Annotated in this window: 56 protein-coding genes, 2 pseudogenes and 1 other annotated feature (1 of these 59 only partly in view); of the genes and pseudogenes, 21 read left to right on the top strand and 37 right to left on the bottom strand. The window is 51.6% G+C overall.

All coding sequences use genetic code 11. The features are described from left to right. Nucleotides 1–113 precede the first annotated feature (113 nt). On the top strand, nt 114–1,880 hold the full coding sequence (gene adeD, locus C1192_RS17170) for an adenine deaminase (protein WP_038355395.1): 1,767 nt from the start codon (nt 114–116) through the stop codon (nt 1,878–1,880). 42 nt (nt 1,881–1,922) lie between these two features. Here the strand turns inward: adeD and uhpT are convergent, their stop codons facing one another. The 7 genes from uhpT to ivbL form a co-directional block, all read right to left on the bottom strand. Beyond that, entirely contained in the window at nt 1,923–3,314 is a 1,392-nt protein-coding gene (gene uhpT / locus C1192_RS17165; protein ID WP_000879190.1) for a hexose-6-phosphate:phosphate antiporter UhpT, read from the bottom strand. A 137-nt stretch (nt 3,315–3,451) separates the two neighbouring features. Further along, on the bottom strand, nt 3,452–4,771 hold the full coding sequence (gene uhpC, locus C1192_RS17160) for an MFS transporter family glucose-6-phosphate receptor UhpC (protein WP_038355396.1): 1,320 nt from the start codon (nt 4,769–4,771) through the stop codon (nt 3,452–3,454). 9 nt (nt 4,772–4,780) lie between these two features. Beyond that, entirely contained in the window at nt 4,781–6,289 is a 1,509-nt protein-coding gene (gene uhpB / locus C1192_RS17155; RefSeq protein ID WP_001517438.1) for a signal transduction histidine-protein kinase/phosphatase UhpB, read from the bottom strand. Beyond that, nucleotides 6,289–6,879 carry a response regulator transcription factor UhpA gene (gene uhpA, locus C1192_RS17150; protein ID WP_038355397.1) on the bottom strand — a complete coding sequence of 197 codons (591 nt, stop codon included), beginning with the start codon at nt 6,877–6,879 and terminating at the stop codon, nt 6,289–6,291. The genes uhpB and uhpA overlap by 1 nt, the downstream gene beginning before the upstream one ends. A 72-nt stretch (nt 6,880–6,951) precedes the next feature. Next, a complete protein-coding gene (gene ilvN, locus C1192_RS17145) occupies nt 6,952–7,242 on the bottom strand; it encodes an acetolactate synthase small subunit (protein WP_001181706.1) in 291 nt (96 codons plus the stop codon). 3 nt (nt 7,243–7,245) lie between these two features. Continuing rightward, the gene (gene ilvB / locus C1192_RS17140; protein WP_038355398.1) at nt 7,246–8,934 is read right to left on the bottom strand and encodes an acetolactate synthase large subunit; all 1,689 of its coding nucleotides are present in this window, start codon (nt 8,932–8,934) and stop codon (nt 7,246–7,248) included. A gap of 104 nt (nt 8,935–9,038) precedes the next feature. Further along, the gene (gene ivbL / locus C1192_RS17135; protein WP_001300753.1) at nt 9,039–9,137 is read right to left on the bottom strand and encodes an ilvB operon leader peptide IvbL; all 99 of its coding nucleotides are present in this window, start codon (nt 9,135–9,137) and stop codon (nt 9,039–9,041) included. A 403-nt stretch (nt 9,138–9,540) separates the two neighbouring features. On the opposite strand from ivbL, the gene emrD reads away from it, so the two are divergent. Further along, nucleotides 9,541–10,725, top strand: coding sequence for a multidrug efflux MFS transporter EmrD (gene emrD / locus C1192_RS17130; RefSeq protein WP_038355399.1), 1,185 nt, complete (start codon nt 9,541–9,543; stop codon nt 10,723–10,725). Between the two features lie 7 nt (nt 10,726–10,732). On the opposite strand, the gene C1192_RS17125 is transcribed toward emrD, so the two are convergent. Genes C1192_RS17125 through C1192_RS17115 form a run of 3 tightly spaced genes read right to left on the bottom strand, consistent with a single transcriptional unit; the run spans nt 10,733 to nt 11,926 of the window. Further along, on the bottom strand, nt 10,733–11,230 hold the full coding sequence (locus C1192_RS17125; protein WP_038355400.1) for a radical SAM protein: 498 nt from the start codon (nt 11,228–11,230) through the stop codon (nt 10,733–10,735). After that, complete coding sequence (locus C1192_RS17120; protein WP_001113441.1) at nt 11,227–11,589, bottom strand: DUF202 domain-containing protein; 363 nt, start codon at nt 11,587–11,589, stop codon at nt 11,227–11,229. Before C1192_RS17120 ends, C1192_RS17125 begins: the two co-directional genes overlap by 4 nt. Further along, nucleotides 11,579–11,926 carry a YidH family protein gene (locus C1192_RS17115; protein WP_038355401.1) on the bottom strand — a complete coding sequence of 116 codons (348 nt, stop codon included), beginning with the start codon at nt 11,924–11,926 and terminating at the stop codon, nt 11,579–11,581. Before C1192_RS17115 ends, C1192_RS17120 begins: the two co-directional genes overlap by 11 nt. 106 nt (nt 11,927–12,032) lie before the next feature. Between C1192_RS17115 and yidI the strand changes: the two genes are divergently transcribed. After that, on the top strand, nt 12,033–12,482 hold the full coding sequence (gene yidI / locus C1192_RS17110) for an inner membrane protein YidI (protein WP_000511286.1): 450 nt from the start codon (nt 12,033–12,035) through the stop codon (nt 12,480–12,482). Next, nucleotides 12,479–12,562 (top strand): annotated as a pseudogene (locus tag C1192_RS25345) (GntR family transcriptional regulator); the annotation flags it as partial. The gene yidI and the pseudogene C1192_RS25345, both read left to right, overlap by 4 nt. Here the strand turns inward: C1192_RS25345 and C1192_RS17105 are convergent. From C1192_RS17105 to ibpA, 3 genes are all read right to left on the bottom strand, one after another. Further along, the gene (locus C1192_RS17105; RefSeq protein WP_038355402.1) at nt 12,559–14,220 is read right to left on the bottom strand and encodes a putative transporter; all 1,662 of its coding nucleotides are present in this window, start codon (nt 14,218–14,220) and stop codon (nt 12,559–12,561) included. The pseudogene C1192_RS25345 and the gene C1192_RS17105 overlap by 4 nt on opposite strands. 195 nt (nt 14,221–14,415) lie before the next feature. Further along, on the bottom strand, nt 14,416–14,844 hold the full coding sequence (gene ibpB, locus C1192_RS17100; protein WP_001243426.1) for a small heat shock chaperone IbpB: 429 nt from the start codon (nt 14,842–14,844) through the stop codon (nt 14,416–14,418). A gap of 111 nt (nt 14,845–14,955) precedes the next feature. Next, complete coding sequence (ibpA, locus tag C1192_RS17095) at nt 14,956–15,369, bottom strand: small heat shock chaperone IbpA (protein ID WP_001243437.1); 414 nt, start codon at nt 15,367–15,369, stop codon at nt 14,956–14,958. Continuing rightward, nucleotides 15,363–15,435: a sequence feature (ROSE (Repression Of Heat Shock gene Expression) occurs in the 5'-region of heat shock genes and acts as an RNA thermometer to modulate expression.), on the bottom strand. (Overlaps the previous gene by 7 nt.) A 238-nt stretch (nt 15,436–15,673) precedes the next feature. Here ibpA and C1192_RS17090 point away from each other — a divergent pair. After that, complete coding sequence (locus C1192_RS17090) at nt 15,674–16,006, top strand: YceK/YidQ family lipoprotein (RefSeq protein ID WP_010377863.1); 333 nt, start codon at nt 15,674–15,676, stop codon at nt 16,004–16,006. 1 nt (nt 16,007) lies between these two features. Here C1192_RS17090 and C1192_RS17085 read toward each other — a convergent pair whose 3' ends face one another. After that, nucleotides 16,008–17,222 (bottom strand): YidR family protein, encoded by a 1,215-nt coding sequence (locus C1192_RS17085; protein WP_038355403.1) that lies wholly within the window; start codon nt 17,220–17,222, stop codon nt 16,008–16,010. Nucleotides 17,223–17,322: 100 nt separating this feature from the next. On the opposite strand from C1192_RS17085, the gene cbrA reads away from it, so the two are divergent. Further along, nucleotides 17,323–18,423 carry a colicin M resistance lipid reductase CbrA gene (gene cbrA, locus C1192_RS17080; protein ID WP_038355422.1) on the top strand — a complete coding sequence of 367 codons (1,101 nt, stop codon included), beginning with the start codon at nt 17,323–17,325 and terminating at the stop codon, nt 18,421–18,423. Here the strand turns inward: cbrA and C1192_RS17075 are convergent. The 5 genes from C1192_RS17075 to dgoR all read right to left on the bottom strand — a co-directional run bounded on the left by C1192_RS17075 (nt 18,384) and on the right by dgoR (nt 23,106). Continuing rightward, nucleotides 18,384–19,676 (bottom strand): MFS transporter, encoded by a 1,293-nt coding sequence (locus tag C1192_RS17075; RefSeq protein WP_038355404.1) that lies wholly within the window; start codon nt 19,674–19,676, stop codon nt 18,384–18,386. The genes cbrA and C1192_RS17075 overlap by 40 nt on opposite strands. Before the next feature lie 119 nt (nt 19,677–19,795). Then, nucleotides 19,796–20,944 (bottom strand): galactonate dehydratase, encoded by a 1,149-nt coding sequence (dgoD, locus tag C1192_RS17070; RefSeq protein WP_038355405.1) that lies wholly within the window; start codon nt 20,942–20,944, stop codon nt 19,796–19,798. Further along, a complete protein-coding gene (dgoA, locus tag C1192_RS17065) occupies nt 20,941–21,558 on the bottom strand; it encodes a 2-dehydro-3-deoxy-6-phosphogalactonate aldolase (protein ID WP_001198729.1) in 618 nt (205 codons plus the stop codon). The genes dgoD and dgoA overlap by 4 nt, the downstream gene beginning before the upstream one ends. Beyond that, nucleotides 21,542–22,420 (bottom strand): 2-dehydro-3-deoxygalactonokinase, encoded by an 879-nt coding sequence (gene dgoK / locus C1192_RS17060; protein ID WP_016249429.1) that lies wholly within the window; start codon nt 22,418–22,420, stop codon nt 21,542–21,544. Before dgoK ends, dgoA begins: the two co-directional genes overlap by 17 nt. Further along, on the bottom strand, nt 22,417–23,106 hold the full coding sequence (gene dgoR, locus C1192_RS17055; protein WP_001517430.1) for a D-galactonate utilization transcriptional regulator DgoR: 690 nt from the start codon (nt 23,104–23,106) through the stop codon (nt 22,417–22,419). Before dgoR ends, dgoK begins: the two co-directional genes overlap by 4 nt. 279 nt (nt 23,107–23,385) lie before the next feature. Between dgoR and C1192_RS17050 the strand changes: the two genes are divergently transcribed. Then, a complete protein-coding gene (locus tag C1192_RS17050; protein ID WP_016249431.1) occupies nt 23,386–24,042 on the top strand; it encodes a YidX family protein in 657 nt (218 codons plus the stop codon). Nucleotides 24,043–24,085: 43 nt separating this feature from the next. On the opposite strand, the gene yidA is transcribed toward C1192_RS17050, so the two are convergent. The 6 genes from yidA to dnaA all read right to left on the bottom strand — a co-directional run bounded on the left by yidA (nt 24,086) and on the right by dnaA (nt 31,672). Then, nucleotides 24,086–24,898, bottom strand: coding sequence for a sugar-phosphatase (yidA, locus tag C1192_RS17045; RefSeq protein WP_038355406.1), 813 nt, complete (start codon nt 24,896–24,898; stop codon nt 24,086–24,088). A 114-nt stretch (nt 24,899–25,012) separates the two neighbouring features. Continuing rightward, nucleotides 25,013–25,411, bottom strand: coding sequence for a YidB family protein (locus tag C1192_RS17040; protein WP_000522197.1), 399 nt, complete (start codon nt 25,409–25,411; stop codon nt 25,013–25,015). A 239-nt stretch (nt 25,412–25,650) separates the two neighbouring features. Beyond that, nucleotides 25,651–28,065: a DNA topoisomerase (ATP-hydrolyzing) subunit B gene (gyrB, locus tag C1192_RS17035; protein ID WP_000072079.1), complete on the bottom strand. Its 2,415-nt coding sequence runs from the start codon at nt 28,063–28,065 to the stop codon at nt 25,651–25,653. A 28-nt stretch (nt 28,066–28,093) separates the two neighbouring features. Then, on the bottom strand, nt 28,094–29,167 hold the full coding sequence (gene recF, locus C1192_RS17030) for a DNA replication/repair protein RecF (RefSeq protein ID WP_000060099.1): 1,074 nt from the start codon (nt 29,165–29,167) through the stop codon (nt 28,094–28,096). Continuing rightward, nucleotides 29,167–30,267, bottom strand: coding sequence for a DNA polymerase III subunit beta (gene dnaN, locus C1192_RS17025; protein WP_000673456.1), 1,101 nt, complete (start codon nt 30,265–30,267; stop codon nt 29,167–29,169). The genes recF and dnaN overlap by 1 nt, the downstream gene beginning before the upstream one ends. 4 nt (nt 30,268–30,271) lie before the next feature. Next, nucleotides 30,272–31,672, bottom strand: coding sequence for a chromosomal replication initiator protein DnaA (gene dnaA / locus C1192_RS17020; RefSeq protein ID WP_000059100.1), 1,401 nt, complete (start codon nt 31,670–31,672; stop codon nt 30,272–30,274). A 296-nt stretch (nt 31,673–31,968) separates the two neighbouring features. On the opposite strand from dnaA, the gene C1192_RS26210 reads away from it, so the two are divergent. The 13 genes and pseudogenes from C1192_RS26210 (at nt 31,969) to yieF (ending at nt 43,162) form a co-directional block, all read left to right on the top strand. Further along, entirely contained in the window at nt 31,969–32,040 is a 72-nt protein-coding gene (locus C1192_RS26210; protein ID WP_122983130.1) for a hypothetical protein, read from the top strand. Nucleotides 32,041–32,278: 238 nt separating this feature from the next. Further along, nucleotides 32,279–32,419 carry a 50S ribosomal protein L34 gene (gene rpmH, locus C1192_RS17010; RefSeq protein ID WP_000831330.1) on the top strand — a complete coding sequence of 47 codons (141 nt, stop codon included), beginning with the start codon at nt 32,279–32,281 and terminating at the stop codon, nt 32,417–32,419. Between the two features lie 16 nt (nt 32,420–32,435). Then, nucleotides 32,436–32,795, top strand: a complete 360-nt coding sequence (gene rnpA, locus C1192_RS17005) for a ribonuclease P protein component (protein WP_038355407.1) — start codon at nt 32,436–32,438, stop codon at nt 32,793–32,795. After that, nucleotides 32,759–33,016 carry a membrane protein insertion efficiency factor YidD gene (gene yidD, locus C1192_RS17000; protein WP_001307474.1) on the top strand — a complete coding sequence of 86 codons (258 nt, stop codon included), beginning with the start codon at nt 32,759–32,761 and terminating at the stop codon, nt 33,014–33,016. Before rnpA ends, yidD begins: the two co-directional genes overlap by 37 nt. Nucleotides 33,017–33,018: 2 nt before the next feature. Then, complete coding sequence (gene yidC, locus C1192_RS16995) at nt 33,019–34,665, top strand: membrane protein insertase YidC (protein WP_038355408.1); 1,647 nt, start codon at nt 33,019–33,021, stop codon at nt 34,663–34,665. A 105-nt stretch (nt 34,666–34,770) separates the two neighbouring features. Next, a complete protein-coding gene (gene mnmE / locus C1192_RS16990; RefSeq protein WP_001282361.1) occupies nt 34,771–36,135 on the top strand; it encodes a tRNA uridine-5-carboxymethylaminomethyl(34) synthesis GTPase MnmE in 1,365 nt (454 codons plus the stop codon). Between the two features lie 242 nt (nt 36,136–36,377). Further along, complete coding sequence (gene tnaC, locus C1192_RS16985; RefSeq protein WP_010377944.1) at nt 36,378–36,452, top strand: tryptophanase leader peptide; 75 nt, start codon at nt 36,378–36,380, stop codon at nt 36,450–36,452. A 218-nt stretch (nt 36,453–36,670) separates the two neighbouring features. After that, complete coding sequence (gene tnaA / locus C1192_RS16980) at nt 36,671–38,086, top strand: tryptophanase (RefSeq protein WP_038355409.1); 1,416 nt, start codon at nt 36,671–36,673, stop codon at nt 38,084–38,086. Between the two features lie 91 nt (nt 38,087–38,177). Next, nucleotides 38,178–39,426: pseudogene (gene tnaB, locus C1192_RS16975) on the top strand (low affinity tryptophan permease TnaB). A gap of 132 nt (nt 39,427–39,558) precedes the next feature. Continuing rightward, nucleotides 39,559–40,734 (top strand): multidrug efflux MFS transporter MdtL, encoded by a 1,176-nt coding sequence (mdtL, locus tag C1192_RS16970; protein ID WP_000086015.1) that lies wholly within the window; start codon nt 39,559–39,561, stop codon nt 40,732–40,734. Continuing rightward, complete coding sequence (yidZ, locus tag C1192_RS16965) at nt 40,709–41,668, top strand: HTH-type transcriptional regulator YidZ (protein WP_001517424.1); 960 nt, start codon at nt 40,709–40,711, stop codon at nt 41,666–41,668. The genes mdtL and yidZ overlap by 26 nt, the downstream gene beginning before the upstream one ends. A 156-nt stretch (nt 41,669–41,824) precedes the next feature. Then, nucleotides 41,825–42,574, top strand: a complete 750-nt coding sequence (locus tag C1192_RS16960; protein WP_038355411.1) for a 4'-phosphopantetheinyl transferase family protein — start codon at nt 41,825–41,827, stop codon at nt 42,572–42,574. A gap of 21 nt (nt 42,575–42,595) precedes the next feature. Next, nucleotides 42,596–43,162: a class I chromate reductase YieF gene (gene yieF, locus C1192_RS16955; RefSeq protein ID WP_001517422.1), complete on the top strand. Its 567-nt coding sequence runs from the start codon at nt 42,596–42,598 to the stop codon at nt 43,160–43,162. Nucleotides 43,163–43,216: 54 nt separating this feature from the next. Here the strand turns inward: yieF and adeP are convergent, their stop codons facing one another. Then, the gene (gene adeP, locus C1192_RS16950; RefSeq protein WP_010377951.1) at nt 43,217–44,554 is read right to left on the bottom strand and encodes an adenine permease AdeP; all 1,338 of its coding nucleotides are present in this window, start codon (nt 44,552–44,554) and stop codon (nt 43,217–43,219) included. A gap of 166 nt (nt 44,555–44,720) precedes the next feature. On the opposite strand from adeP, the gene yieH reads away from it, so the two are divergent. Beyond that, nucleotides 44,721–45,386: a 6-phosphogluconate phosphatase gene (gene yieH, locus C1192_RS16945; RefSeq protein ID WP_038355412.1), complete on the top strand. Its 666-nt coding sequence runs from the start codon at nt 44,721–44,723 to the stop codon at nt 45,384–45,386. 93 nt (nt 45,387–45,479) lie between these two features. On the opposite strand, the gene phoU is transcribed toward yieH, so the two are convergent. The 11 genes from phoU to atpA all read right to left on the bottom strand — a co-directional run. Further along, nucleotides 45,480–46,205: a phosphate signaling complex protein PhoU gene (gene phoU, locus C1192_RS16940; protein WP_000377803.1), complete on the bottom strand. Its 726-nt coding sequence runs from the start codon at nt 46,203–46,205 to the stop codon at nt 45,480–45,482. A 14-nt stretch (nt 46,206–46,219) separates the two neighbouring features. After that, entirely contained in the window at nt 46,220–46,993 is a 774-nt protein-coding gene (gene pstB / locus C1192_RS16935) for a phosphate ABC transporter ATP-binding protein PstB (RefSeq protein WP_000063126.1), read from the bottom strand. 90 nt (nt 46,994–47,083) lie between these two features. After that, nucleotides 47,084–47,974: a phosphate ABC transporter permease PstA gene (pstA, locus tag C1192_RS16930; RefSeq protein ID WP_001252002.1), complete on the bottom strand. Its 891-nt coding sequence runs from the start codon at nt 47,972–47,974 to the stop codon at nt 47,084–47,086. Continuing rightward, entirely contained in the window at nt 47,974–48,933 is a 960-nt protein-coding gene (gene pstC / locus C1192_RS16925) for a phosphate ABC transporter permease PstC (RefSeq protein WP_000741620.1), read from the bottom strand. The genes pstA and pstC overlap by 1 nt, the downstream gene beginning before the upstream one ends. Before the next feature lie 86 nt (nt 48,934–49,019). Then, nucleotides 49,020–50,060: a phosphate ABC transporter substrate-binding protein PstS gene (gene pstS / locus C1192_RS16920; protein WP_000867170.1), complete on the bottom strand. Its 1,041-nt coding sequence runs from the start codon at nt 50,058–50,060 to the stop codon at nt 49,020–49,022. Between the two features lie 310 nt (nt 50,061–50,370). Next, on the bottom strand, nt 50,371–52,200 hold the full coding sequence (glmS, locus tag C1192_RS16915) for a glutamine--fructose-6-phosphate transaminase (isomerizing) (RefSeq protein ID WP_038355413.1): 1,830 nt from the start codon (nt 52,198–52,200) through the stop codon (nt 50,371–50,373). A 161-nt stretch (nt 52,201–52,361) separates the two neighbouring features. Further along, the gene (gene glmU, locus C1192_RS16910; protein WP_038355414.1) at nt 52,362–53,732 is read right to left on the bottom strand and encodes a bifunctional UDP-N-acetylglucosamine diphosphorylase/glucosamine-1-phosphate N-acetyltransferase GlmU; all 1,371 of its coding nucleotides are present in this window, start codon (nt 53,730–53,732) and stop codon (nt 52,362–52,364) included. 376 nt (nt 53,733–54,108) lie between these two features. Then, the gene (locus tag C1192_RS16905) at nt 54,109–54,528 is read right to left on the bottom strand and encodes a F0F1 ATP synthase subunit epsilon (RefSeq protein ID WP_001251965.1); all 420 of its coding nucleotides are present in this window, start codon (nt 54,526–54,528) and stop codon (nt 54,109–54,111) included. Between the two features lie 20 nt (nt 54,529–54,548). Continuing rightward, nucleotides 54,549–55,931 (bottom strand): F0F1 ATP synthase subunit beta, encoded by a 1,383-nt coding sequence (gene atpD / locus C1192_RS16900; RefSeq protein WP_000190506.1) that lies wholly within the window; start codon nt 55,929–55,931, stop codon nt 54,549–54,551. A gap of 26 nt (nt 55,932–55,957) precedes the next feature. Further along, nucleotides 55,958–56,821, bottom strand: a complete 864-nt coding sequence (gene atpG, locus C1192_RS16895; protein WP_038355415.1) for a F0F1 ATP synthase subunit gamma — start codon at nt 56,819–56,821, stop codon at nt 55,958–55,960. Nucleotides 56,822–56,871: 50 nt separating this feature from the next. Further along, on the bottom strand, nt 56,872–57,671 hold the 3' portion of the coding sequence (atpA, locus tag C1192_RS16890; protein WP_038355416.1) for a F0F1 ATP synthase subunit alpha. It continues 742 nt past the right edge of the window; 800 of the gene's 1,542 nt are visible here — the last part of the coding sequence; the start codon falls outside the window, past its right edge; it ends in the stop codon at nt 56,872–56,874.

Here is a 57,671-nt window from a genome sequence, read left to right as displayed (position 1 = left end):
TCAGTGATAATTATCACATTTCAATTGCACATTAATGGATATTCTTTAATAATCTCGCGACGTTTCTTTATGATAAATAATAATCAAACTGATAAAATCAAAATGAGAAAAACATGAATAATTCTATTAGCCATAAATTTCATCACATTAGTCGGGGCGAATACCAGGAATTGTTAGCCGTATCCCGTGGAGAAGCCGTTGCCGATTATATTATTGATAATGTCTCTATTCTGGATCTGATCAATGGCGGAGAAATTTCCGGCCCGATTGTGATTAAAGGGCGTTACATTGCCGGTGTTGGCGCAGAATACGCCGACGCTCCGGCTTTGCATCGAATTGATGCTAACGGCGCAACGGCAGTGCCGGGGTTTATTGATGCTCACCTGCATATTGAATCCAGCATGATGACGCCAGTCACCTTTGAAACCGCCACCCTGCCGCGTGGCCTGACAACCGTCATTTGCGACCCTCATGAAATCGTCAACGTCATGGGTGAAGCCGGATTCGCCTGGTTTGCCCGCTGCGCTGAACAGGCAAGGCAGAATCAGTATTTGCAGGTCAGTTCTTGCGTTCCCGCCCTGGAAGGCTGCGATGTAAACGGTGCCAGTTTTACCCTCGAACAGATGCTCACCTGGCGGGATCATCCGCAGGTTACCGGTCTGGCCGAGATGATGGACTATCCAGGCGTGATTAGCGGCCAAAATGCGCTACTCGATAAACTGGACGCGTTTCGCCATCTGACGCTGGACGGTCACTGTCCCGGTTTGGGTGGTAAAGAACTTAACGCTTATATTGCTGCGGGTATTGAAAACTGCCACGAAAGTTATCTGCTGGAAGAAGGTCGCCGGAAATTACAACTCGGTATGTCGTTGATGATCCGCGAAGGGTCCGCCGCCCGCAATCTCAATGCACTGGCACCGTTGATCAACGAATTTAACAGCCCGCAATGCATGCTCTGTACCGATGACCGTAACCCGTGGGAAATTGCCCATGAAGGGCATATCGACGCCTTAATCCGCCGCCTGATCGAACAACACTATGTGCCGCTGCATGTGGCATATCGTGTAGCCAGTTGGCCGACGGCGCGTCATTTTGGTCTTAATCATCTCGGTTTACTGGCACCAGGCAAACAGGCCGATATCGTTCTGCTAAGTGACGCGCGTAAGGTCACAGTACAACAGGTACTGGTGAAAGGCGAACCGATTGACGCACAAACCTTACAGGCACAAGAGTCGGTAAGACTGGCGCAATCTGCCCCGCCGTATGGCAATACCATTGCCCGCCAGCCAGTTTCCGCCAGCGACTTTGCGCTGCAATTTACTCCCGGAAAACGCTATCGTGTCATTGACGTTATTCATAACGAACTGATTACGCACTCCCGCTCCTGCGTTTACAGCGAAAACGGTTTTGATCGCGATGATGTGTGCTTTATTGCCGTGCTTGAGCGCTACGGGCAACGACTGGCTCCGGCCTGTGGTTTGCTCGGCGGCTTTGGCCTGAACGAAGGCGCGATGGCGGCGACGGTCAGCCATGACAGCCATAATATTGTGGTGATCGGTCGTAGCACCGAAGAAATGGCGCTGGCGGTGAATCAGGTTATTCAGGACGGCGGTGGGCTTTGCGTAGTACGTAACGGTCAGGTACAGAGCCACCTGCCGTTGCCCATTGCCGGGCTGATGAGCACCGACACAGCGCAGTCACTGGCGGAACAAATTGACGCATTGAAAGTCGCCGCCCGTGAATGTGGTCCACTACCGGATGAACCGTTTATTCAGATGGCATTTCTTTCCCTGCCAGTGATCCCCGCGCTGAAACTGACCAGCCAGGGTTTGTTTGATGGCGAGACGTTTTCCTTCACTACGCTTGAGATCACGGAATAAAAAAAGCCCGGCATCATGCCGGGCAAAAGTCACCAGTTACGTTTATGCCACTGTCAACTGCTGAATTTTTTTCTCGCGGCGGATTTTGCGTTCTTCCATCACCGCGACTATCGCCATCAGGCAGATACAGCCAATTGCGGCGATATCCAGCGCGGCGAAGGTTCCAGCCCAGCCGGTAAGGCCGAATACCGGAGTACCATCGGCAATCATCCCCAGACCTAACTTGGCAAAGCTGTCACCAATCAGGTAGGCGAAGGTGCCTTTAATCCCGTCGGCAGCGCCGATCGCTTTTTTCGGTACAAAGCCAACAGCCGCCACGCCAATCAACAGTTGCGGACCAAATACCAGGAAACCTAATGCAAAGAGAGAAGCCAGGTAGATGTATTGATTGCTGGCGTGCTGATACACACCGAGTGTCGCGATAATCAGTGCCAGCGCGATACAGGCCACCAGGCCACGGCGACCATTCGCCAGGTCGGAGAGCCAGCCCCACAGCAGCGTACCGACCAGTGCGCCTGCTTCAAACAGCGTAAAGCCCTGAATCGCTACCGCTTTAGAGAGTTTGAGTTCCTGGAAAGCGTAGACGGTTGACCACTGGTCGATACCAATACGCACCACGTACAGGAAGATGTTGGCGAAGCACAGCAGCCAGATCACTTTGTTTTTCAAAACATATTCGACAAAGATCTGCCACTTGGTCATATCCGTGGATTCCGTCTCTTTGTCCTCTTCGCTGATCTCTTCACCGAACAGTTCTTCGGCTTTGCCAAGACCATAAGCTTCAGGGGAGTCACTTCCGTAACGCAGACCGATAAAACCGACAATCAGTGCAATAATCGACGGGAAAATAAACATGCCAATCACGTGGCCATCGAACAGGTAATTTGCGCCGAACAGAGCCACACCCGCCGCACCCGCGCCGCCGAGGTTGTGGGAAATGTTCCAGAAACCGAGGAACGTCCCGCGCTTACGACGCGGCGTCCATTTGGTGATGGTGGAGTAACTGCACGAACCGCCGGTGCTCTGGAAAAAGCCGCTTAAGGCGTAGAAAGCAATCATCAGGAACAGGCTAACCGAGCCGCTGCCCATACTGGCGCTGAACCCCAGCATACAAATGGCTGAAAGGATCAGCATGAATGGCAGGAACTGCTTAGTATTTTTGCCGTCAGCGTAATAGGAAACCAGCGTTTTACCCACGCCATAGGTGATGGAGAAGCCCAGTCCTATCATCCCCAACTGCGTCATGCTCAGCCCGTAGGTGGAGATCATGTCGTTCTGCGCAATGTTAAAGTTCTTACGAATCAGGTACATCGTCAGGTAGCCAATAAAGACCACCAGGTAGGATTGCATGAACGGTTTGAACCACATTTTGCGCCGCACTTCGAGCGGAAGATCCAGAGTCGGCTTGCGAACCTGGTTGAGGAAAGCCAGCATGGGTTACTCCTGAAATGAATACCTGCGTGAGGTATTCATTGTAAAAATCAGCAGCAAATCAGGCCTGGGATAGCGTCCAGGCAAAACCAGGAAAATTTCTTAGTTTTGCCGGATATGAAGTAAAAAGGTAAGATGCATCACGCTTCGCGTGGTGCCTGAGCATTCAAAAAGGGCAGTAACAGCAGCGCCGAAATCCCGGCGGCGATAGCGATAACCACAAAAAAACCGCTCCAGTGCCAGGTATCGAGCACTTTCGCCAGCGGCCAACCGGCGAGCGATGCCCCAAGATAAGCAAACAAGCCGACAAACCCCGTCGCTGCCCCTGCCGCCTCTTTGTGAGAACACTCTGCCGCTGCCATGCCGATTAACATCTGCGGGCCAAAAACAAAAAAGCCAATGGTGAAAAAGCAGGTCGCCTGCATCACGTAACTGGCAAACGGCATCAGCCACAGCGAGCCGACAGAAAGCAAAATCCCCGCGGCGAATATCAAATTCATCGGCCCACGGTTACCGTTAAACAGTTTGTCCGATCCCCAGCCTGCAACCAGCGCACCGATAAATCCGCCCAGTTCAAACATGGTTACCGCAGTATTCGCCGTCACCAAATCGACGCCCAGCGTCTCGGACATGTACAAGTTGCCCCAGTCGTTAATCGCTGCACGAACCACGTAAACCAGCACGTAGCAGAACGAAAGCAGCCAGATGTATGGATTCAGCAACACATATTTGGTGAGGATCTCTTTACGTGTCAACCCCGCCCCTTCCTGTTGCTGGGCTACCTCCAGTGCGTCGTGCCGCCATTCTCCGACCGCCGGTAAACCTAACGCCTGCGGGCGGTCGCGTAGCCGCCAGCAGAGAAAACCCCCCACTATAATGGCTAAACTTCCGGCAATCATCATCCCGATACGCCAGCTATAATGCAGCGCAACTGCCGCCATCACGATGGGGATCAACGCACCGCCAACGTTATGTGCCGTATTCCACAGCGCCCACCAACCGCCACGCTCGGTACGTGAATACCAGGCAGTTAACAGACGCGCACAAACCGGCGACCCCCAACCCTGGAAAAAGGCGTTCAACACCCAGAGCACGGCAAACGCCCATAGCGAAGTGGAAAATCCAAACAGAATGTTGATGATGCCAGTCGCGATAAGCCCAATCCCCATAAAATAACGCGCATTTGAGCGGTCGCTGACAATGCCGGAGACAAACTTCGACAAACCGTAGGTGATATAAAACAGGGTTGCTAACAGGCCAATATCGCTACGACTTAGCACGCCGGTAGCAAGGATTTCCGGCATAGCGGCGTTAAAACTTTTACGCGTGAAATAAAACAGCGCATAACCTAACCAGATGGTCAACAAAATATGCCGACGCCAGTAGCGGTAGCAGGCATCAATTTCACGTTTATCACTCATCAGCGGCGCGTCGGCAGGCGCTTTCAGAAACTGCAACATCATCAAGCCTTAGACATAACGTTGGGGGAGAGAGACACTGACGCGTGTGCCGTGCAGACAGGAGATGGTTAAGGTGCCGCCCAGCGCCGTTACACGCTCACGCATTCCGGTGAGGCCAAAACCGTGTTGCCCTGAGTCTGGCGGCAAACCGCTACCATCGTCTTCAATCACCAGCATTAACCGCTCATCCTGCTGCCAGCCTTGCAGCGTGACCGCACTGGCATCGGCATGTTTCACAATGTTGTTCAGCCCTTCCTGGCAGACACGAAACAGCGTTACTCGCTGGTTTTCACTTAACGCCGATTCATCTATCCGCCATTCGAGATGACTGATAATACCGCGCCCCTCCAGTTCCATTTCTCGCATCAGTGAACGGATGGCCTGCTCAAGAGTGAGGTCATCCAACTGACGTGGGCGTAACCGCCCTAACAAGCGGCGCACCGCGTCGTAAACGCCCAGCGACAGTTGTTCGATTAGCTGCCCACTCTGCTTCACACTGGCGTTATCCGCTGCCAGTCGCTGAACAATGCCCGCCTGGGTGCGAATAGCGGTGATGGTCTGGCCGATATCATCGTGCAGTTCACGCGCTACGTCGCGGCGCACGCTCTCTTCGGTTTCCAGCAAACGTTCGGCAAGATGCTGATTGCGCGCCAGTTCCTTTTGCAGCGACTGGTTAAGCTCGCGCAGTCGCTGAATACCTGCGCCAAGCAACAAGCCTGTAAGGCTTTGCACCAGCAGCGAGAGCAATAAATCCACCGGATGATCATGCCATGTCTGGCTGGCAATCAACGCAATGGCGTTCATCAGCGTCGCAATCAGCGCTCCTTGCCAGCCATAGTGCCAGGCCAGGGCAATAATCGGCAGCGCCAGGCAGAATGGCGTAAAGCGCGACAGTTCGTTCGGCAGCCCCAGTTGCAGCCAGAGACTGATAACAAACAGCAGCAAGTACCAGACCAGATGGCGTCCACGCCAGTTTATCGGCTGAGAAACCAGCGACGGCCCCAGCGGTAGCCAGGTGTTATTCGCCAGGTAATGCCAGAACACGAGACAAACAGGAGCCAGCGTCAGACCGCCAGTTAAGGTCAATAACAGCGCGTTCCACGACTCGTTTCCATACCTGTGCCAAAGCCAGGGCAGTGACTGTAACAACGCTGCCGCCGTCAACGCTGCTCCTTGTAACAGCAACGTGCGCCAGTCACGCTGATGGCGATAGCGAGAAATCAACGCCACGGGCAGTAACGTCAGTAAACTACCGATCATCAATAACGGAAAATGCGTTAACCCAACCGCCTGCATCAACCAGTAAATCAGCAACCATTCCGCGCCCAGCAATACGGGCCAGTATCCGCGCGGGCATTGCAACATCAGTCCCAGCCGCAAGCCAAACGGGAACAGCAACACAGCCAGCTCCGGGCGTTCAACCAAATGCAGGCTGATACTCCACAGGCAAAACCACGCGGCAGAGAAAATAAAAAAGCAGGCTATAACAGTAATTAAGCGGGAAAAAAACGTCTTCATCACCAGCCATCAAACATGCGGCGAGCCAGTTCAACGTCGTTACTGACGCCCAGTTTTTCCATCAGATTAGCGCGATGTACGTGCACCGTTTTAGGCGACAACCCCAGTTCAGCGGCGATCTCTTTTACTGCCATCCCTTGCGCCAGCTTTTCCGCCACCTGACGTTCGCGTTTGGTCAGTGGGTCCTGGCGGCCGGATGCCAGCTTAATGGCGATGTCCGGCGTCAGATAACAGCCGCCCGTGGCAACTGTATGCACGGCGGCGATCAGTTCGTCCGGGCTACAACGTTTGGAGAGAAAACCGCGCGCGCCCGCATTAAGCGCCTGTTCAACCAGCGCCGGACTGTCATGAACGGAGAGCATAATTGTCGCCATCCCTTTTGGTAGCAGACTTAGCAACTCCAGCCCCGAAATATCCGGCATTGAGATGTCGCAAATACACACCTGCACACCGCGCCTAGGCAATCCGGCCAGCGCCTCGCGCCCCGAGCCAAACTCAGCAACTACCTGCAAATCAGGTTCCAGCCCCAGCAACTGCGCAAAGCCGGAGCGGACGATAAGGTGATCGTCTATAAGGGCAACGGTGATCATGGTCTTGTCCTGGCGGGTAAAAAAACGCGCTTACCTTAACGATAAGCGCGCCGCTGTTCAAGCCTTGAGCGGTTACTGAAAGAACACTGCAATCTTGTTAAACATGGTCGGGTCAGACTGATTACGCTGCACTTTGACCACATCTTCCAGTTTGTCGATTTGGCTTATCATCTGCTCCAGCCGCTGGTCATCATTAACCAGTAGCCAAATATGGCTTTTGTCGCTGTCCTGAATCGGCAGGCAGAGAATACCCTCGACGTTAAAGGCGCGGCGGGCAAAAAGCCCACAAACGTGGGTCATTACGCCCGGATGGTTGCGAACGGTGAGTTCCAGAATCACGTTGTCATGAGTTGTGTTTTGCATGGTTTATTCCCCCACCATTTCAGTATTCGCCGCACCTGGCGGCACCATCGGGTAAACTTTTTCTTCGGCATCAATGCGCACGTGGATCAGCGCCGGGCCAGGGCGATTAATAATTTCCTGCAACGCGGCCTGCGGATCGGCTTCGTTATTCAAATCACAGGTTTCGAGGCCGAATCCGGCGGCTATTTGCATAAAGTTGATTTTGCCCGGATAGGTGGCGGCAAAAACGCCCTGCTTGTAGAACAGGCTTTGCTGCTGATGCACCAACCCTAACGCTTCGTTGTTCATCAGAATGATTTTGACATCCAGTTGGTTTTCGCTGGCAGTGGCCATCTCCTGAATATTCATCATCAGACTGCCGTCACCGGAGAAACATAAAACTTTGCGATCCGGGTTTGCCAGCGCCGCGCCAATCGCCGCTGGCAGGCCAAAGCCCATGGTTCCCAGCCCACCGGAGGTCAGCCACTGACGAGGACGATTGAGCGGATACGCTTGTGCGGTCCACATCTGGTGCTGACCAACATCGGTCGTGATAATCGCGTTGTCATCCACACAGGCGGCAACGGCGTTGATCAGGCCGTAATGCGTTAACGGATCGCATGCTTTCGGGATAGGGCACGGGAATTCGCGTTGTAAATCAGCCACCTGTTGGTGCCACTCTGTACGCGGTTGGACTTCCACCAGTGGGATTAATTGCGACAACACATCATCAACATCCGCCTGAATCGCCACGTGCGCTTGCTTAACTTTGCCCAGCTCTGCGCGGTCGATATCAACATGAATGATTTTCGCGTTCGGGCAGAACTCCTCGGTTTTGCCTATCGCCCGATCATCAAAACGTGCACCGAGCACAATCAGCAGATCCGCCTCCTGCAAGATAAAGTTGGTGCTGCGTACACCGTGCATTCCCAGCATACCCAGCGACAGCGGATGCGCTTTTGGCAACATGCCCAGCGCCATTAAGGTCATGGTGGTGGGCAGTTGCGCTTTCTCTGCCAGTTCACGCACCCGCGCAGGCGCGTTGATCACACCGCCTCCCAGATAAAGCACCGGGCGTTTGGCTGCGTTAATCATCGCTGCCGCGTCACGAATGCTCTCTTCACTAAAGGCAGGCGCGGCGGCTTTTTCTACCGGAGCAGGTTGTTCTTCAATCTCAAAAACCGCTGTTTGCACATCCTTAGGAATGTCTATCCACACCGGGCCAGGGCGGCCTGATTGCGCAATGCGAAAGGCATCGCTCATGACCTGAGGAAGTTCTTCGATATGTCTGACCAGATAGTTATGTTTGGTGATGGGGATAGAGATGCCGTAGGTATCGACTTCCTGGAAGGCGTCGGTGCCAATCATTGAGGCCGGAACCTGACCGGTGATGCAAATCAGCGGAATGGAGTCCAGCCTCGCATCGGCAATGGCAGTCACCAGATTAGTCGCTCCCGGCCCACTGCAGGCCATGCAAACCGCTGGTTTTCCGTCGGTGCGCGCCATCCCCTGGGCGATAAATCCCGCTCCTTGTTCGTGACGGGCCAGAATATGGCGGATTTGTGTACTTTGGCTTAAGGCGTCATAGACAGGGAGAATTGAGCCACCAGGGATCCCCGTCACAACCTTAATGCCCTGTTGTTCCAGGAAATAAACGATAAATTCTGCGCCAGTAAAGCGCTTACGTGTCGATGTTGTGCCCGAACTTGCCATGCTCCAGTCCTTTTCTTCTGGGCCGACTTTCCGGGGGTGCTTAAACGAAAAACCCCGCCCGGTTTGCGCCGGCGGGGTTTTGGAATCGTGTGTTGTTCCAGTCCCTACGGCGCATTGCCGACGACCACCACCACACGCACGACGACCACTGCGGCGGATGGCGCAGTTGGTAGTAGTTTTGCGTTGAGCATGGAAGTAGTCATTGGGGACCTTGTTTGTTTTGTGTTTAACAATATTTATACAAGCACAGGTTTACAGGAGAGACAATGGAAAATTTTTCATCAGGGAAAAAATGAGGGACTGATCACGTTTTGTACTGAAGCGTAAGAAGTAAAAGACTACCTCCTGAGGAGGTGATCTTTTACATTCTGCTGGCAGATTCGTGTCGATGCGATGCTGACGCATCGTATCTACAGAATTTATTTAAACTACAATCCATTCCGGAAACATTTATTGCCGCTGTTGTTTATATATTCTGCCGCTTCGTTATTCATCATTCCATATATATATCTGGCTAACATTTATCAATGTGATAGATTCCTCTCCCGCATTTATTGGAATGCGTAGCAACTTATTCTAAATATTCTTATATAAGCATCTGTGATAATGAAAACGCATAGAAACATCAATTTATTATTGATGTTGGTATTACTCGTGGCTGTCGGTCAGATGGCACAAACTATTTATATTCCAGCTATTGCCGATATGGCGCGCGATCTCAACGTCCGTGAAGGGGCGGTGCAGAGCGTAATGGGCGCGTATCTGCTGACCTACGGTGTCTCACAACTGTTTTATGGCCCAATTTCCGACCGTGTGGGTCGCCGCCCGGTGATCCTCGTCGGAATGTCCATTTTTATGTTAGCAACGCTGGTGGCGGTCACCACCTCCAGCCTGACGGTATTAATTACTGCCAGCGCAATGCAGGGAATGGGAACCGGTGTCGGTGGTGTGATGGCGCGTACATTACCGCGTGATCTGTATGAACGGACACAGCTACGTCACGCTAATAGCATGTTAAATATGGGTATTCTCGTCAGCCCTTTGCTTGCGCCATTAATTGGCGGTCTGCTGAATACCATGTGGAACTGGCGGGCCTGTTACCTGTTTTTGCTGGTGCTCTGTGCCGGTGTGACGTTCAGTATGGCGCGCTGGATGCCGGAAACGCGCCCTGTCGATACGCCACGCACGCGCCTACTGACCAGTTATAAAACTCTTTTCGGTAACGGCGGTTTTAACTGCTATTTACTGATGCTTATTGGCGGTCTGGCAGGAATTGCCGCTTTCGAAGCCTGTTCTGGTGTGTTGATGGGCGCAGTATTAGGGCTGAGCAGTATGACGGTCAGTATTTTATTTATTCTGCCAATCCCGGCGGCATTTTTCGGCGCATGGTTTGCCGGACGCCCGAATAAACGGTTCTCTTCGTTAATGTGGCAGTCAGTTATCTGTTGCCTGCTGGCAGGACTGATGATGTGGATCCCTGGCTGGTTTGGCGTGATGAATGTCTGGACACTACTCGTTCCCGCCGCGCTGTTCTTTTTTGGTGCCGGAATGCTATTTCCGCTGGCCACCAGCGGCGCGATGGAGCCGTTTCCATTCCTGGCAGGTACTGCTGGCGCACTGGTTGGCGGCCTGCAAAACATTGGTTCCGGCGTACTGGCGTCGCTCTCTGCGATGCTGCCGCAAACCGGCCAGGGAAGTCTGGGGCTGTTGATGACCTTAATGGGGTTATTGATTGTGCTTTGCTGGCTGCCGCTGGCAACGCGGATATCACACCAGGGGCAGGCCGTTTAAGCTCGCATCACCGCAGCATCGTCATCAACACCATGGGAGAACGATGCTGCTTTATCAAGTCGCGCATCACCCGCATGTACGGTGCCGAGTGGGAATAAAAAGCTTGATAGCCAGCACAAAGCACGTCGTCCGGCTGATCATCCCATGCTTGTGGGCAAAGACGATGCCAGTCACATCCCTGACAGCCTCGCCGGGGTTGCAGTTTTTCGCTCCTGCACCATTTTTGCAGGGTGGCGTCGAAAAGCTCAATTGATATACGACTGATATCTGCCCGCACCCAACACTCGAACAGGGCAATTAAAAATTGCCCCCACAGCTCCTCTGTCATCGAAGCTGCCGTCAGCTCGCCCCGGTCATCAAATTCAATGTGGGGAATAAGTTGCACGGAGCGGATGCCTCGCTGTTTGAAATTTTGATAAAAATCGGCAGGTTGCAGAGCGTCTTTATACTCTATAACCAATTTGTGCCTGTCCTCTTCAGCATTTCTAACCTGACTTCCTGTCATGTGATTCTCTCAATTAATACGATAATTTGATGTATATGCGTTACAGCAAACAGTATTGCAAGAGATAACACCGCGAGGGAGATCATAAATTTGTCACGGATTACGTAAAATTGGGAAAAATCGCTATTAGTGACATCCATTAAATTGCGATTGCGGGTATAGCGCCAGAGGATCAATGCCACAAAGGAAAGGATGCCAATAGAAATCCAGAACAATGTGCCTGACTGATGCCAGTTGTGTTTGATTGCCAACGCCATCAACGCACCGTAACCCAGCATGGTGCGAAACCATGCCAGCGATGTGCGTTCCGGCTGAAGACCCGGGTCGGCAATCCGTCTGGCTTTGCGGCTATCCGGCATACAGTACCAGTCCCATAACGATCACCGCCACAATCATCAATATTAAGCTAATGATTAATAAGCTGTTGGTGTAGGGTAAATCTTCTTTCAGACGCATCGCCTTTTCGTTACGTAGCCAGCGCAGGTAACCATACATCGCTAACCCGCCGGAAAACAGACACAACAACAATGCCAGCAGTTCGCGAATGACCGGCGTGGCGAAATACGGCGCAAGCTGATCCAGCCCAACACCTGCCGCCAGAAAACCCAGCGCAGTTCGGATCCACGCCAGAAAGGTACGCTCATTAGCCAGAGAAAAACGGTAATCGGGCGCTTCTCCGAGTCGGGAAATTTTCACTATGGCTCCTTAGTCGTTTCGCAATAGCGATGTCTTATTCGTCTATTTTTAGGAATGTCGTCCGGCGCTTTCCTGATATGCTTGCCATCCGCTACAAGGAGGTCAGATGGGTATCATAGCGCAAAATAAAATCAGTTCACTGGGTATGCTGTTCGGTGCTATCGCTTTAATAATGGGCATTATCCACTTTTCATTCGGCCCTTTTTCCACGCCGCCGCCAACGCTGGAAAGCGTTATTGCAGAAAAAACGGCGGAAATTAAAAGAGGTCTTCTCGCCGGAATAAAAGGCGAAAAAATCACCACGACGCAGAAAAAAGAGGACGTTGATGTCGATAAAATCCTCGATCACGGCGGTATCGCCCTGGCCATTGCCGCGCTACTCTGCGCGTTTGTTGCCGGTATGCGTAAAGAAAATCGCTGGAGCATTCGCGGTGCACTGTTTTTTGGTAGTGGGACGCTGGCTTTCCATACCTTGCTTTTTGGTATCGGCATCATCTGTGGAATTGTGCTGATATTCCTGATCTTTTCTTTCCTGACCGGTGGTTCACTGGTTTAAGTAACTCAGTAATGTTCAGAAACGCCTGTGAATACCGGGTGGAGTACCATTTACGGCGACTCCACCCGGAAAAGGGTTAACCTATGCCCCAGAAAAGCACCGCAAGTAACTGTGGTGTGATGATGCGCAGAAACATGACTAATGGATACACCGTGGCGTAAGAGAGAGCCGCTGCACCACTGGTTGGATGAAGATTATTGGCAAACGCCAGCGCCGGTGGATCGGTCATTGAACCCGCCAACATCCCACACATAGTGAGATAATTCATTTTGGCTAACATCCGCGCCAGAATGCCGGCTGTGATCAGCGGAATCGCGGTAATCAATGCACCATAGCCTATCCAACTTAGCCCTTCGCCATTAACCAATGTATGGATAAAATCGCCGCCGGATTTCAGACCAACAACTGAAAGGAACAGTACGATACCCAGTTCGCGCAGTGCCAGGTTGGCACTTGGCGGCATAAACCAGTACAGCTTACCGATACTGCCGATACGTCCAAGGATCAGCGCCATAATCAGCGGACCACCCGCCAGCCCCAGCTTCAACGCCGCCGGGAATCCTGGCACGAACACCGGAATGGAGCCTAACAACACGCCAAGACCGATACCAATAAACACGGGTAACATCTGAACCTGTTGCAGTTTTTGCTGCGCATTACCTAATACATTGGCAACGGCATCAATAGCCGACGGGCGTCCAACCAGGTTGAGGATATCGCCAAATTGCAGGCTAATATCGCCACTGGCGACCAGTTCAACCCCGGCACGATTCAGTCGCGAAATGACGACATCATAGCGCTCCTTAAAATGCAGGTCGCGAATACGCTTGCCGAGCACATTTTCATTGGTGACCACCACGCGTTCGACACGCAAATCGGTGCCTTTCGTCGACAGCGAAGTATCCACTTCCTGACCAATCACCAGTTGTGCATTATGTAAATCCGCAGGCTGCCCCACCAGATGCAGTAAATCTCCCAACTGAATAATGGTCTCTGGCGAAGGTACTTTTAGGGTTTCTTCTCGTTTCAATCGCGAGCAGATAACTTTATCGCCATTGAGAATCGGCACATCTTTAATGGCTAAATTATGCAAATTAGGATTCTCAACACGGATATTAATCGTCCTGATTAGCGCACCGCCGTTGGTTCGTGTCGACTCGTGCTGCAGGGCTTCCGCCTCAACATTGACGCGAAAAATAACCCGCAGTATCCACATGGTGAACAAAATCCCGCAAATGCCGAATGGATACGCCATCGCATAGCTCATCCCCATCTGATCAACCATCTCCATCGGTGTGCCGAGGTCGCGTAAGATCTGCTGACCTGCGCCCAGCGCTGGCGTATTGGTGACCGCGCCGGAGAAAATCCCCAGCACCACGGGAAGTGGGATATCGAACAATTTATGCAGGATGGCGGTGACCAGGCCACCGATGATGACAACCAAAACGGCAAACAAATTAAGGCGTAATCCGGAGACACGCAACGAGGCAAAGAATCCCGGCCCCACTTGAATGCCGATAGTGTAAACGAACAGGATCAGACCAAATTCCTGGATAACATGCAGCATGTCGCTACTTAATGTCATCCCAGCCTGTGAAACAAAATGGCCGACGATGATCCCACCGAACAGTACGCCGCCAATGCCCAATCCAACGCCGCGAAACTTGACGTTGCCGATAAACAAACCGACGACCGCCACCAAAGCCAGAATACTGACTGTTAATGCTATATCACTCATCGTCCATTTCTCTTGAGATAACATTTTAATTGCTATGGATTATGGCTGAATCGGTGAAGCAGATTTGCCTTATGGCGCACATTATCACGGGAAAGAGAGTGCAGGAACATCTTAAATTGGCGAAAATTAACACATTGTTGAAGATGGTAAATAAAAAAAGCCCCACCAGGCTGGCGGGGCAAAAAGAATAGCTAATTAGCTATTTAACGCGGGACGTTCGCTGATAGCGATACGCTGCGCTGCGATGGGTTCAGGCTCATTACGAATTAAATCAATATGCAGCAAACCATTTACGAAGGTTGCACCAGAGACTTCCATATTTTCTGCCAGCGTAAAACTCAGGCTAAAAGGCTGATTCATAAGACCTTGATGCAGCCATTTTTTCTCTTCTTTGGGCTGCTCCGGCGTGCCTTTTACGCTCAGGCGAGTACCTTCCAGTTGAATATCTAAATCTTCCTGACGGAAGCCCGCCAGCGCAAGAGTAATGCGGTAGTGGTTATCGTCGCTTTTCTCAATGTTGTACGGCGGGAAGCTCTGGCTTTCACCGGCGTTTTGCAGTGCGTTGGCCAGTTTGTCAAAACCGATCCATTGACGCATCAGTGGGGATAAATCGAAGTTACGCATAGTCATTTCTCCTTCTAAGAAGCGAGTAAGTACCTGCAAATCCGAGGATTCGCATATGCTCCCTGACGGCGAGCATGAAGTTGCCAGGCCGCGCCAGGCGGCCTTAGAGAATTAGTTGATTTCGATACGGCGCGGTTTTTTCGCTTCCGGAATCACGCGTTCGAGATCGATATACAGCAGACCGTTCACCAGGTTAGCGCCACGAACATGAATGTTTTCTGCTAACTGGAATTTGCGTTCGAAGTTGCGTTCAGCGATGCCCTGGTACAGATAGGTGCGCTCTTTTTGTTCGTCGGCGTGAGCACCTTTCACCACCAGCAGATTGTCCTGGGCGGTAATTTCCAGTTCACTCTCAGCAAAACCAGCTACAGCGATAGCAATGCGATAATGGTTTTCGTCTACCAGTTCAACGTTATACGGAGGGTAGCCACCATTACTCTGGCTCTGGTTGTTTTCTAAGTGGTTAAACAAACGGTCAAATCCAATTGCAGAACGATAAAGCGGGGATAAATCAAAGTTACGCATAATCAATAGCTCCTGAAATCAGCGAGAATGTAAGACCTTCCACAATGGACAGGTCGGATAGCCAGAACACCCATCAGGCGCGTTCTCATCGGCTACGGTATAAAAATGGGTCTGGATATGCACTTTTCAAGTCTTTCCAACGGACTTTTTTTTGCAGTTTATGGTCTATTGCATAGACTGAGGGGCAGCACGAAACGTTAAAGTGCGATAGCCGCCACAGTGCGACATGATGATGATGTTATTTTCAGCAAGGGATCGCTATAACACATCATGCCAACACCAACGATCAACTGATGAATTTATTATGATAAGAAATGTGTTGTTAGCACTCTTAATGTGCAGCGGGATGGCGTTAATGACAGGATGTTCCAGCGTGATGTCCCATACAGGGGGCAAAGAGGGAACATACCCTGGCACCCGTGCCAGCGCCACCATGATTGGTGACAATGAAACCAACTGGGGCACTAAGTCACTGGTGATTCTTGATATGCCGTTTACCGCTGTTATGGACACGCTTTTACTGCCGTGGGATGCATTCCGCAAAGACAGTTCAGTGCGCTCACGCGTGGAAAAAAGTGAAGCCGACGCGCAGGCCATCAATGCCGTCATTCCACCAGCCCGAATGCCAACGAACTGAATTAGTGGCCAGTTTCGGTGACCCACAACTGGCCAGCTTCCATCCACGCCAGCCATTGACCATCTGGCGAGAAGACCACGGCGTCTGCCGAAGGTTGGTTGGCGTGATTTTCGGTTAAATACTCAACTTCACCGCTTTGCGCATGTGCACAGGCAATACGATTATCCAGCACAAAACCCAGCCATTCTCCTGACGGATGCCAGTTAAACGCTGACTGAATATCCGTTTTGTTATCGGTTAACTGGCGCGGTTCGCCGCCCTGTGGGGAGATAAGCCACAATTGCACAATACCGTTATCGTCACGCATTAAAAACGCGATTTGCGTCCCCTGTGGGTTACAACGCCCCCAATGGCGTGGAACGTTGACTAACCCTGGGTAAGTACGATGGTGAGTAAAGGTTAAACGTCGCTGCACGACACCACGCGGCGGCGCTGGCAGGGTTGATTCCGTGCCGCTTAACGGCTCCTCACCAGCCGCTTTCCAGCCGTTTTCATTTTGTGGCAGCTCTACAATAAACAGCTCCGGTACTTTCTCGCCGTTCAGCGAAAGTGTGTCGCCAATAAACGCCAGCGCGTGGTTTCCGACCCATCCCTCTTCATAAGCGCGATTGATTTCATCACTGCCCGGCTGCGGCGTGGGCGTGGTTTTACTTACCAGCACGCACCAGTGGCTGCCGCTGTATTCGCGCGGATACTGTTTGTGTACGTTAACCGGGCCAAACGGTGCCGCAACCCCGACGTTTCGCAAATCCAGCGCCGGGTAGCATTCATGTAGTACATGGTCGTTATAGGTAAAACTCACCATTTCACCGTTCGGGCTAAAGACATGTACATGACTGCCGCCACGTAGCGCCCCAGGAGTGTACGGAACGGTAATATCCATGGCATCGAGATTGCTCATCTTTCCGCCTTCAACAATCACGCCGCGGCGGTGATGGAAATCGTAATGCCATGTTTCATCAGGATTTTCTGGGCCGTGGATGAAGACATATTTCTCCAGCTTCGGATGAACGGTCACCACGCCAACGTGTGCACCCTGTGACGCCCGGTAAATAACTTCAACCTCGCCGGTATGGATATTCACACGCTCAATTGTCTCGCCGGTAAACGACGCGCCAGAAGGCCGCACGTCAAATACCAGCCACTGGCTATCGGGTGTCCAGGTGTTGGTATTGGTGAGCAGGTGGTTTCGTGAAGCGTTGGTGAGTTGTTTCATGACGTGATCCTGATACAAAACGGTTTCCGTCATCATACTTCACAAGGACTTCACTTTCAGACAATAGTCTTTTGCCATCGTGATGAATGTGAGTAAAAAGATGGAACATTTTGACGTAGCGATTATCGGCCTCGGCCCGGCGGGTTCCGCACTGGCGCGGCAGTTAGCAGGAAAAATGCAGGTGATTGCACTGGATAAAAAGCACCAGTGCGGTACAGAAGGTTTCAGCAAACCTTGCGGTGGTCTGCTGGCACCGGACGCGCAGCGTTCTTTTATTCGCGACGGGCTAACGCTCCCTGTCGATGTGATCGCCAACCCACAGATTTTCAGCGTCAAAACCGTCGACGTCACAGCATCGCTCACGCGTAACTACCAGCGAAGCTATATCAATATTAATCGTCATGCCTTCGACTTGTGGATGAAATCGCTGATCCCCACCAGCGTTGAGGTTTACCACGACAGCCTGTGCCGGAAAATCTGGCGTGAGGATGATAAATGGCATGTTATTTTTCGCGCCGATGGCTGGGAGCAACACATTACTGCCCGCTATCTGGTCGGTGCTGATGGTGCAAACTCGATGGTGCGGCGACATCTCTACCCGGATCATCAGATTCGTAAATATGTCGCTATCCAGCAGTGGTTCACAGAGAAACATCCGACGCCGTTCTACTCCTGTATCTTTGATAATGCGATAACTGACTGTTACTCATGGAGTATCAGCAAAGACGGTTATTTTATTTTTGGCGGTGCCTATCCGATGAAAGACGGCCAGGCGCGTTTTGCGGCGCTGAAAGAGAAAATGAACGCCTTTCAGTTCCAGTTTGGCAAAGCGGTGAAAAGTGAAAAATGCACCGTGTTGTTTCCCTCACGCTGGCGGGATTTTGTCTGCGGTAAGGACAATGCTTTTCTTATTGGCGAAGCGGCGGGATTTATCAGTGCCAGCTCGCTGGAGGGGATTAGCTATGCGCTGGATAGCGCGGAAATACTGCGTTCGGTGCTACTGAAGCAGCCGGAGAAAATCAATGCCGCTTACTGGCACGCCACCCGCAAACTGCGTTTAAAACTCTACGGCAAGATCCTGAAAAGCCGATGCCTGACCGCACCGGCCTTAAGAAAGTGGATTATGCGCAGTGGCATTGCACATATTCCACAGTTGAGAGATTACCCAACGCGCTTCACATCACCTACCAGCAGGATGTAAGAGAGCGCGCCAATCAACGCGACGGCGGAGATATAAACCAGTGCAGGTGCAAAACCGTAACCCTGCGCCAGGTAACCCACCACCAGCGGGACGGTGATACCCCCCAAACCACCGGCGAAGTTAAACACCCCGCCGGTTAAACCAATCAGGCGCATCGGTGCCAAAGAAGAGACCAGCGACCAGGTAATCGAAGCAAAACCGTTACCGAAGAATGCCAGCGCCATCAGACACATAATCATCATCGGGTCATTGGTATAGTTAGCACCCATAATGCAGGTGGAGATCAACAAGCCGCAGATTATTGGTGTTTTACGCGCAAAGCCCAGCGAAAAGCCCTTCCGCACCAGCAGATCCGCTACCCATCCTGAGAGCAGTACACCGACAAACGCAGCGAGAAATGGCACCGTGGTCATAAAGCCCGCTTTCAACACCGTTATCCCTTTTTCCTGGGTTAAATAGTTCGGGAACCAGGTTAAGAAGAACCACAGCGTAGACGCCACCGCAAATTGCCCGAGATAGACGCCGATCAGTTTACGATGGAACACCAGTTTCCAGTCTTTTGCCGTTAACGGCTGACGCGCCTCTTTTTTCACCGGCGCATCGCCATCCACCAGACCGCCACCATCACGAATGTAATCCAGCTCAGCTTTGCTGATGCCTTTGGTCAGGCGCGGCGGCTGGTAAACTTTAAACCAAATCAGCGACCAGATAATGCCGATACCGCCGGTGACAATGAACACCCAGTGCCAGCTCAACATCTCCTGAATCCAGATCAGCAGCGGAGTCAGAAACGCCAGACCGACAAACTGACCAGAGGTATAAAAACCAACGGCAGAAGCACGTTCATGTTCCGGGAACCAACTGGTCACCATACGGTTATTGGTCGGGAAAGCGGGCGCTTCGAAAATACCGGTTATCGCCCGCAGACCAATTAATGACATTAAGCCCGTGGCAAATCCCTGGAATAATGTCGCCACCGACCAGCCAAATATCGCAATAAAATAAGTCACACATGAACCCACGCGATCTAAAAACCAACCGCCGGGGATCTGACATAAGGTATAAAGCCAGGCGAAGGCCGAAAATACATAGCCCATTTCAGCTTTAGTAATACCGAACTCTTCCTGAATATGAGCGGAAGCCACGGCCAGGTTGGCGCGATCGACATAACAAATCACTACCGTAATAAAAATCATCACCAACGTCAGATAACGCCGACGCCCCGGCTTTGCTGCATTTACGGGAATATCCATAGCGAGCTATCTCCTGATTTTGGGCATAGCGAGGCCGCTCACCATGCCCTGTAAGTTACAGAGGGTTATATTTTTGTATTGCTGTTTTAGTGCCCGATGAGGGGCTTACGTGGCAGGAATTACCACTCTGCTACGCTGTTATCTTCATGACGCCAGAGCGGATTACGCCAGTCCGGGGCATTTTTACTGAACTCAATGACTTTGGCTTCGTCGATTTCCACGCCTAAGCCCGGTTTCGTTAGCGGTTTAAAGAAGCCGCCGACCATGCTGAAGTCCTCTTTGTTTTTCACAAAGTCGAGTAACTCCGCGCCTTTGTTGTAATGAATGCCCATACTTTGTTCCTGAAGTACGGCGTTATAGGAGACAAAGTCGATATGCAGGCAAGCAGCCAGTGCAATGGGGCCGAGCGGACAGTGCGGCGCAAGAGTCACGTCATAGGCTTCCGCCATTCCGGCAATTTTGTAGCATTCGGTAATACCGCCCGCGTGGGAGAGATCCGGTTGCAGGATCGAAATTCCCCCCGCCTCCAGCACGCGTTTAAAATCGAAGCGCGAGAACATGCGCTCCCCCGCTGCCAGCGGAATGTGAGTTTGCGCCGCCAGTTTCGGGTAGTATTCGGCTTGTTCCGCCAGCACCGGCTCTTCAATAAATAGCGGGCGATACGGTTCCAGTTCTTTAATCAGCACTTTCGCCATCGGCGCGCTGACGCGACCGTGAAAATCAAGGCCAAACTCAATCTGATTACCAAAGGCTTCACGAATTTGTGCCACGGTGTTGACCGCCGCATCTACCGCGCGGGAGTTATCAATCAGACTCAGTTCTTCACAACCGTTCAGTTTGAAAGTATCGAAGCCGATTTCACGCAGGGTTTTAATGCCGTCGATAACATCCGCCGGACGATCGCCGCCGACCCAACTGTAGGCTTTGATTTTGTCGCGGACCAGGCCACCCATTAGTTGCCAGACGGGCGCATTCAGCACTTTGCCTTTGATATCCCATAACGCCTGGTCGATCCCGGCGATGGCGCTCATCAGAATGGGGCCGCCACGATAAAAACCGGCGCGATACATCACTTGCCATAAGTCGTTGATGCGCGATGGATCCTGACCAATCAGATAGTCACCCAGCTCGTGAACTGCCGCTTCCACCGTGCGGGCGCGGCCCTCGATCACCGGTTCGCCCCAACCGACCACGCCTTCATCGGTTTCAATTTTCAGGAACATCCAGCGGGGAGGTAAACGATACGTGGTAATTTTGGTAATTTTCATTGCACTGCCTCTCGATACGCCTTAACAAATGCTGCTGCCTGCTGCGCGGTACGTTCCACGGACTGTCCGGCGCGATAGAGATCGCTACCTAAGCCCGCTCCAGCACAACCAGCGTCTATCCACTGCGCCAGGTTTTCTGGCGTCACGCCGCCAACGGCAAAGACCGCGATGTCCTGCGGTAATACCGCTTTTAATGCTTTGATGTATTGCGGGCCAAAAGCCGATGACGGAAATATTTTCAGTGCCTGCGCGCCTGCTTCGAGCGCGCTAAAGGCTTCGGTCGCCGTCGCACAACCGGGGCAAACGGTCATGCCGTAACCCACCGCACGACGAATGACCTCACTATGGATATTGGGCGTAACGATGAGCTGGCAGCCCATCCTGGCGAGCGTATCAACCTGCTCAGGTTTCAGTACCGTACCTGCGCCAATCAACGCTTTGTCGCCGTATGCTTCAACGACTGCGGGAATGCTTTGCTCCCATTGGGGAGAATTCAGCGGGATTTCAACCGCGTCGAACCCGGCGTCAATCACCGCGCCAACATGCGCCAGCGCCTCGTCAGGCGTAATGCCGCGCAAAATGGCGATCAGCGGGAGTTTAGTTTGCCACTGCATGAGCAATGCTCCTTATACCAGCCAGAAATGCCGTGTCGCCCGCCACCGCCGTTACGTCGCAACCCATAGCCTGAAAGGCTTGTTGGTAACGCACGGTCAGCGATGTTCCGGCGACAAGGGTGATAGCCTGTTGATGAGCCACGTCGTCGCGCATACTGCCGACCTCAGCACCAATCAACAAACCAGAGAGAAATTCGCTGACCTGTTCGCGGGGAAGCGTTCCCAGCACATGCGAGGCGCGAACTTCAAAAAGTTGCGGCAATACGGCGGGAGCATTAAGGCCGCGTTCAAGACCGGCCGCGAAGGCATCGGCAGAGTTTTCCTGCGGCGGCAAACCAGCCCCAATCAATGACTGATTTAGCAGTAAATGGTGCAATTCACCGGTCATCACGGTGCGAAAATCGTTGATTTGCTGGCTATCGGCTTGCACCCATTTGCAATGCGTACCGGGCATAACATAAAGAGAGGAAGGAGCAAGAGCACGCGCGCCAAGCAATTGTGTTTCTTCGCCGCGCATCACATTGTGGTTATCATCATGAGAGACGCATAATCCGGGAATAATCCAGATATTGTCGCCAACAGACGTTAACTGTTCACCAATAGATGAGAAACAGGCAGGAACGGATAAATAAGGAGCGACTTTCCAGCCAACATTGCTGCCGACCATTCCTGCCATCACCACTGGCGTATTCTCTTCACGCCAGCCTGCTATCACTTCTGCTAACACCGCAGCCGGAGATTTTCCGTTCAGGCGCGTGACGCCTGCTTCTGATTGCCTGCTGTCCAGGCAGTTGTCGCTCTGATAAAGCCAGGCGCGCAGATTGGTCGATCCCCAGTCAATTGCGATGTAGCGAGCTGTCATGTGATTTCCTTTAATCTTCGTGTCGAGCTGGCGATCATGGTAAGCGCCGCCTGCTCTGCCGCATCGCCGTCCTGATGCCGTATCGCATCGAACAGCGCCTTATGTTCCTGAAGCGTTTGCGGCATGTTGGCCTCATCGCCCATCCAGGTTCGTTCAAAAACTGCCCGCTGCAGCGAACTAATCGCGATGCTAAGTTGCTGTAACACCGGGTTATGTACCGACTGAAGTACCGCCTCGTGGTAGCGAATATCAGCTTCGTTAAACGCCTCGCGATCCTGATTGTTAGCAATCATCTCGTTCAGCGCCGATTCAATCTGCGCCAGATCGCTGGAGGTCGCGCGCTCTGCCGCCCAACGGGCAATCGCCGGTTCCACCAGATTTCGCACTTCGCTCATTGCACTGATAAGCCGTGGGTCGTAGTCGTTTTCCAACACCCATTGCAGTACGTCAGTGTCGAGGTAATTCCACTGATTACGCGGTGCCACAAATGCGCCGCGATAACGCTTCATTTCAATCAGCCGCTTCGCCATCAGCGAGCGGAACACTTCACGAATGATGTTGCGCGAGGTTTCAAACTCCTCACAGAGTTCCGCCTCGGCCGGAAGCGGCGAGCCAGGTACATATTTACCGTGAACGATCTGTTTACCCAGTGTAATGACAATGCGATCGGTTTTATTGAGAGTCATGAAGAGTCCTTGTGCTCTGTATGTTCTGCTCTACTTTACCCCGATCGATGCATAACGCGGCAACTTTGTAGTACCAGCATGATGATATTCGCGTTTACTGTGCGTATAATGTAGTACAAACACGTATTGTTGTACTACAATTTAGATCACAAAAAGAACAACACATAAGAAAATGGCATCCATCAGGCACAAATCTGAAAAGGGTTGTCAGGGAGTAAACAGGCGGGGAAATAAAGGTATGCTTCCAACGGCTTAGCATTCTTGTTTAAAGGATTAATCATGCAATTGAATTTTCAGGGATTTATTAAAGCAGCCTGTTTATGTTCTTTAGCATTCGCGTTGACCGGATGTCTAACCGCTGGACTGGTTTTCAATACCGCAAGCTCTCCACATGCCCAGCAATGGCGCTCAGACACGATTAAGGGTCTATCGCTGGCAGAGGATAGTAACGGTACGAAAGGCTATGTTTTTGTTGGAGAGTCGCTGGACTACCTGTTGACCAACGGCGGCGATGAGGTGGTTAAAATGCTGAACGACCCGGTAATTCATGGCGAAAGAATCACCGTTTCCGATAACGCGAAATTTATTTTAAGCAGCGGTGATACGAATTTTTCTGGTGCCATAACGCTCTATTACGACTGGGATAATGAGGAAGATAAAGCACTGGCGACACAATATGGCTTTGTGTGTGATACCCAGCGTTGTACATGGATGCTGGACGGCCTGAAAGGCTCTATCCACCAGAAAAATAAAAAAGCGGATTACTCAAACGTGATGGTTTTCCATCAACCCTTTACAGTGGGATTTTATAAGTACAAAACAACAGATGGCGTCCCGCGCGGCCTCGCTAACGCGTTGCTGCCAGTCACTCTTACGCTGGATATAGTAACATCACCACTCCAGTTCCTGATTTTATGCACGACCAGAAATTGTTAATCGCTGCGGGCAAACGCGTTTATGCAGTTTGCCCGCCCACTGATTAATTCAGCACATACTTTTCAATAGCAAACGCCACGCCATCTTCAAGGTTGGATTTGGTGACAAAGTTCGCCACTTCTTTCACCGAAGGAATAGCGTTATCCATCGCCACACCGACGCCTGCGAACTCAATCATTGCGATGTCGTTTTCCTGATCGCCAATCGCCATAATTTCTTCCGGTTTAATGCCCAACACGTCGGCCAATGATTTCACACCAGTGCCTTTGTTAACGCGTTTATCGAGGATTTCGAGGAAGTACGGCGCACTTTTCAGCACGGTGTATTTCTCTTTCACTTCCTGTGGAATGCGCGCGATGGCCTGGTCGAGAATAGCAGGTTCATCAATCATCATCACTTTCAGGAGCTGTATATTGGGGTCCATTTTTTCCGCTTCGCAGAATACCAGCGGAATGGTGGCCACAAACGACTCATGTACCGTGTAATAGCTGATGTCACGGTTGGCGGTGTATAGCGTGGTGCGATCCAGTGCATGGAAATGAGAACCGACTTCGCGAGAGAGTTTTTCCAGGAAACGGTAGTCGTCATAACTCAGGGCTGTTTGCGCCACGGTGCTGCCATCAGCGGCCTTCTGCACCAGTGCGCCGTTATAAGTAATACAGTAGTCGCCCGGCTGTTCCATATGTAGCTCTTTCAGGTAGCTGTGAACACCTGCATAAGGACGACCTGTCGTCAGCACGACATTCACCCCGCGAGCGCGAGCTGCGGCAATCGCATTTTTAACGGCGGGTGAAATGGTGTGATCGGGCAGCAGAAGGGTGCCATCCATATCGATAGCAATGAGTTTGATAGCCATGAGTTCCCCAGGTAGATTGATTCCTGACCCATGCTAACGCGATTCCGCTCAAAAATCAGTACAACACCCGAGGGAAAAGGGGGATGCAACGCGCCTTGCGTGCTCTCCTTTTGCTTAGCGGAAGAGTTTCCCTTTCAGCAACTCCATGCCTGCGGAAAGCAGATCGTTATTGGCTTGCGGTGAAACTTCGCCCTGCGGAGATAGCGCATCAATAATCTTCGGCAATTGTTCCGCCAGCATGTTGGAAGCAGCACTGGTATCTACGCCGAGTTTTTGCCCGAGATCGGCTACTGCATTCGTACCCAGTGCCGATTCCAGTTGTTCGCCGCTAACCGGTTGATTGCCCTGTTGATTACTCAACCAGGTTGAGAGAATGGCACCTAAGCCGCCACTTTGCAGTTTCTCCAGCAGCACCTGGATGCCTCCCTGCTCTTCAACCCAGCTCAGAATGGCCTGATATTTCCCCGCATCGCCTTTCAGAAAGGCACCGACAACTTCATCGAAAAGTCCCATGATAATCACCTGTAAAGCGTTACGTGTTGACTCAGAAAGTATAGTTCTGCGGGATGATAGTTGCGGATTACAGGAGTAAAAAGGGCGGAGATCATCTCCGCCCTTTTCTTATAGCTTCTTGCCGGATGCGGCGTAACCGCCTTATCCGGCCTACAAAATCATGAAAATTCAATATATTGCATGAGTATTGTAGGCCTGATAAGCGTAGCGCATCAGGCACGCTCGCATTGCTAATGCCATTAAATATCGATATTCGCCGCTTTCAGAGCGTTCTCTTCGATAAACGCACGACGCGGTTCAACGGCATCACCCATCAGAGTTGTGAACAACTGGTCGGCAGCAATCGCATCTTTAACGGTAACGCGCAGCATACGACGGCTTTCCGGATCCATAGTGGTTTCCCACAACTGCTCCGGGTTCATTTCGCCCAGACCTTTATAACGCTGGATGGAGAGGCCACGACGGGACTCTTTCACCAGCCAGTCCAGCGCCTGCTCGAAGCTGGCTACCGGCTGACGACGCTCACCACGTTCGATAAACGCATCTTCTTCCAGCAGGCCACGCAGTTTCTCGCCCAGCGTGCAGATACGACGATATTCACCACCAGTGATGAACTCGTGATCCAGCGGATAGTCAGTATCCACACCGTGAGTACGCACGCGAACAATCGGCTCGAACAGGTTTTTCTCGGCATTGGTGTGGACATCAAACTTCCACTGGCTGCCATGCTGCTCTTTATCGTTCAGTTCTGTCACCAGCGCATTCACCCAACGGGTAACAACCTGCTCGTCAGAGAGATCCGCTTCCGTCAGCGTCGGCTGATAGATAAGCTCTTTCAGCATCGCCTTCGGATAACGACGTTCCATACGAACGATCATTTTCTGCGCCGCATTGTACTCAGACACCAGCTTTTCTAACGCTTCGCCAGCTAAAGCTGGTGCACTGGCGTTGGTATGCAAAGAAGCACCATCCAGCGCGATGGAGATTTGGTACTGATCCATCGCCTCATCATCTTTAATGTACTGTTCCTGCTTGCCTTTCTTCACTTTGTACAGCGGCGGCTGGGCAATGTAGACGTGACCGCGTTCAATGATTTCCGGCATCTGACGATAGAAGAAGGTCAACAGCAACGTACGAATGTGCGAGCCGTCGACGTCCGCATCGGTCATGATGATAATGCTGTGATAACGCAGTTTGTCCGGGTTGTACTCGTCACGACCGATACCGCAGCCAAGCGCGGTGATGAGCGTTGCCACTTCCTGGGAAGCCAGCATCTTATCGAAACGGGCTTTCTCGACGTTGAGGATTTTACCCTTCAACGGCAGAATCGCCTGGTTTTTGCGGTTACGCCCCTGCTTCGCAGAGCCGCCCGCGGAGTCCCCTTCCACAAGGTACAGTTCAGAAAGCGCCGGATCGCGTTCCTGGCAGTCCGCCAGTTTGCCCGGCAGGCCGGCTAAGTCCAGTGCACCTTTACGACGCGTCATTTCACGCGCACGACGTGCCGCTTCACGGGCGCGGGCAGCATCGATAATTTTACCAACCACGATTTTCGCATCGGTTGGGTTTTCCAGCAGGTATTCTGCCAGCAGTTCGTTCATCTGCTGTTCTACCGCCGATTTCACCTCAGAAGAAACCAGTTTGTCTTTAGTCTGGGAGGAGAATTTCGGATCTGGTACTTTCACGGACACAACCGCAATCAGGCCTTCACGCGCATCGTCGCCGGTGGCGCTGACTTTGGCTTTTTTGCTGTAACCTTCTTTGTCCATGTAGGCGTTCAGAGTACGGGTCATCGCCGCACGGAAGCCCGCCAGGTGAGTACCGCCATCACGCTGCGGAATGTTGTTGGTAAAGCAGTAGATGTTTTCCTGGAAGCCATCGTTCCACTGCAATGCCACTTCAACGCCGATACCGTCTTTTTCGGTGGAGAAGTAGAAGATGTTCGGGTGGATCGGCGTTTTATTCTTGTTCAGATACTCAACGAACGCCTTGATACCGCCTTCATAGTGGAAGTGGTCTTCTTTGCCGTCACGTTTGTCTTTCAGGCGAATGGAAACGCCGGAGTTAAGGAAGGATAACTCTCGCAGGCGTTTCGCCAGAATTTCATATTCAAACTCGGTTACATTGGTGAAGGTTTCGAGGCTCGGCCAGAAACGTACCATAGTGCCGGTTTTATCGGTATCGCCGGTAACCGCCAGCGGTGCCTGCGGTACACCGTGCACGTAGATCTGACGGTGAATTTTACCTTCACGCTGGATAACCAGCTCCAGTTTTTGCGACAGGGCGTTTACTACCGAAACACCAACGCCGTGCAGACCGCCGGACACTTTATAGGAGTTATCGTCAAATTTACCGCCTGCGTGCAGCACGGTCATGATCACTTCTGCCGCCGATACACCCTCTTCCGGGTGAATACCGGTCGGAATGCCACGCCCGTCATCCTGTACAGAGACGGAATTATCAGCATGAATAGTGACGATAATTTCTTTACAGTGACCCGCGAGCGCTTCGTCGATAGCGTTATCTACCACCTCGAATACCATGTGGTGCAGACCGGTGCCGTCATCCGTGTCGCCTATATACATACCAGGGCGCTTACGCACCGCATCCAGCCCTTTCAGGACTTTGATACTGGAGGAGTCATAAGAATTCGACATCAACGTTTCTCGCTCATTTATACTTGGGTTAATCCGTTATTTTACCCTTTTCCACGGTAAACATCTTCGAATTTTCGTCCGACATGTCTATAACGTGTTCAGCACTGATCGCGCTGACAAAGACCTGTGATTGCGTCGCTTTTAAGCGGCTGGCAAGCAGCCCGCGACGCTCATCATCAAGCTCAGAGGCAAAATCATCTATCAGGTAGAGACACCGCCGCCCGCTTTCACGGGTGAGGAACTCTCCTTGCGCCAGACGTAAGGCGCACATCAGCAGCTTAAGCTGCCCACGCGATAAGGTATCTTCCACCGGCGCACCGTCGGCGCGAATGCGTAAGTCCGCTTTATGCGGGCCGTGCGCAGTGTAGGTTAGCTGGCGATCGCGTTCAAAATTACGTTCCAGCACCTCAGCGTACTCTGTCTCTTTCTCCCAGCCGCGCTGGAAAGAGAAAGTCAGAGAAAACTCAGGGAGAAATTGCTTACAGGTATCGGCCATATCGGCGGCGATACCGGCGCTGTACTGGGCGCGCCAGGCGCTGATTTGCTCCGCCAGCGGGATCAGTTCTTTATCCCACGGGCGGAGCTGTTCGTAACGTGACACCTGCCTCAGCGCCGCATTACGCTGCTTGAGCAATCGCTTGAGATTGCTCCAGGCGGTGAAAAATCCGGGTTCGTTGTGAAAGCATCCCCAGTCGAGGAATGCTCTTCTGTATTTGGGGCCACCGTTGAGTAAAGTAAACCCCTCAGGCGTTATCAACTGCATCGGCATCAGGTGCGCCAGTTCCGCAACTTTATGCCCGTCAGTACCGTCAATACGGACTTTACTGTCGCCCTGTTTGTCTTTGGTTAAGCCAATCGCCGTCTCGCGCTCTGCGCCCTGTAAACGCCCGTGAAGAACAAACGCCTCCTGCTCGTGGCGAATGACGCGACCAATCTGCAAACTGCGAAACGCCCGGCCGTGGCCGAGCGTATAGATAGCTTCCAGCACGCTGGTTTTGCCACTGCCGTTGGCACCCACCAGAAAGTTAAAGCCGGGAGATAAAGCGAGATCCGCGGTTTCGATATTGCGGAAATCGCGGATCAACAAGCGGGTGAGGGACATTACAGTCTCATTGGCATGACAACATAAGCCGCACTCTGGCTGGCCGCATCTTCAATCTGCACGCTGGAAACTGAATCGGTCAGCATCATGCGCACGTTTTCACATTTCAGCGCGTTCAGGACATCCAGCACATAGCTGACGTTAAAGCCGATTTCCATCTCCGCGCCGCTGTAGGTGACGTCGAGGATCTCTTCCGCTTCTTCCTGTTCCGGGTTGTTGGCGGTGATCTTCAGTTGATTTTCACTGACATACAGACGCACGCCACGGAATTTCTCGTTAGAGAGAATTGCCGCACGAGCAAACGCCTGCTTGAGCAGATCGCAGCCTGCTTCCAGATGTTTGTCCGGATTCTTCGGCAGAACGCGACGGTAATCCGGGAATCGACCATCCACCAGTTTGGAGGTAAAAATAAAGTCACCTACGTGGGCGCGAATGTTGTTGCTGCCAATCTGCACGCGCAGCGGATTGTCGCCGCCGTCGAGCATACGCATCAGTTCAATCACGCCTTTACGCGGCACGATCACCGAATGGCTCGGCAAAGACTGACCAATTGGCATTGAACAGACCGCCAGGCGGTGGCCGTCAGTCGCCACGGTGCGCAGTTCTTCACCTTCGGTTTCGAACAGCATACCATTTAAGTAATAGCGAACGTCCTGATGCGCCATCGAAAACTGGGTCGCTTCAATCAGACGTTTCATCGTTGCCTGCGGCAGGGTAAATTCAACTTCGCTCTGCCAGTCATCAAGGTTCGGGAAATCCGCCGCTGGCAGAGTAGAAAGCGAAAAACGGCTGCGCCCGGAGCGCACCAGCATCCTCTCACCTTCCAGTTGCACAGCAATTTCCGCGCCTTCAGGCAGACCACGGCAGATATCAAAGAATTTGCGCGCCGGAACGGTCGTCGCCCCTGGTTCGTGCGGCTGAATCAGCGCAACACGAGCCACCATTTCCATCTCGAGATCAGTACCGGTCAGCGACAACGTACCGTCAGCAACCTGTAACAGCAGATTACCGAGAATCGGTAGCGTAGGACGACCACCTAACGGACCGCTCACCTGTTGTAGCGGTTTTAATAAATGCTCACGTTCTACGGTAAATTTCATAGGTTTACGATGACAATGTTCTGATTAAATTTGAAAAATCTTCTTTGATATCATGGCTCTCTTCACGCAACTGCTCGATCTTACGGCAGGCATGAAGCACCGTTGTATGGTCACGACCGCCAAACGCATCACCGATCTCCGGCAGACTGTGGTTAGTCAGCTCTTTCGCCAACGCCATCGCCATCTGGCGCGGACGTGCCACCGAGCGAGATCGACGCTTGGAAAGGAGATCTGCGACTTTGATCTTGTAGTACTCCGCCACCGTCTTCTGAATATTGTCGATGGTGACCAGTTTTTCCTGCAATGCCAGCAAATCGCGCAACGCTTCGCGCACGAAGTCAATGGTGATCGCCCGTCCGGTAAAGTTGGCGTTAGCAATAACACGGTTCAGCGCCCCTTCCAGCTCACGCACATTAGAGCGTAGACGCTTGGCGATAAAGAATGCCACTTCACCCGGCAGACGAATGTCATTTTCGTCTGCCTTTTTCATCAGGATCGCCACACGGGTTTCCAGCTCTGGCGGTTCGATCGCCACAGTCAACCCCCAGCCGAAGCGGGATTTCAAACGATCCTCAACGCCGTTGATCTCTTTCGGATAACGATCCGAAGTAAGAATGATCTGTTGATTACCTTCCAGCAAGGCGTTAAAGGTGTGGAAAAACTCTTCCTGGGATCGTTCTTTATTAGCAAAAAACTGAATATCGTCGATCAGCAGCGCGTCAACAGAACGGTAGTAGCGTTTAAACTCTTCGATCGCGTTGTTTTGCAGGGCTTTTACCATGTCCTGAACAAAGCGTTCGGAGTGCATATAAACCACTTTGGCATTCGGCTTGCGCGCCATAATGCCATTGCCCACCGCATGTAGCAGGTGAGTTTTACCCAGCCCCGTGCCGCCATAAAGGAACAGCGGGTTATAGGCACCGCCAGGGTTGTCTGCCACCTGACGAGCCGCCGCGCGCGCCAGTTGGTTAGATTTACCTTCGACGAAGTTATCAAATGTATGTTTAACGTTAACGTTGGAACGATAGGTCGGTTCTGCCGGAGCCGGAACGTTATCCCAACCTGAGCGCGTAGAAGGCGCAGCACGTTGCGGTTGCACCTGAGCAGCCTGAGCCGGTGCAACTGTATTGCTGGCAGGGACTTTCAGCGTTTGTGTCACGGGCTTTGTGCCCACTTCAAAACGCAACTGTGGGGCATCCGCTCCGCAGAAACTGGTTAGCAGTCCATTGATATTATTGAGGTACTTGTCCCGTACCCAATCGAGGACAAAACGGTTTGGCGCGTACAAGGCCAGCGTGTTATCGCTCAGTTCCGCCTGCAATGGGCGTATCCACATACTGAATTCTGTGGCTGGTAACTCATCCTGCAATCGGGCAAGACATTGCTGCCAAAGCGAAAGTGACACGGCGGACTCCACTCGAACAAAAGTCGATTATGACTAAGGCTGAAACATTCATGATTGTTGACGCACGTCGAAAAGACCCTGCATAAGGGTGACGCACGAACCGCTGTCTGCGGTTATATGCCCGATCAAGATCCTGCAAAACGATCGGGACCGCGGATCATAGCCTAAACTGCGCAAGAGATCTTCTGTTTCTCACAGATTTTCCCGATTTATCCACAGGATGATCCAGAACCCGCTAAGTGTAAACGATCCAGACACCAGGCGGGCACGATTTAAGCCGCATATTGGAAAATTTAATGACCATAGACAAAATTAGGCTTAATCGATCTAATAAAGATCCTGGACGATCCTTGCGCTTTATCCGGTAGCCCGTATAATCCTCCACCCGGCGCGTAATGCTGGTTTTCACCGGTATATAGTTGTACTTTTTCCCTGTGAAAAGGTGCGGAAAAGCGCGGTAAATAAGGAAAGAGAATTGACTCCGGAGTGTACAATTATTACAATCCGGCCTCTTTAATCACCCATGGCTTCGGTGTCCATCGTTCGGTTTTCGGGCGGATATCCAATAAAGCCATTGAATTTATTCAAGTTTAGGTAGAAATCGCCATGAAACGCACTTTTCAACCGTCTGTACTGAAGCGCAACCGTTCTCACGGCTTCCGTGCTCGTATGGCTACTAAAAATGGTCGTCAGGTACTGGCACGTCGTCGTGCTAAAGGCCGTGCTCGTCTGACCGTTTCTAAGTAATAAAGCTAACCCCTGAGTGGTTAAGCTCGCATTTCCCAGGGAGTTACGCTTGTTAACTCCCAGTCAATTCACATTCGTCTTCCAGCAGCCACAACGGGCTGGCACGCCGCAAATCACCATCCTCGGCCGCCTGAATTCGCTGGGGCATCCCCGTATCGGTCTTACAGTCGCCAAGAAAAACGTTCGACGAGCGCATGAACGCAATCGGATTAAACGTCTGACGCGTGAAAGCTTCCGTCTACGCCAACATGAACTCCCGGCTATGGATTTCGTGGTGGTGGCGAAAAAAGGGGTTGCCGACCTCGATAACCGTGCTTTCTCGGAAGCGTTGGAAAAATTATGGCGCCGCCACTGTCGCCTGGCTCGCGGGTCCTGATAGCCCTCATTCGGGTCTACCAACGCCTGATTAGTCCGCTACTCGGGCCGCATTGTCGTTTCACTCCAACTTGTTCAAGCTACGGAATTGAGGCATTGCGCAGGTTTGGAGTGATAAAAGGCAGTTGGTTGACGGTGAAACGCGTATTAAAATGCCACCCTTTACACCCTGGTGGTGACGATCCCGTCCCGCCCGGACCATTTGATACCAGAGAACACTAACGATGGATTCGCAACGCAATCTTTTAGTCATCGCTTTGCTGTTCGTGTCTTTCATGATCTGGCAAGCCTGGGAGCAGGATAAAAACCCGCAACCTCAGGCTCAACAGACCACGCAGACAACGACCACCGCAGCGGGTAGCGCCGCCGACCAGGGCGTACCGGCCAGTGGCCAGGGAAAACTGATTTCGGTAAAAACCGACGTGCTTGATCTGACCATCAACACCCGTGGTGGTGATGTTGAGCAGGCTCTGCTGCCGGCTTACCCGAAAGAGCTGAACTCTACCCAGCCGTTCCAGTTGCTGGAAACCTCACCGCAGTTTATTTATCAGGCACAGAGCGGTCTGACCGGTCGTGATGGCCCGGATAATCCGGCTAACGGCCCGCGTCCACTGTATAACGTCGAAAAAGACGCTTATGTGCTGGCCAAAGGTCAAAACGAACTGCAGGTGCCGATGACGTATACCGACGCAGCAGGCAACACGTTTACTAAAACGTTTGTCCTGAAACGTGGTGATTACGCTGTCAACGTCAACTACAACGTGCAGAACGCTGGCGAAAAACCGCTGGAGATCTCCACCTTTGGTCAGTTGAAGCAATCCATCACTCTGCCACCGCATCTCGACACCGGAAGCAGCAACTTCGCACTGCACACTTTCCGTGGCGCGGCGTACTCCACGCCTGACGAAAAATACGAGAAATACAAGTTCGATACTATTGCCGACAACGAAAACCTGAACATCTCTTCGAAAGGTGGTTGGGTCGCGATGCTGCAACAGTATTTCGCGACGGCATGGATCCCGCATAACGACGGCACCAACAACTTCTATACCGCTAATCTGGGTAACGGCATCGCCGCTATCGGCTATAAGTCTCAGCCGGTACTGGTTCAGCCTGGTCAGACTGGCGCGATGAACAGCACCCTGTGGGTTGGCCCGGAAATCCAGGACAAAATGGCGGCAGTTGCTCCGCATCTGGATCTGACCGTTGATTACGGTTGGTTGTGGTTCATCTCTCAGCCGCTGTTCAAATTGCTGAAATGGATCCATAGCTTTGTGGGTAACTGGGGCTTCTCCATTATCATCATCACCTTTATCGTTCGTGGCATCATGTACCCGCTGACCAAAGCGCAGTACACCTCCATGGCGAAGATGCGTATGCTACAGCCTAAGATTCAGGCCATGCGTGAGCGTCTGGGCGATGACAAACAGCGTATCAGCCAGGAAATGATGGCGCTGTACAAAGCTGAGAAGGTTAACCCGCTGGGCGGCTGCTTCCCGCTGCTGATCCAGATGCCAATCTTCCTGGCGTTGTACTACATGCTGATGGGTTCCGTTGAACTGCGTCAGGCACCGTTTGCACTGTGGATCCATGACCTGTCTGCACAGGACCCATACTACATCCTGCCGATCCTGATGGGCGTAACGATGTTCTTCATTCAGAAGATGTCACCGACCACCGTGACCGACCCGATGCAGCAGAAGATCATGACCTTTATGCCGGTCATCTTCACCGTGTTCTTCCTGTGGTTCCCGTCAGGTCTGGTGCTGTACTATATCGTCAGCAACCTGGTAACCATTATCCAGCAGCAGTTGATTTACCGTGGTCTGGAAAAACGTGGCCTGCATAGCCGCGAGAAGAAAAAATCCTGATTCGGTGAGTTTTCGCTAAAATAAGGGCGGTCAGTTGACCGCCTTTTTTCTTTTCGTAGGGCGGATAAGCACAGCGCATCCGCCAAACAAAGCAACAGGAACATCATGAGCGATAATGACACTATCGTAGCCCAGGCCACGCCTCCAGGACGTGGCGGTGTGGGTATCCTGCGCATCTCCGGCCTCAAAGCGCGCGAGGTTGCCGAAACCGTGCTGGGTAAGTTACCCAAACCGCGCTACGCCGATTATCTTCCGTTTAAAGACGCCGACGGCAGCGTGCTGGATCAGGGCATCGCGCTATGGTTCCCCGGCCCGAACTCGTTCACCGGCGAAGATGTACTGGAGCTGCAAGGTCATGGCGGTCCGGTGATCCTCGACCTGCTGTTAAAACGTATCCTGACCATTCCAGGCCTGCGGATTGCCCGCCCAGGTGAGTTTTCAGAGCGCGCATTTCTCAACGATAAACTTGATTTAGCCCAGGCCGAAGCGATTGCGGATCTTATCGACGCCAGCTCCGAACAGGCGGCTCGCTCGGCGCTTAACTCACTGCAAGGCGCATTCTCTGCACGAGTTAATCATCTGGTAGAAGCCCTCACCCACTTGCGCATTTACGTCGAAGCGGCGATTGATTTCCCCGATGAAGAGATCGATTTCCTCTCCGACGGCAAAATTGAAGCCCAGCTTAATGACGTGATTGCCGATCTCGACGCGGTACGCGCCGAAGCACGTCAGGGCAGCCTGCTGCGTGAAGGCATGAAAGTGGTGATTGCCGGGCGTCCTAACGCCGGTAAATCGAGCCTGCTAAACGCGCTGGCGGGCCGTGAAGCCGCTATCGTTACCGATATCGCCGGAACCACGCGTGACGTACTGCGTGAGCATATCCACATTGATGGGATGCCGCTGCATATCATCGATACCGCCGGGTTACGCGAAGCCAGCGACGAAGTCGAACGCATTGGTATCGAGCGCGCATGGCAGGAAATTGAACAGGCCGACCGCGTGCTGTTTATGGTCGATGGCACCACGACAGACGCCGTAGATCCGGCAGAAATCTGGCCGGAATTTATTGCCCGTCTGCCTGCTAAACTGCCGATCACCGTGGTGCGCAATAAAGCCGATATTACTGGCGAAACGCTGGGGATGAGTGAAGTTAACGGCCATGCATTGATTCGCCTCTCAGCACGCACTGGCGAAGGTGTGGACGTTCTGCGTAACCATCTCAAACAGAGCATGGGCTTTGATACCAATATGGAAGGTGGTTTCCTGGCGCGTCGCCGTCACTTACAGGCGCTGGAGCAAGCGGCGGAGCATCTGCAGCAGGGTAAAGCGCAACTGCTGGGCGCATGGGCGGGTGAATTACTGGCGGAAGAACTGCGTCTGGCGCAGCAGAACTTAAGCGAGATCACAGGAGAGTTTACTTCTGACGATCTGCTGGGACGGATTTTCTCCAGCTTCTGTATTGGTAAGTAACCCGCAATTACGAAGCCGCATTCTGATTGTCAGATGCGGTTTCGCTTTCTTGTTGGCACTCTTATTATTAATCAACCCTTTTTATAAAAATTAAACTTCTCACATAATTTATTCTCTTAAAAAGAGCATTTAATATTGCTTCACGACCGTTTGTGATTCGATTCACATTTAAACAATTTCAGAATAGACAAAAATCTTGAGTATTATACTGTAGCGTCGTGTCTTTCGAGGATAAGTGCATTATGAATACCTTACATATATGTGTGACCTCAAAGTGGTTTAATATTGACAACAAGATTGTCGATCACCGCCCTTAATTTTCCCTTCTGTCGCCATCACCAGAGTCAAACCGATTAGATTCAATGTGATCTATGAGTTTGCTATATCTTTATTTTCCTTTTTATCTACATTATTTCCGTCTTAATTGCTTTATTAAGCTAATAATTGTAGATGTATATATTCTGGAAATTAATAGATATTGCAAATGTAATATTCACAGGGATCATTGCAATTAAAATAAATGAAGGATTATGTAATGGAAAACTTTAAACATCTCCCTGAACCGTTCCGCATTCGTGTTATTGAACCCGTAAAACGTACTACCCGCGCTTATCGTGAAGAAGCGATTATTAAATCCGGTATGAACCCATTTCTGCTGGATAGCGAAGATGTGTTTATCGATTTACTGACCGACAGCGGCACCGGGGCGGTGACGCAGAGTATGCAGGCAGCGATGATGCGCGGCGACGAAGCCTACAGCGGCAGTCGTAGCTACTATGCATTAGCTGAGTCAGTAAAAAATATCTTTGGTTATCAATACACCATTCCAACGCACCAGGGCCGAGGTGCAGAGCAAATCTATATTCCGGTACTGATTAAAAAGCGTGAGCAGGAAAAAGGCCTGGATCGCAGCAAAATGGTGGCGTTCTCTAACTATTTCTTCAACACCACTCAGGGCCATAGCCAGATTAACGGCTGTACCGTACGCAACGTCTATATCAAAGAAGCCTTCGATACTGGCGTGCGTTATGACTTTAAAGGTAACTTTGACCTTGAAGGATTAGAACGCGGTATTGAAGAAGTTGGCCCGAATAATGTGCCATATATCGTCGCGACCATCACCAGTAACTCCGCAGGCGGCCAGCCGGTTTCACTGGCGAACATGAAAGCGATGTACAGCATTGCGAAGAAATATGACATTCCAGTGGTAATGGACTCCGCACGCTTTGCCGAAAACGCCTATTTCATCAAACAGCGCGAAGCGGAATATAAAGACTGGACTATCGAGCAGATCACCCGTGAAACCTACAAATATGCCGATATGCTGGCGATGTCCGCCAAGAAAGATGCGATGGTGCCAATGGGTGGCCTGCTGTGCGTGAAAGATGACAGCTTCTTCGATGTCTACACCGAGTGCAGAACTCTTTGCGTGGTGCAGGAAGGCTTCCCGACATATGGCGGTCTGGAAGGCGGCGCAATGGAACGTCTGGCGGTAGGTCTGTATGACGGCATGAATCTGGACTGGCTGGCCTATCGTATTGCGCAGGTGCAGTATCTGGTCGATGGCCTGGAAGAGATTGGCGTAGTGTGTCAGCAGGCGGGCGGTCACGCGGCATTCGTGGATGCCGGTAAACTGTTACCGCATATCCCTGCAGACCAGTTTCCGGCACAGGCGCTGGCCTGCGAGCTGTATAAAGTCGCCGGTATCCGTGCGGTAGAAATTGGCTCTTTCCTGTTAGGTCGCGATCCGAAAACCGGTAAACAATTACCATGTCCGGCTGAGCTGCTGCGTTTAACCATTCCACGCGCAACTTATACGCAAACACATATGGACTTCATTATTGAAGCCTTCAAACATGTGAAAGAGAACGCGGCAAATATTAAAGGGTTAACCTTTACATACGAACCCAAAGTATTACGTCACTTCACCGCAAAACTGAAAGAAGTTTAATTAATATACTCAGAGTGGCTATAAGGATGTTAGCCACTCTTATTCTCTACATCCTCAATAACAAAAATAGCCTTCCTCTAAAGGTGGCATCATGACTGAACAATCAGAAAAAAAAACACTCTGCATTTTGGGGTGTCATGGTTATAGCGGGTACAGTAATTGGTGGAGGTATGTTTGCTTTACCTGTTGATCTAGCTGGTGCCTGGTTTTTTTGGGGCGCATTTATCCTCATCATTGCCTGGTTTTCAATACTACATTCTGGGTTATTGTTATTAGAAGCAAATTTAAATTATCCCGTCGGCTCCAGTTTTAATACCATCACCAAAGATTTAATCGGTAACACCTGGAACATTATTAGTGGTATTACGGTTGCTTTCGTTCTCTATATTCTCACCTACGCCTATATCTCCGCTAACGGCGCAATCATTAGCGAAACGATATCGATGAATTTCGGCTATCACGCTAATCCTCGCATTGTTGGGATCTGCACGGCCATTTTCGTCGCCAGCGTACTGTGGATAAGTTCGTTAGCCGCCAGTCGTATTACCTCGTTGTTTCTCGGCCTGAAAATTATCTCCTTTGTGATTGTGTTTGGTTCTTTCTTCTTCCAGGTCGATTATTCCATTCTGCGCGATGCCACCAGCACGACTTCGGGGACGTCTTACTTCCCGTATATCTTTATGGCTTTGCCGGTATGCCTGGCGTCATTTGGTTTCCACGGCAATATTCCCAGCCTGATTATTTGCTATGGCAAACGCAAAGATAAGCTAATCAAAAGCGTGATCTTCGGTTCGCTGCTGGCGTTGGTGATTTATCTCTTCTGGCTGTATTGCACAATGGGGAATATTCCGCGAGAAAGCTTTAAGGAGATTATCTCTTCGGGCGGCAATGTTGATTCGCTGGTAAAATCGTTCCTCGGCACCAAACAGCATGGCATTATCGAGTTTTGCCTGCTGGTGTTCTCAAACTTAGCTGTTGCCAGTTCATTCTTTGGCGTCACGCTGGGGCTGTTCGATTATCTGGCGGATCTGTTTAAGATTGATAACTCCCACGCCGGACGTTGCAAAACCGTGCTGTTAACTTTCCTGCCACCCGCTTTGTTGTATCTGGTCTTCCCTAATGGCTTTATTTACGGGATCGGCGGTGCCGGGTTGTGCGCCACCATCTGGGCGGTGATTATCCCCGCGGTACTGGCTATCAAAGCCCGCAAGAAATTTCCCAACCAGATATTCACAGTTTGGGGCGGTAATCTTATTCCGGCGATTGTTATTCTCTTTGGCATAACCGTGATTTTGTGCTGGTTTGGTAACGTCTTTAATGTGTTACCCAAATTTGGTTAAGCACTTCAAAAAGCCAGCGGTCATTCGCTGGCTTTTTGCCTGTCAGGAAATCACTCATGTCCAAATGGCAACTCGCCTGATTCTCTTTCACCACGTATGCTTTGCGTCACCTTACCGTCAGGACGCTAGCCCATGTCCCGTTTTTTGATTTGTAGTTTTGCTCTGGTTTTACTTTATCCCGCAGGTATTGATATGTATCTGGTCGGCTTGCCACGCATTGCCGCCGATCTCAATGCCAGCGAAGCGCAGTTGCATATAGCTTTCTCGGTTTATCTGGCGGGGATGGCGGCAGCAATGCTGTTTGCCGGTAAAGTGGCCGATCGTTCAGGAAGAAAACCTGTCGCCATTCCCGGCGCGGCGCTATTTATTATCGCCTCTGTGCTCTGTTCACTGTCTGAAACCAGCACGCTATTTCTTGTCGGACGCTTTATGCAAGGGCTGGGCGCTGGCTGCTGTTATGTCGTCGCATTCGCGATTTTACGCGACACGCTGGATGATCGACGCAGAGCAAAAGTGCTGTCATTGCTCAATGGTATTACCTGCATCATTCCGGTGTTAGCTCCGGTACTCGGGCACCTGATTATGCTCAAATTTCCGTGGCAGAGCCTGTTCTGGACAATGGCGATGATGGGCATCACTGTACTCATGTTGTCTTTGTTTATTTTAAAAGAAACACGCCCTGCTGCACCTGCTGCTTCGGACAGACCACGAGAGAATACCGAGTCGCTGCTTAATCGTTTTTTCCTTAGCCGTGTGCTTATCACCACTCTCAGCGTTTCTGTGATTCTTACCTTCGTGAATACGTCGCCTGTATTGATGATGGAAATTATGGGCTTCGAACGTGGTGAATACGCCACCATTATGGCGTTAACCGCAGGCGTCAGCATGACCGTTTCGTTTTCCACGCCGTTTGCATTGGGAATTTTTAAGCCGCGCACACTGATGATCACCTCACAAATGTTATTCCTGGCGGCGGGTATCATCCTTGCAGTTTCGCCTTCCCATGCGGTTTCGCTGTTTGGCATCACGCTGATTTGCGCCGGTTTCTCAGTGGGCTTCGGCGTGGCAATGAGCCAGGCATTAGGCCCGTTTTCATTACGCGCAGGCGTGGCCAGCTCGACGTTAGGCATTGCACAGGTTTGTGGCTCGTCACTGTGGATTTGGCTGGCGGCAGTGATTGGCATCAGCGCCTGGAATATGCTGATCGGGATTCTGATTGCCTGTAGCATAGTAAGCCTGTTGCTGATTATGCTCGTCGCACCTGGACGCCCTGTTGCCGCTCATGAAGAAATCCATCACCACGCTTGATCTCAATTTACTGCTCTGCCTGCAATTACTGATGCAGGAGCGCAGCGTGACCAAAGCGGCGAAGCGGATGAACGTAACACCTTCGGCAGTGAGTAAATCGCTGGCAAAGCTTCGGACATGGTTTGATGATCCGCTCTTTGTGAACTCCCCGTTGGGTCTGACGCCCACACCGCTGATGGTCAGCATGGAGCAAAATCTGGCGGAGTGGATGCAAATGAGCAATCAACTGCTGGACAAACCGCATCATGAAACGCCGCGCGGCCTGAAATTTGAGCTGGCGGCGGAGTCGCCGCTGATGATGATCATGTTTAATGCGCTATCGAAACAGATCTACCAGCGTTACCCCCAGGCGACTATTAAATTACGTAACTGGGATTACGATTCGCTGGATGCCATTACTCGTGGTGAAGTGGATATCGGTTTTTCCGGGCGTGAAAGTCATCCACGCTCCCGGGAACTGCTAAGTTCACTGCCGTTATCCATTGATTATGAAGTGCTATTTAGCGATTTACCCTGCGTCTGGCTGCGTAAAGATCATCCGGTGCTGAATGAAGCGTGGAACCTGGACTCGTTTCTGCGTTATCCGCATATCAGCATTTGCTGGGAACAGAGCGATACCTGGGCGCTGGACAATGTATTGCAAGAATCAGGACGCGAACGCACGATTGCTATGAGTCTACCGGAATTTGAGCAGGCGCTATTTATGGCGGCGCAGCCTGACAATCTGCTACTGGCGACCGCGCCACGCTACTGTCAGTACTACAACCAGCTCCACCAGCTTCCGCTGGTTGCTCTCCCTCTCCCGTTTGATGAAATCCAGCAAAAAAAGCTGGAAGTACCGTTTACTCTGTTGTGGCACAAACGGAATAGTCATAACCCGAAGATTGTCTGGTTACGAGAAACCATTAAAAATCTTTACGCCTCGATGGCATAATCAAGTTGTATGAAATACGACCATATCTCGCGTTTAAATGTAAAATATATGTAATAAGTTTATCCGAATCGAACTTTTCGCCGCTTTAGTCTGTCCATAGTTCCAGTAAATGATTACTCTTGTATTCATAATGGACCATTAAGCATGGAGCGAAAAATGGCGACTCACTTTGCCCGAGGAACGTTAACGGAAGGACATCTGATATCTGTTCGCCTACCCTCGCAGTGTCATCAAGAAACCCAAAATATTCCCCCTCATCGTCAAAGCCGTTTCCTGGCGTCCAGAGGTTTACTCGCAGAACTGATGTTCATGCTGTATGGCATTAGTGAATTGCCGGAAATCGTCACCCAGGCTAAAGGAAAGCCAGTTTTCCGCGATAAAAGTTTGCCATCATTTTCAATATCCTATGCCGGAAATATCGTCGGTGTGGCGTTAACAACCGAAGGCGAATGCGGCCTCGATATGGAACTCCAGCGCGCGACACGCGGGTTTCATAGCCCCCATGCACCCGATAACCCTATTTTTTCCAGCAATGAATCGTTATGGATCAGCAAACAGAACGATCCTAACGAAGCACGAGCGCAACTCATTACTTTGCGTCGAAGCGTGCTAAAACTTACCGGCGATGTACTGAATGACGACCCGCGCGATCTGCAATTGATGCCCATTGCGGGACGCCTGAAATGTGCCCATCTCAATCATGTAGAAGTATTATGCGACGCAGAGAACGTGCTGGTGTGGTCCGTGGCAGTCACTCCGGCAATTGAAAAGCTCAATGTCTGGGAGTTTGATGGCAAACAAGGCTGGAAAAGCCTGCCTGATATTCACAACCGTGCCAACAACCCCACCAGCCGGATGATGCGTTTTGCCCAGCTCTCTACCGTGAAGTCTTTTTCGCCAAATTAATAAACAACCACAGGAGTCATCATGTCTGAAAAATTGAAGGTGGTTACGTTATTGGGGAGCCTGCGTAAAGGTTCATTTAATGGCATGGTTGCACGTACGCTGCCGAAAATTGCCCCGGCGGGTATGGAAGTCAACGCGTTGCCTTCCATTGCCGATATTCCCCTGTATGACGCAGATGTTCAGCAGGAAGAAGGCTTTCCCGCGACAGTTGAAGCTCTGGCGGAACAGATCCGTCAGGCTGACGGTGTGGTGATTGTCACGCCGGAATATAACTACTCGGTGCCGGGTGGGCTGAAAAATGCCATCGACTGGCTATCTCGCCTGCCGGATCAACCGTTGGCCGGTAAACCGGTGCTGATTCAGACCAGTTCAATGGGTGTGATTGGCGGCGCACGTTGTCAGTATCACCTGCGCCAGATTCTGGTCTTCCTCGATGCAATGGTAATGAACAAACCTGAGTTTATGGGCGGCGTGATTCAGAACAAAGTCGATCCGCAAACCAGAGAGGTGATTGATCAGGGAACGCTGGATCACCTGGCCGGGCAGTTAACTGCGTTTGGCGAGTTTATTCAGCGGGTGAAAATCTAAATAAAAAACCCGCCAGCAATAACGCATGGCGGGTTTTTTAGCGTGCTATCGATTTTAATGAGCGTCAATAAACACAATTTTCAGGATAAACAGCAGTGCAACGATGACTACGCACGGGCTTAGATCACGCAGACGTCCTGTGCCGATCTTCATCACGCAGTAGGAGATAAAGCCCAGCGCGATACCTTCGGTAATCGAGAAACTGAACGGCATCATCACAGCGGTAATAAACGCCGGAACGGATTCAGTCAGATCCTGCCATTTCACGCGTGCTAAACTGGAAGTCATCAGTACGCCAACGTAAATCAGCGCACCAGCAGCAGCATAGCCAGGCACCATTCCCGCCAGCGGCGACAAGAAGATAACCAGCAGGAACAGCAAACCAACAACCACTGCCGTCAGACCGGTACGACCGCCAACGGAAACACCAGAAGAAGATTCAATATACGCCGTGACAGAAGATGTACCGATAAACGAACCGGTAACAGAAGAGATACTGTCGACATACAGCGCCTGCTTCATGCGCGGGAATTTACCCTTTTCATCAGCCAGACCCGCCTTATCGGTCACGCCAATCAGGGTGCCGGAGGAGTCAAACAGGTTGACCAGCATGAAAGAGAAAATTACGCCTGCCAGGCCGAGGTTAAACGACCCGGCCAAATCCACGTGCCCCACCACCGTCATTACGCTCGGCGGCGCAGAGACGATGCCGTTGTAGTGCACATCACCCAGCATCCAGCCCAGAAGCGTCGTCACCACGATGGAAACCAGCACCGCCGCGTGAATGTTGCGCGAGGCCAGAATAGCAATGATGAAGAAGCCGAGGATACCCAGCAGTACGCTGTGAGATGTCAGGTTACCGATACTCACCAGCGTTTCCGGGTTAGCAACAATCACCCCCGCGTTTTTCAGCCCCATCATACCAATGAACAGACCGATACCGCTGGTAATGCCCACACGCAGACTTACTGGAATGTTGGCAATCATCCAGTAGCGAACGCGGAAAATAGTCAGCAGCAGCAGACCAATCGCGCCCCAGAAAATTGCGCCCATCCCGACTTGCCACGGCAAGCCCATCGCCTGCACCACTACAAAAGCGAAGAACGCGTTCAGGCCCATAGCGGGAGCCAGCGCGACTGGCAGGTTAGCAAACAGCCCCATCAGAATACTGCCGAACGCAGCAATCAGACAGGTGGTGACGAAGACGGCGCTGGTGTCCATGCCAGCTACGCCAAGAATTTGCGGGTTAACAAAAACGATGTAAACCATCGTCAGGAAAGTGGTAAAACCGGCGATCACTTCGGTCCGTGCCGTCGTGCCATGTTCGCGCAGTTTAAACACGCGTTCCAGCATCCCCTGGCCAGAAGCCTGGGTTGTGTGTTGTTGACTCATTATCTATTTCCGAACAAGGAGGGAAAATCCGTCGCTATCCTATACCAAAATGAGACAATATGGACGGCTGAAGATAACTTTTTTTAATTGTATTTGCTTATACGGCAACGATTGCGTCACTCAAATCTGCATGACGAAAACGTTAAACTAACGATAAAGGAAAGACATGTCCCAGATAGAAGCGGTATTTTTCGACTGCGACGGTACGCTGGTCGACAGCGAGGTTATTTGCTCTCGTGCCTATGTCACGATGTTCAAAGAGTTTGGCATTAACGTTGATCTTGAAGAGATTTTTACCCGCTTTAAAGGCGTAAAACTCTACGAAATCATCGACATCATTAGCAAAGAACAGGGCGTAGAAATAGTCCGTGCCGATGCCGAACACGTTTATCGTGCAGAGGTGGCGCGTCTGTTTGATAGCGAACTGGAGGTGATTGCGGGAGCAAACGCCTTACTGGAAAGCGTGAAAGTGCCGATGTGCGTCGTCTCTAACGGTCCGGTCAACAAAATGCAGCATTCACTCGGCAAGCTCAACATGCTGCACTATTTCCCGGAAAAACTGTTCAGCGGTTACGACATTCAGCGTTGGAAACCCGATCCGGCATTAATGTTCCACGCCGCAAAAGCAATGAATGTGAACGTTGAAAACTGCATTCTGGTCGATGACTCCAGCGCAGGAGCACAGTCAGGAATCGATGCCGGTATGGAAGTGTTTTACTTCTGCGCTGACCCGCACAATAAGCCGATCGTTCATCCGAAAGTCACTACCTTTACCCATCTTTCGCAGTTGCCGGAACTGTGGAAGGCGCGTAGCTGGGATATTACACGGTAAATAAAGAAACCCGGTGATATGTTCACCGGGCAGATTACATATTCACATTTTGCCGGATGCGGCGTAAACGCCTTATCCGTCCTACAGTTAGCGTTACTTTTTCGGTTCTTTTTCTGCCAGCAGTTTATCCAGCTCATCACCGCCTACGTGGCGGAAATCTTGCCCCTTCACGTAGTAGAAGATGTATTCGCAGATATTCTGGCAGCGGTCACCAATACGCTCGATGGAGCGTGCACAGAACAGCGCGGTAAGTACGCTCGGAATGGTGCGCGAATCTTCCATCATGTAGGTCATCAGTTGACGAACAATACCTTCGTACTCCTGATCAACTTTTTTATCTTCACGATAGATTCGTACCGCTTCGTCAATGTCCATGCGCGCGAACGCGTCCAGCACGTCGTGCAGCATTTGGATGGTGTGACGCCCCAGCGACTCCAGACTGACTAACAATGGCTGATGCTGCTGGGAGAATTTCTCCAGCGCAGTACGGCAAATTTTGTCCGCCACATCACCAATACGCTCCAGCTCAGCGATAGTTTTACTGATCACCATCACCAGACGCAGGTCGCTCGCCGTCGGCTGACGTTTGGCAATAATGCGCACGCAGGCTTCATCGATCGCCACTTCCATCATGTTGACGTTTTTGTCGCCTTCGATCACGCGCTTCGCCAGATCGCTGTCCTGGTTGTGCATCGCAGTGATGGCATCGGTAAGCTGTTGCTCCACCATCCCGCCCATGGTCATCACCTGCGTGCGGATGCTTTCCAGTTCGGCGTTGAACTGGCCGGAAATATGTTTATTAAGATTGAGACTGTCCATAACGCACTCCTGAATCAACCGTAACGACCGGTGATGTAGTCTTCTGTTTGTTTCTTCGCTGGCTTGGTGAACAGATCGTCCGTGTTGCTGAACTCAATCAATTCGCCCAGGTACATAAACGCCGTGTGGTCAGAACAACGCGCAGCCTGCTGCATGTTGTGAGTTACGATCACTACGGTGTAATCCTGCTTCAATTCGGTGATCAGCTCTTCAATACGCCCGGTGGAGATAGGGTCGAGTGCCGAACACGGTTCATCGAGCAACAACACCTCCGGGCGAATAGCGATACCACGCGCAATGCACAGACGTTGTTGCTGACCACCAGAGAGAGAGTAACCACTCTGGTGTAATTTATCTTTGGTTTCGTTCCACAATGCGGCCTTGGTCAATGCCCACTGTACACGCTCGTCCATGTCGGCACGGGAGAGTTTCTCAAACAGACGGACACCAAAGGCAATGTTGTCGTAAATGGACATCGGGAACGGCGTCGGTTTCTGGAACACCATGCCCACTTTCGCACGCAGCAGGGCGATATCCTGAGTGTTGGTCAGGATGTTGTCGCCATCAAGCAGAATTTCACCTTCCGCACGCTGCTCCGGATACAGTTCAAACATTTTGTTGAAGGTACGCAGCAGCGTCGATTTACCGCAGCCAGACGGCCCGATAAACGCCGTAACCTGGTTTTTAGCGATATCCAGGTTGATGTTTTTCAGGGCATGGAATTTGCCGTAGTAGAAGTTCAAATTACGAACCTGAATTTTACTCGGGGCAGTTTCAACCATACTCATTGCAATCTTTTCCTCATCGTGCCTGATGCACTTCGCTAATCAGGCTTACCGTAGGCCGGATAAGGCGTTCACGCCGCATCCGGCAAAGTGTTAACCGTGTTTATTCTTGGCAAAAACAACGCGCGCCAGAATGTTCAGCAGCAGTACGCACAGGGTAATGATCAACACACCAGCCCAGGCCAGTTGCTGCCATTCCGCAAACGGGCTCATCGCGAACTTAAAGATCGTTACCGGCAGGTTAGCGATCGGCTGCATCATGTCCGTGCTCCAGAACTGGTTGGAGAGCGCGGTAAACAGCAGCGGTGCGGTTTCACCCGCAATACGAGCAATCGCCAGCAGAATACCGGTCATAATCCCGGAGACCGACGCTTTCAGAGTAATCGCGGAGATCATCTTCCACTTCGGCGTCCCCAGCGCATAAGCCGCTTCACGCAGGCTGTCCGGCACCAGTTTCAGCATGTTCTCGGTGGTGCGGATAACAATCGGCACCTGCAACAGTGCCAGGGCAATCACGCCAGCCCAACCGGAGAAGTGCTCCATCTGAGCCACCACGATGGTATAAACAAACAGACCAACAACAATCGACGGCGCGGAGAGCAGAATGTCGTTAATGAAGCGAATAACTTCAGCCAGCCAGGATTTACGTCCATATTCCGCCAGATAAATCCCCGCCATAATCCCCAGCGGCGTACCGAATACCGTGGCCCACAAAATTAACAGGCCGCTACCCGCCAGGGCGTTCGCCAGGCCACCGCCTTCTGTATTTGGCGGCGGCGTCATTTCGGTGAACAGCGCCAGAGACATACCGTCGATACCGCGGGTGATGGTGGACATTAAAATCCAGATCAGCCAGAACAGACCGAAAGCCATCGTCGCCATTGAGAGCGTCAGCGCAATACGGTTTTTGAGGCGGCGACGCGCCTGCATTTTGCGGCGGGATTCTGCCAGCGCCGCGGTAGTTTGTGTTTCAACCATAGCCATTAGCGTGCCCCCTCATTCTTAGCCAGGCGCATAATCATAAACTTCGATGCGGCCAGGACGATGAAGGTAATCACAAACAGGATCAGGCCGAGTTCCATCAGTGCAGCCACGTGCAGACCGGATTCTGCTTCCGCAAATTCGTTCGCCAACGCGGAAGTAATACTGTTACCTGGCATATACAGCGAGGCGCTGTCGAGCTGGTAGGTGTTACCGATGATAAAGGTCACCGCCATCGTTTCACCGAGCGCGCGCCCCAGACCCAGCATAATGCCGCCGATCACACCATTTTTGGTGAACGGAAGAACGATACGCCAGATAACTTCCCAGGTGGTGCAGCCGATACCGTAGGCTGACTCTTTCATCATCACCGGGGTTTGTTCGAAGACATCGCGCATTACCGCCGCAATGTACGGAATGATCATAATGGCGAGGATCACGCCCGCCGCGAGGATACCGATACCAAATGCCGGGCCGGAGAACAGCGCGCCAACAATCGGGATATTCGACATGATATTGCCGACTGGTTCCTGGAAGTAGACGGCAAACAGCGGTGCAAAAATAAACAGCCCCCACATGCCGTAAACGATACTTGGAATGGCTGCCAGCAGTTCAATGGCGATACCCAGCGGGCGCTTCAGCCAGCCTGGCGCAAGCTCTGTCAGGAACAGGGCAATCCCGAAACTCACCGGGACGGCGATCAGCAGCGCGATAAACGAAGTCACCAGCGTACCGTAGATCGGCACCAGCGCCCCGTAAATATCGTTCGGCGCATCCCACTCTTTGGTCCACAGGAAAGCCAGACCAAATTTCTGAATGCTCGGCCAGGAGGAGATGATCAGAGAGACAATAATGCCACCCAACATCAATAGCACAATCAGCGCCGCCAGTTTTACCAGCACGCTGAAAATTATGTCGCCCTTTTTACCCGGTGGGTTAAAAGCAGGCTTGGTTGCAGCCATAAGTTACTCTTCAGTTAAACGCGTTTACAAAGTCATTTTGTAATGCCGGATACGGTGTAAAACGCCTTATCCGGCCTGGAGTTTTATTAGTACAGCGGCTTACCGCTACTGTCTTTAATATTGGTCTTCCACGCAGCGCGAACCTGTTCAACTACGCTATCCGGCAGGCTGGCGTAATCCAGGTCGTTGGCCTGTTTAGCTCCGGTTTTGTATGCCCAGTCGAAGAACTTCAGCACTTCTGCACCTTGCTCTGGTTTCTTCTGATCTTTGTGAACCAGAATGAACGTGGTAGAGGTGATCGGCCACGCATCTTCGCCTTTCTGGTTGGTCAGATCCTGAGCGAATGTTTTGCTCCAGTCTGCGCCTTTTGCCGCATTTGCGAAGTTCTCTTCGGTCGGCGCAACAGGTTTACCATCAGCGGAGATCAGTTTGGTGTAGGCGAGGTTGTTTTGCTTCGCGTAAGCATATTCAACGTAGCCAATTGCCCCAGGCAGACGCTGAACAAATGCGGCAATACCGTCGTTACCTTTACCACCCAGACCGATCGGCCATTTTACGGTAGAGCCAGTACCAACGCTGTTTTTCCACTCTTCATTTACTTTCGCCAGGTAGCTGGTGAAAACGAAAGAAGTCCCGGAGCCATCTGCGCGGCGCACCACGGCGATGTTCTGTGAAGGCAGTTTCAGACCCGGATTCAGTTTGACGATCGCTTCGTCATCCCACTTTTTAATTTTGCCCAGGTAGATGTCACCGAGGGTTTTACCATCCAGCACCAGTTCGCCAGATTTAAGACCCGGCAGGTTAACTGCCAGCACGACGCCGCCAATCACGGTCGGAAATTGGAACAGTCCTTCCTGAGCCAGTTTTTCGTCAGACAGCGGTGCGTCAGAAGCACCGAAATCAACGGTGTTAGCGATAATCTGTTTTACGCCACCAGAAGAACCAATCCCCTGGTAGTTAACTTTATTACCGGTTTCTTTCTGGTAAGTGTCAGCCCATTTGGCATACACCGGCGCAGGGAAGGTTGCACCTGCACCTGTCAGGCTTGCTTCTGCAAACACAGAGAAAGCACTCATCGATAAGGTCGCGGCGACAACAGTTGCGACGGTGGTACGCATAACTTTCATAATGTCTCCTGGGAGGATTCATAAAGCATTGTTTGTTGGCTACAAGAAGCAAAATAGGACAAACAGGTGACAGTTATATGTAAGGTTTATGACAGTTTTATGACAGAGAAAGAAAGCCTTCACTCTTATTTAAATAACCATTTAAATTCAGTATGTTACAAATATTAATAAAGAAGAGATAACAGAAAATTTTCACTCTGTGACAGTGAAAAAATAGCCGAAGATGACGATTTGTCACATGACGTGGGCTGGATGTTTGATTAAAAACATAACAGGAAAAAATGCCCTGCGAAAGCAGGGCATCTGTGTATTACTCAACCGTAACCGATTTTGCCAGGTTACGCGGCTGGTCAACGTCGGTGCCTTTGATCAGCGCGACGTGGTACGCCAATAGTTGCAGCGGAACAGTATAGAAGATCGGAGCAATCACTTCTTCCACATGCGGCATCTCGATGATGTGCATGTTATCGCTGCTCACAAATCCTGCATCCTGATCGGCAAAGACGTACAACTGACCGCCACGCGCACGAACTTCTTCGATGTTGGATTTTAGTTTTTCCAGCAGTTCGTTGTTCGGTGCAACGACGATAACCGGCATATCAGCGTCAATCAGCGCCAGCGGGCCGTGTTTCAGTTCGCCCGCAGCATAGGCTTCGGCGTGAATGTAGGAGATCTCTTTCAGCTTCAATGCGCCTTCCAGCGCGATGGGGTACTGATCGCCACGGCCCAGGAACAACGCGTGGTGTTTATCAGAAAAATCTTCCGCCAGAGCTTCAATACGTTTGTCCTGAGACAGCATCTGCTCGATACGGCTCGGCAGCGCCTGCAGACCATGCACGATGTCATGTTCAATGGAGGCATCCAGGCCTTTCAGGCGGGACAGTTTTGCCACCAGCATCAACAGCACAGTTAACTGAGTGGTGAATGCTTTGGTGGACGCCACGCCAATTTCAGTACCTGCGTTGGTCATCAGCGCCAAATCGGATTCACGAACCAGAGAAGAGCCTGCAACGTTACAGATTGCCAGCGAGCCGAGATATCCCAGCTCTTTCGACAGGCGCAGGCCAGCCAGTGTATCCGCGGTTTCTCCCGACTGCGACAGGGTGATCATCAGACTGTTACGGCGAACAGCAGATTTGCGATAGCGGAATTCAGAGGCGATTTCGACGTCGCACGGAATACCAGCCAGCGATTCAAACCAGTAACGGGAAACCATACCTGAATTGTACGAAGTACCACAGGCGAGGATCTGAATATGCTCAACCTTCGACAGCAGTTCATCTGCGTTCGGCCCCAGTTCACTTAGATCCACCTGACCGTGGCTGATACGCCCGGCAAGAGTGTTTTTGATCGCGTTCGGCTGTTCGTAGATCTCTTTCTGCATGTAATGACGGTAAATGCCTTTATCGCCCGCATCATATTGCAGATTGGATTCGATATCCTGGCGTTTAACTTCCGCGCCAGATTTATCGAAGATGTTTACTGAACGGCAAGTGATTTCCGCAATATCACCCTCTTCAAGGAAGATAAAGCGACGGGTCACCGGCAGCAGTGCCAGTTGGTCAGAAGCGATAAAGTTTTCGCCCATGCCAAGGCCGATAACCAGCGGACTACCGGAACGAGCCGCCAGCAGGGTATCCGGGTGACGGGTATCCATAATTACCGTGCCGTAAGCGCCACGCAGTTGCGGGATAGCACGCAGAACAGCTTCACGCAGGGTGCCGCCCTGTTTCAGTTCCCAGTTAACCAAATGCGCAATCACTTCGGTGTCGGTTTCAGAAACGAAGGTATAGCCACGCGCTTTTAACTCTTCACGCAGTGGTTCATGGTTTTCGATGATGCCGTTATGCACCACCACAATGTGTTCAGAAACATGCGGATGCGCATTCACTTCTGAAGGTTCACCGTGGGTCGCCCAACGGGTATGAGCAATACCCGTTCCGCCATGCAGAGGATGTTCTTCCGCTGCCTGGGCCAGCATTTGCACTTTACCGAGACGACGCAGACGGGTCATATTACCGTCCGCATCGACTACTGCCAGGCCAGCAGAGTCATAACCGCGGTATTCCAGACGACGTAAACCTTCAAGAAGGATCTCAGCTACATCACGTTGCGCGATCGCGCCAACAATTCCACACATAGTTTTTAATTCCGATTGATATCGTTGTCGGTCAACCTGTATGCCCGTTTTTCCGGGCGCCCCGAGCCTTGTAGAGAGTGGGGTTATTTTTATAGTTACTGCTTGCGGGCGGGAGATTATGTTATCTCTTCATCCCAGGAGGCCGGATTACCCGGCCAGAATTACTTTTTCTTTACTGGACGACGCCAACCTTCTTTTTGCGACTGCTGCACGCGGCTAATTGCCAGAGCGTTTTCGCCAACATTGCGCGTTACGGTAGTACCCGCAGCAATAGTCGCGCCTTTACCAACCGTTACCGGTGCAACAAGTTGGGTGTCAGAGCCGACAAACACATCGTCGCCAATAATGGTTTTAAATTTATTCGCACCATCATAGTTGCAGGTAATGGTTCCTGCACCGATGTTAACGTTATCACCGATTTCCGCATCGCCCAGATAAGTCAGATGACCGGCTTTTGAACCTTTACCCAGACGCGCTTTTTTCATCTCAACAAAGTTACCGACGTGTGCGCCTTCAAGCAGCTCTGCCCCCGGGCGCAGACGGGCAAACGGGCCAATGGTACAGGCCGCTGCCAGATTCGCGTCTTCCACCACTGTATATGGGCTGATTTCGCAATCATCACCAATCACGCTGTTTTTAATCACGCAACCAGTGCCAATTTTCACGCGATTGCCGAGAGTAACATTACCCTCGATGATAACGTTAGTATCAATTTCAACATCACGCCCGTGAGTAAGCGTTCCGCGCAGATCAAAACGGGCCGGATCGCGTAGCATAACCCCTGCCAACAGCAGTTTTTCAGCCTGTTCGGACTGATAAACGCGCTCCAGACGGGAGAGTTGCAGGCGGTTATTCACGCCTTCAACTTCGCTTAAGCGTTGCGGATGTACAGCGACGATTTCACGCCCTTCCTGATACGCCAGCGCAATAATATCGGTGATGTAGTATTCGCCCTGAGCGTTATTGTTAGTCAGCTTCGCCAGCCAGCGTTTCATATCTGCGCCGTTGGCGATCAGAATGCCGGTGTTGATTTCCTGAATCTGACGCTGCTCATCGGTGGCATCTTTATGTTCAACAATGCCAGTAACTTTGCCGTTTTCACGGGTGATACGACCATAACCGGTCGGGTCATCCAGTTTCACCGTCAACAGGCCAATGCCGCCCTGCGGTTTAGCATCACGCAGACGCTGGAGTGTTTCGACAGAGATCAGCGGTACGTCGCCGTAAAGCATTAAAATGTCTTCATCATCGGCAAAGAAAGGCGCAGCCTGCTGCATCGCATGACCAGTACCCAGTTGCTCTGCCTGAAGTACCCAGTTCAGGTTGTCATCTTTCAGCGCCTGTTTAAGCAGATCGCCACCGTGACCATACACCAGATGAACGTGTGCTGCGCCTAATTCATTCGCAGCATCAATGACATGCTGAACCATCGCTTTCCCGGCAAGGGTATGCAGCACTTTCGGAAGATCGGAATACATGCGAGTGCCTTTGCCCGCGGCAAGGATCACTACGCTCATAGCATTATTCAACATACGCGTCCTGACTGTAATTTGAGAACGAATTTAAACCGCTTCACCTTGAAAAAACTACATTTTTTTCATCGTGAAATGGACAGAGGATAAATTGTTCAATAACGGATTATCCTCGCTGGCGAAAGCACCATTTTCGACCATCGTCACGCCTTTTGTCTGCATAAAAGTAAGGCATCACCTTCATTTAAGCGTCAGCCTGATGTTTTTGCTCTTATTTCGATCAATGAATAAACAAGAAAACCAACGAAGGATTTCGCTGAGTTATAAAGACGGTTTAATTGCGGGATATAAAAACATAGCAGAACAAATCTCGCGGCGACGCGCGAAAAAAAACCAGCCTGTTTCCAGACTGGCTTTTGTGCTTTTCAAGCCGGTGTTACATCGCTTTTTTAGTCAACTCGATAACGCGCAACTGCGCGATCGCTTTGGCCAGTTCCGCAGACGCCTGAGCGTAATCTACGTCGCCGTGAGAGCTGCTAATGTGCTCTTCAGCCTTACGTTTCGCTTCCATGGCTCGCGCTTCGTCGAGATCCTGGCCGCGAATTGCGGTGTCGGCCAGAACGGTCACGTTGCCAGGCTGCACTTCAAGAATGCCGCCAGACAGATAGATAAACTCTTCATGACCGTGCTGTTTCACGATGCGAATCATACCAGGCTTAATGGCGGTGAGCAGCGGTGCGTGGCCCGGGTAAATTCCCAGTTCACCTTCGCTACCCGTTACCTGGATTTTCTCGACCAGACCAGAGAACATTTGTTGCTCTGCGCTGACGACGTCCAGGTGGTAAGTCATTGCCATATCACCCTCCGATTAAGGCGTTAAAGTTTTTTGGCTTTTTCCACAGCTTCTTCGATGGAACCGACCATGTAGAACGCCTGCTCCGGCAGGTGATCGTATTCGCCTTCCATGATGCCTTTAAAGCCACGGATGGTGTCTTTCAGGGAGACGTATTTACCCGGAGAACCGGTGAATACTTCTGCCACGAAGAACGGCTGGGACAGGAAGCGCTGGATCTTACGAGCGCGCGCTACCACCAGTTTATCTTCTTCAGACAGTTCATCCATACCCAAGATGGCGATGATGTCTTTCAGTTCCTGATAACGTTGCAGGATGGACTGTACGCCACGCGCGGTGTCGTAGTGTTCCTGACCAACTACCAGCGGATCCAACTGACGGCTGGTGGAGTCCAGCGGGTCAACGGCCGGGTAGATACCCAGAGACGCGATCTGACGGCTCAGTACCACGGTTGCGTCAAGGTGCGCAAAGGTGGTGGCCGGTGATGGGTCAGTCAAGTCATCCGCAGGTACGTATACCGCCTGAACGGAGGTGATAGAACCTGTTTTGGTGGAGGTGATACGTTCCTGCAGAACACCCATCTCTTCCGCCAGGGTCGGCTGATAACCTACCGCTGAAGGCATACGGCCAAGCAGTGCGGATACTTCCGTACCGGCCAGGGTGTAACGATAGATGTTGTCAACGAACAGCAGAACGTCACGACCTTCGTCACGGAATTTCTCCGCCATGGTCAGGCCGGTCAGTGCAACGCGCAGACGGTTTCCCGGCGGCTCGTTCATCTGGCCATACACCAGGGATACTTTATCGATAACGTTGGAGTCGGTCATTTCGTGGTAGAAGTCGTTACCCTCACGAGTACGTTCACCTACGCCCGCAAACACAGAGTAACCGGAGTGCTCGATCGCGATGTTACGAATAAGCTCCATCATGTTTACGGTTTTACCAACACCCGCACCACCGAACAGACCAACTTTACCGCCCTTCGCGAACGGACACATCAGGTCGATAACTTTGATACCGGTTTCCAGCAGTTCCTGAGAGTTTGACAGCTCTTCGTAGGAAGGTGCTGCGCGGTGAATCGCCCAACGCTCTTCTTCACCGATCTCGCCTTTCATGTCGACCGGTTCGCCCAGTACGTTCATGATACGGCCCAGAGTCGCTTTACCTACCGGGACTTCGATCGGGTGTTCGAGGTCTTTTACATCCAGACCGCGACGCAGACCGTCGGAGGAACCCATTGCGATGGTACGCACGATACCGCCGCCGAGCTGCTGCTGAACTTCCAGCACCAGACGCTCATTACCATTTTGCACCTCAAGAGCATCGTACACGCGCGGTACGGCATCCTGAGGGAATTCGACGTCAACTACGGCGCCGATTACCTGGACAATCTTTCCAGTAGCCATCTTAAATCCTCTACGAAATAACCTGTTTAAACCGCGGCGGCCCCCGAGACGATCTCGGTGAGTTCCTGAGTAATGCTGGCCTGACGAGCTTTGTTGTATACCAACTGCAGCTCTTTAATCAGGCTGCCGCCATTGTCGGTCGCGGCTTTCATCGCCACCATACGGGCGGCCTGCTCGCTGGCCAGGTTTTCAACCACGCCCTGATAAACCTGAGATTCGACATAACGACGCAGCAGGGTATCCAGCAACGCCTTCGGATCGGGTTCGTACAGGTAATCCCAGGATTTATGTTTCAGATCATCATCATCTGACTCCGGTAACGGCAGCAGTTGGCTGATAGTCGGAACCTGAGACATGGTGTTAATAAATTTGTTGCTGACAATGTAAAGCTTGTCCAGACGGCCTTCGTCGTAGGCCTGCAACATCACTTTTACCGGACCGATCAGTTCGGACAGGGAAGGGTTATCCCCCATACCTGTAACCTGGGCAACAACATTGCCGCCCACGGAGTTGAAGAACGACACACCTTTCGAGCCGATCATTGCGAGGTCGCATTGAACGCCTTTGTCGGTCCAGGTCTTCATTTCCGCCAGCAGTTTTTTGAACAGGTTAATGTTCAAACCACCGCACAAACCACGGTCGGTCGACACCACCAGGTAGCCCACGCGTTTAACGTCGCGATCTTCCAGGTATGGGTGCTTATATTCCAGATTACCGTGTGCAAGGTGACCAATCACTTTGCGCATGGTTTCTGCATAAGGACGGCTGGCCGCCATGCGATCCTGCGATTTACGCATTTTGGAAGCGGCGACCATCTCCATCGCTTTAGTGATCTTTTGCGTGTTCTGGACGCTTGCGATCTTACTACGTATCTCTTTTGCGCCGGCCATGAGCTTCTCCTCAATGCCTTGCGGCCTGCCCTAAGGCAAGCCGCCAGACGTTACCAGGATTGGGTTGCTTTGAAGGAATCGAGGATGCCTTTCAGCTTGCCTTCGATTTCGTCGTTGTAGCCACCGGTCTGGTTGATCTCTTGCATCAACGGAGCGTGATCACGGTCGACGTAAGCCAGCAGAGCGGCTTCGAAGCTGCCGATTTTCGACAGTTCAACATCCGCCAGGTAACCACGTTCTGCTGCGAACAGAACCAGAGACTGCTGCGCAACGGACATCGGCGCATACTGTTTCTGTTTCAGCAGTTCGGTCACTTTCTGACCGTGGTCAAGCTGCTTACGCGTTGCATCGTCAAGGTCGGATGCAAACTGAGAGAACGCTGCCAGTTCACGATACTGCGCCAGAGCGGTACGGATACCACCGGACAGTTTTTTCATGATCTTGGTCTGTGCTGCCCCACCAACACGGGATACGGAGATACCCGGGTTAACCGCAGGACGAATACCGGCGTTGAACAGGTTGGTTTCCAGGAAGATCTGACCATCGGTAATAGAGATTACGTTGGTCGGAACGAACGCAGAAACGTCACCAGCCTGAGTTTCGATAATCGGCAGCGCGGTCAGAGAACCGGTTTTCCCTTTCACTTCACCTTTGGTGAAAGCTTCAACGTATTCGGCGTTAACACGCGCAGCACGCTCCAGCAGACGAGAGTGGAGGTAGAATACGTCACCCGGGAATGCTTCACGTCCTGGCGGACGACGGAGCAGCAGGGAGATCTGACGGTAAGCAACAGCCTGTTTAGACAGGTCATCGTAAATGATCAGCGCATCTTCACCACGGTCACGGAAGT

It is taken from the genome of Escherichia marmotae (genome assembly GCF_002900365.1).
Lineage (GTDB): Bacteria > Pseudomonadota > Gammaproteobacteria > Enterobacterales > Enterobacteriaceae > Escherichia > Escherichia marmotae.
The sequence above is the reverse complement of the archived record's forward strand: the minus strand, read 5'-3'. Positions and strand labels throughout refer to the sequence as shown.

Bases quoted from the DNA above. Each gene is read 5' to 3' on its own strand.
- adeD (WP_038355395.1), top strand. From the start codon at position 114: ATGAATAATTCTATTAGCCATAAATTTCATCACATTAGTCGGGGCGAA.
- uhpT (WP_000879190.1), bottom strand. From the start codon at position 3,314: ATGCTGGCTTTCCTCAACCAGGTTCGCAAGCCGACTCTGGATCTTCCG.
- uhpC (WP_038355396.1), bottom strand. From the start codon at position 4,771: ATGTTGCAGTTTCTGAAAGCGCCTGCCGACGCGCCGCTGATGAGTGAT.
- uhpB (WP_001517438.1), bottom strand. From the start codon at position 6,289: ATGAAGACGTTTTTTTCCCGCTTAATTACTGTTATAGCCTGCTTTTTT.
- uhpA (WP_038355397.1), bottom strand. From the start codon at position 6,879: ATGATCACCGTTGCCCTTATAGACGATCACCTTATCGTCCGCTCCGGC.
- ilvN (WP_001181706.1), bottom strand. From the start codon at position 7,242: ATGCAAAACACAACTCATGACAACGTGATTCTGGAACTCACCGTTCGC.
- ilvB (WP_038355398.1), bottom strand. From the start codon at position 8,934: ATGGCAAGTTCGGGCACAACATCGACACGTAAGCGCTTTACTGGCGCA.
- ivbL (WP_001300753.1), bottom strand. From the start codon at position 9,137: ATGACTACTTCCATGCTCAACGCAAAACTACTACCAACTGCGCCATCC.
- emrD (WP_038355399.1), top strand. From the start codon at position 9,541: ATGAAAACGCATAGAAACATCAATTTATTATTGATGTTGGTATTACTC.
- C1192_RS17125 (WP_038355400.1), bottom strand. From the start codon at position 11,230: ATGACAGGAAGTCAGGTTAGAAATGCTGAAGAGGACAGGCACAAATTG.
- C1192_RS17120 (WP_001113441.1), bottom strand. From the start codon at position 11,589: ATGCCGGATAGCCGCAAAGCCAGACGGATTGCCGACCCGGGTCTTCAG.
- yidI (WP_000511286.1), top strand. From the start codon at position 12,033: ATGGGTATCATAGCGCAAAATAAAATCAGTTCACTGGGTATGCTGTTC.
- C1192_RS17105 (WP_038355402.1), bottom strand. From the start codon at position 14,220: ATGAGTGATATAGCATTAACAGTCAGTATTCTGGCTTTGGTGGCGGTC.
- ibpB (WP_001243426.1), bottom strand. From the start codon at position 14,844: ATGCGTAACTTCGATTTATCCCCACTGATGCGTCAATGGATCGGTTTT.
- ibpA (WP_001243437.1), bottom strand. From the start codon at position 15,369: ATGCGTAACTTTGATTTATCCCCGCTTTATCGTTCTGCAATTGGATTT.
- C1192_RS17090 (WP_010377863.1), top strand. From the start codon at position 15,674: ATGATAAGAAATGTGTTGTTAGCACTCTTAATGTGCAGCGGGATGGCG.
- C1192_RS17085 (WP_038355403.1), bottom strand. From the start codon at position 17,222: ATGAAACAACTCACCAACGCTTCACGAAACCACCTGCTCACCAATACC.
- cbrA (WP_038355422.1), top strand. From the start codon at position 17,323: ATGGAACATTTTGACGTAGCGATTATCGGCCTCGGCCCGGCGGGTTCC.
- C1192_RS17075 (WP_038355404.1), bottom strand. From the start codon at position 19,676: ATGGATATTCCCGTAAATGCAGCAAAGCCGGGGCGTCGGCGTTATCTG.
- dgoD (WP_038355405.1), bottom strand. From the start codon at position 20,944: ATGAAAATTACCAAAATTACCACGTATCGTTTACCTCCCCGCTGGATG.
- dgoA (WP_001198729.1), bottom strand. From the start codon at position 21,558: ATGCAGTGGCAAACTAAACTCCCGCTGATCGCCATTTTGCGCGGCATT.
- dgoK (WP_016249429.1), bottom strand. From the start codon at position 22,420: ATGACAGCTCGCTACATCGCAATTGACTGGGGATCGACCAATCTGCGC.
- dgoR (WP_001517430.1), bottom strand. From the start codon at position 23,106: ATGACTCTCAATAAAACCGATCGCATTGTCATTACACTGGGTAAACAG.
- C1192_RS17050 (WP_016249431.1), top strand. From the start codon at position 23,386: ATGCAATTGAATTTTCAGGGATTTATTAAAGCAGCCTGTTTATGTTCT.
- yidA (WP_038355406.1), bottom strand. From the start codon at position 24,898: ATGGCTATCAAACTCATTGCTATCGATATGGATGGCACCCTTCTGCTG.
- C1192_RS17040 (WP_000522197.1), bottom strand. From the start codon at position 25,411: ATGGGACTTTTCGATGAAGTTGTCGGTGCCTTTCTGAAAGGCGATGCG.
- gyrB (WP_000072079.1), bottom strand. From the start codon at position 28,065: ATGTCGAATTCTTATGACTCCTCCAGTATCAAAGTCCTGAAAGGGCTG.
- recF (WP_000060099.1), bottom strand. From the start codon at position 29,167: ATGTCCCTCACCCGCTTGTTGATCCGCGATTTCCGCAATATCGAAACC.
- dnaN (WP_000673456.1), bottom strand. From the start codon at position 30,267: ATGAAATTTACCGTAGAACGTGAGCATTTATTAAAACCGCTACAACAG.
- rpmH (WP_000831330.1), top strand. From the start codon at position 32,279: ATGAAACGCACTTTTCAACCGTCTGTACTGAAGCGCAACCGTTCTCAC.
- yidD (WP_001307474.1), top strand. From the start codon at position 32,759: ATGGCGCCGCCACTGTCGCCTGGCTCGCGGGTCCTGATAGCCCTCATT.
- yidC (WP_038355408.1), top strand. From the start codon at position 33,019: ATGGATTCGCAACGCAATCTTTTAGTCATCGCTTTGCTGTTCGTGTCT.
- mnmE (WP_001282361.1), top strand. From the start codon at position 34,771: ATGAGCGATAATGACACTATCGTAGCCCAGGCCACGCCTCCAGGACGT.
- tnaA (WP_038355409.1), top strand. From the start codon at position 36,671: ATGGAAAACTTTAAACATCTCCCTGAACCGTTCCGCATTCGTGTTATT.
- mdtL (WP_000086015.1), top strand. From the start codon at position 39,559: ATGTCCCGTTTTTTGATTTGTAGTTTTGCTCTGGTTTTACTTTATCCC.
- yidZ (WP_001517424.1), top strand. From the start codon at position 40,709: ATGAAGAAATCCATCACCACGCTTGATCTCAATTTACTGCTCTGCCTG.
- C1192_RS16960 (WP_038355411.1), top strand. From the start codon at position 41,825: ATGGCGACTCACTTTGCCCGAGGAACGTTAACGGAAGGACATCTGATA.
- yieF (WP_001517422.1), top strand. From the start codon at position 42,596: ATGTCTGAAAAATTGAAGGTGGTTACGTTATTGGGGAGCCTGCGTAAA.
- adeP (WP_010377951.1), bottom strand. From the start codon at position 44,554: ATGAGTCAACAACACACAACCCAGGCTTCTGGCCAGGGGATGCTGGAA.
- yieH (WP_038355412.1), top strand. From the start codon at position 44,721: ATGTCCCAGATAGAAGCGGTATTTTTCGACTGCGACGGTACGCTGGTC.
- phoU (WP_000377803.1), bottom strand. From the start codon at position 46,205: ATGGACAGTCTCAATCTTAATAAACATATTTCCGGCCAGTTCAACGCC.
- pstB (WP_000063126.1), bottom strand. From the start codon at position 46,993: ATGAGTATGGTTGAAACTGCCCCGAGTAAAATTCAGGTTCGTAATTTG.
- pstA (WP_001252002.1), bottom strand. From the start codon at position 47,974: ATGGCTATGGTTGAAACACAAACTACCGCGGCGCTGGCAGAATCCCGC.
- pstC (WP_000741620.1), bottom strand. From the start codon at position 48,933: ATGGCTGCAACCAAGCCTGCTTTTAACCCACCGGGTAAAAAGGGCGAC.
- pstS (WP_000867170.1), bottom strand. From the start codon at position 50,060: ATGAAAGTTATGCGTACCACCGTCGCAACTGTTGTCGCCGCGACCTTA.
- glmS (WP_038355413.1), bottom strand. From the start codon at position 52,200: ATGTGTGGAATTGTTGGCGCGATCGCGCAACGTGATGTAGCTGAGATC.
- glmU (WP_038355414.1), bottom strand. From the start codon at position 53,732: ATGTTGAATAATGCTATGAGCGTAGTGATCCTTGCCGCGGGCAAAGGC.
- C1192_RS16905 (WP_001251965.1), bottom strand. From the start codon at position 54,528: ATGGCAATGACTTACCACCTGGACGTCGTCAGCGCAGAGCAACAAATG.
- atpD (WP_000190506.1), bottom strand. From the start codon at position 55,931: ATGGCTACTGGAAAGATTGTCCAGGTAATCGGCGCCGTAGTTGACGTC.
- atpG (WP_038355415.1), bottom strand. From the start codon at position 56,821: ATGGCCGGCGCAAAAGAGATACGTAGTAAGATCGCAAGCGTCCAGAAC.